Below are 56,844 nucleotides of genomic sequence, written 5' to 3'. Positions count from 1 at the left end.
AGATAACAGTCACTTTGAGTCAACAAATTCTAAATAAAAAAAGGAGTAATACAAAAATGAATACAAACAACAAAGGAGCAATAAAAATGAATACAAACAACATGACCACTGAAATGGAAGACATCAAAGTCAGTTTGAAACTGAAGCTTGCAGCAATGTGGACGAGTTTCATGTTTCTCTACACCTATGTAGATCATTTCCACTTATATATGCCGGGCAAAATAGAAGAGATTCTGGCAGGAAAAGTATTTACATTTGACATTACCTATGTCTTTCTAATGGTAGCAATGTTTTTGTAGCAATTCCAGTTCTTATGATTTTCCTTTCTGTTGCCCTGCCGGTTAAAGTAAATCGTTGGACAAACATAATCGTGGCTACAATATTTATTCCTTATATGTTGTTTAATTTGACAGGAGTGGCTTGGTTGCATATGTATTTTGCCGCGGCTTTAGAAGTGATTCTTCTTTGTCTCATTATCCGTTATGCCTGGAAGTGGCCTAAACAGGAAAGTTAGCCCTAACAACAAAATCTAATAAATCAAGAGAAATTGAAATGACAAACCATACCGCTTCTAAATAAAAAAAGAGTAAAACAAAAATGAATACACAAAATCTATCAGAAGACATAAGTGTCAAAATGAGCGAAGCAGCAACACCAGCGATGGCTGTGGGGAGCCGGGTGTCCACGACGCGAATCGTCGGCGGCGTCGCGCTCGCCTACGCCGTGTCGGGGTTCGTTCAGAACGCGGTGTTTGGGGGCACTGGAGCGCCTGCCTACAGCGATCCGCTTGGTGTGGTCCTCGCCTACCACGCCGAGAACCGGGGCGCCTTTGCCATCATTTCAGGTCTGGAGACTGTGAACATGGTACTGCTCCTGGTGTTCGTCACGGCGCTACACGGGCTCGTGCAGCGCCGGGGCGGCGCAGGGGCGGACTGGTCGCGGCTCGCGGTAGCAGCCGGAGCGGCGTGCTCGACGTTATTCGCCCTCTTCATTGCCACGCAGATCGCGGTCGTGGTCGCCGCAAGCAGTCTGGCCGAGCCGAACCCGGCCTTCGCGCTGATGTGGCAGCTCCATGCCGCGGTCTTCGCGCTCGCGCTGCCCGCGCTCGGGGCGACCTTCATCGGCGCGGCGCTGGCCACCCACGCCAGCGGGTTGATACGGCCGTGGCAGCGGCTGTTCGGCATGGTGGGCGGCAGCTTGCTCATCTTGGCCGGGCCTGCAAACCTCGCCATCGCGGGTGGGTCGCCACTGATATTCGTCGGGGTTCTGGGCTACTTTTTGTGGTTCATCTGGCTCGTTGTCATCGGCATACGGCTCATCCGTGGACAGGGCTGACATCGCCCTATAGGTGGCGCTCGTTAAAGCGAAAGGAAGGAGGTTGCAATTGGGGCTGTTGTAGAAGTCGTCCTTCTTTTACTAATTATTCGTTACGCATGGAAGTGGCATAAACAGGAAAGTTAGCCCTAACAACAAAATCTAATAAATCAAGAGAAATTGAAATGACAAACCATACCGCATGGCTTGAAATTCGTTGCTTTGGAACATAACAATAAGACCTAACAAGAATTTTGGAGAGGTTGACTCTCAACCTCTCCAAAATTGAAAAGTAAAAAAACAATGATAGAGAAAGGAATGAAAAATGAAAAGAGTAAAACAATTTGGGGAAACCGTGGAAGGTTACAACATCCCTGTTTTAAACGAGCGGGAGATAAGGGCATCGGCAGGAATACTATATTTGGTTATGTTCTGGTCCTGGATACTGGTTATATTTAATGATAATTATCTCCTGCTAAAGTATGCCAACACGATCTTCCTTGCAGATTTCATCGTACGCATATTTATTAGCCCTAAATATTCTCCTTTATTAATAATCGGGCGTTTAATTGTCAGCAATCAAACACCTGAATATGTGGGGGCTGCCCAAAAAAAGTTTGCCTGGACAATCGGTCTGGTTTTATCAGCAATCATATTCCTTCTATTGGTTGTAATGAATTCAGATAGCCTCATTAATTTTTTTGTTTGTCATACCTGCCTGATATTCTTATTCTTTGAATCTGCGTTTGGAATTTGTTTGGGGTGTAAATTTTATTCAATGTTCTATAAAGAAAAAGCTCAATACTGCCCGGGCGAAATTTGTGATGTAAATGCAAAACAAGAGATTCAGAAAACGTCGTTACTGCAAATCGCTGTTGTTATTGGTTTTTTCGCGTTTGTTATAACGACAGCCATCCTGTTCAACGATGGGTTTGGTGCAAAACCGACTTCTCTGTGGTTTATCGTGAAATCTGCTTTTTCAATATAAATATTGTTTTTCACAAAAATTAATTTAATTGCAAAAAGACGGGATGTCCATCACGCTGGAAGAGGATGGAACCACGCTTCTTTCTGGACCTGTGCCTGATCAGCCCGCCCTATATGGGTTGCTGCGAAAGGTACGTGACCTCGGACTTCCACTCGTTTCGGTGAACCAGATAACAGTCACTTTGAGTCAACAAATTCTAAATAAAAAAAGGAGTAATACAAAAATGAATGCAAGTACCATCAAAAAGCTCGAGATGAAAGCCATTGTTTTCAACCAATACGGCACGCCCGATGTACTCAAACTGGCAAATGTTCCCGCGCCAACCCCAAAAGATGACCAGGTACTGATCCGGGTCTTTGCCGCCTCTGTCAATTCCGCTGATTACCGCCTGCTGAGTGGACCGATTCCGCGACTGATGGGGTTTGGTCTCTTGAGACCGAAAGACAAGATCATGGGCGCGGATATTGCCGGGCGCATCGAGGCTGTGGGGAAAAACGTCACCCGCTTCAAGCCGGGCGACGAGGTCTTCGGTGATATTTCCACGGGCTTTGGCGGTTTTGCTGAATATGTCTGCGCACGTGAATCTATTCTGGTGAAAAAGCCCGCCAACCTGACCTTTGAGCAAGCGGCAGCGGTGCCGATGGCGGCGGTCACGGCGTTGCAGGGACTGCGCAAGGGGGGCGTCCAGCCTGGAAACCGAGTGGCAATTGTCGGCGCGTCTGGAGGCGTGGGGACGTTTATGGTGCAGATTGCCAAATCCTTCGGTGCGGAAGTCACAGCAATATCCAGCACGAAAAAAATGGAAGGCCTCCGTGCTTTGGGCGCAGACCATGTCATTGACTACACCCGCGAAGATTTCACTCGCAGTGGTCAGCGTTACGATTTGATTCTGGCGGTGAACGGCTATCGCCCGCTCGCGGACTATCGCCGCGCGCTCAAACCGCAGGGGACGTATGTTATGGTTGGCGGAGAAGGCAGGCAAATTTTCGAGTCGATGGTGAACGGTCCGCTCGTCTCGCGACGCGGCGGTCAGACAGTGACTAATCTGACGGCAGCCCCCAATGCAGATGACCTGTCTTTTGTAAAAGACTTGATCGAGGCGGGTAAAGTCACTCCGGTCATTGACCGCACCTATCCGCTTGAAAACACGGCGGAGGCGGTTCGCTATGTTGGCGGGGCCCGTGCTGCGGGCAAGGTTATTATTCAAATTCAGGAGAACCCATGACCCACACCGAACTTTTTCAAACCTACCTGCACCACTACGCCGACAAAAATCTGGAGGCGATCTCCGCCATGCTCGCCGAAGATACTCACACTTGTACGCAATGTGGTGAAACTTGGCTTAATCTTTTAATCCCAATCCCGCCTCTCTTGCGCGGACAATGGCTTGGGCACGGTCTTGATGCTCAAAGATAATTTGTTTGAGATCACTAAATTGTTATGTCTCTGTGCGATCAAATCTAAAATCTCCAATTCTCGATCGGTTAGCTCGGCGAATTCGTCGGGCTGATTTTTTTATTCGATAGGGCAGATGGCGCGGAGAAGTATTGCATCATGCGTTTGGCGATGGTGGGACTGAAGATCGCTCCGCCTCTTTCCACGGCGACGATGGCTCTGACCACCTCATCCTTATCCGCATCTTTGAGCAGGTACCCGCGCGCGCCTGCACGCATGGCAGCAAAGACAGAATCATCATCATCGAACATGGTGATGACCAGCACACCGATATTCGGCTGCACTTCGTGGATTCTGCGCGTGGCGTCGATGCCGTTCATGCCTGGCATTTTCAAGTCCATGAGAATAACGTTGGGCTGGAGGTCTCTAGTTTGGAGAAGCCCAATCACGATCTGACTGTTGTCTCCATGCTGCATCTTGCAGAAGGGACTCAGTATCGGCTGGTCGGTGCAAATGTCAACGGATATTCGAGTGCTCAACCCACGCAGCCTGGTTTGGAAGATGGTTATGTTTGGTTGATGAAGAATTCCAATCAGCAAATGGAAGTCGCGTAAATAAAAAGAGCATCCCTTGAAAGGATGCTCTTTTTGATTCCCGATGTTCTACTCTAAGAGTATTGCACCAGCCTCTGCTGGGTCAAACCCAACAGGCCAGTGGGTGTAGGAATTATATTTCACGCCGTTCACGTCCGCGCCGCTCATGTTCGCGCCCGTTAAGTTTGCATAGCTTAGATTGGCATTGTTCAACTTCGCTCCACTTAAATCGGCGTCTTGCAACTTGGTATCGCTCAAATCAGCCTCTATCAGAATGGCTCCGTGAAAGTTTGCCTCGCTCAAATCAGCGCCTTCCAAATTGGCATTGCTCAAATTGGCATAACGCAATCGAGCCTTATCCAAAAAAGCCCCGTTCAAATCTGCGCCGCTCAGGTCGGCCTTGCTTAAGTCAACCTGGTTTAAATCTGCCTTGCTCAGGTCATAGCCCGCAAGTTGCAGTGGTTTGGTTCCGTTCAAAATTTCGCGAAGCTCATCTTTTGTCATTTGCATGGGATTGCCTTTCAATGTTTCGAATATGAAACATTATAACTTCTCCAACTCTTCCCACCGTGCATACGCCTGATTCAATTCATCCTGCATGGTCTTCAACTGTTCCGCCGCACGCGCGATCTCGGCACTGTCCCGCTGATAAAAATTCGGCGTGGACATTTCCGCCGTCAGTGCGTGAAGATCCGCTTCCAGTTTTTCGATCCGCTGCGGCATTTCGGCGAGTTCGCGTTTTTGAGCTTCGAGCGCGCGCTGTTCCTTGTAGCTGAGTTTTTTGGATGAAGAACGCGCATCATTCTCCACGCTGACAACTGGTTTGCGCGGCTTCGACTCGCTCTTCGCTGATTCATTTTGCCGCGCCCAATCGTCATACCCGCCGACCGTTTCTGTCACCCGTCCGCTGCCATCCAAAGCGATCGTACTGGTGACGATATTATTCAGGAATGCACGGTCATGGCTGACCAAAAGCAGCGTGCCTTCATAATCAAGCAGCAGGTCTTCGAGGATCTCCAGTGTTTCAACATCCAGATCATTCGTGGGCTCATCCATCACCAGCAGATTTGCAGGCTGGGCAAACAGACGCGCCAACAGCAGACGATTGCGCTCGCCGCCCGAAAGCGCACTGATCGGCGCATTGACACGGTCACGCGAAAAAAGAAAATCCTCCAGATACACATTCAAATTACGCGAGCGGCCATTGATGGTGACGTTGTCACTGCCCTGCCCCACATTATCCAGCACAGACTTGGTCTCATCCAATTGCGCGCGCAGTTGATCGAAGTACGCAATTTCCAAATTCGTTCCGTATTCCACGCTGCCGCTTTGGGGTTTCAACTCGCCCAAAAGCAGACGCAACAAAGTCGTTTTGCCCGAGCCGTTCGGGCCGATGATGCCGATCTTGTCGCCGCGTTGAATGGTGGTGGTGAAATCGCTGACAATAGCCCGTCCATCGTAGGCGTAGTTGACGTTTTCCACTTCGACCACGATCTTGCCCGAACGTTTTTCACCCTGAATCTGCATCTTCACTTTACCAGGCCGTTCACGGCGTTCGAGGCGTTGTTCACGCAGACGTTTGAGTGCGCGCACCCGGCCTTCATTACGGGTACGGCGGGCCTCAATTCCTTTGCGGATCCAGACCTCTTCCTGGGCCAGCTTTTTATCGAAGAGGACATTTTGCTCGGCTTCGGCGGAGAGCATTGCATCCCTGCGTTCGAGGAAAGTGGTGTAACTGCAATTCCAATCGAAAAGACGGCCGCGATCCAACTCGACGATGCGGGAAGTGAGTCTTTGTAAAAAGACACGGTCATGGGTCACGAACAATAATGTGCCGCCCCAGCGTTTCAGAAATCCTTCAAGCCAGTCGATGGATTCGATGTCGAGATGATTGGTTGGTTCGTCGAGCAGGAGAAGCTCGGGTTTGCGGACCAGCCCACGGGCAAGCATGACACGGCGTTTCATCCCCGCCGAGAGCACTTCGAAATTCGCTTCTGCATCCAATTGCATACGCGAGATGACCTGCTCCACTTGAAGCTGTCCGCGCCAGTGATGATCATCGGAGGCAGGATCAGGTTTCAGTAAGTCCAGACCGCCTGCAACAATGTCGAGGACTTTTCCAGTAATTCCAACGGGCACTTCCTGTGGAAGGTATGCGGTGCGCAAATCCTGCTGGCGGGCAATGACGCCGCTTTGCGGAGCGATATCGTCGTTGACCAATTTCAGCAGGGTGGATTTTCCCATTCCGTTGCGGCCCAATAAACCGATCCATTCGCCCTGCTCGATCTGTAAATTAACTTTGTCGAGAAGGGGCGGACCGCCAAACCCGATGCTGACTTCCTGTAAGCTGAGTAATGCCATTTATTTTTTCCTTATAAGGGGCAGAATATACTACGAAACACGAAACCATGCCTGCTTCCCGTGGGTTTTAATATCTGGAAAATAAACGATAGTACAATTACGCACCTTATTCTGGTAAGCAAAGGAAATATCAATGGCGGCCGAAGAACGTGTAAACGAACTGGATGGAATGCGCGGGATCGCGACGATTCTCGTCATCTCATATCATATTTTCAAACGCGGGGATTATTTCACCACGAATGCGATTCTGCATTTCGTCACCAGCCTGACCCTATACGGATGGTATGCGCTGGATACATTCTTTGTCCTTTCGGGTTTTCTCATCACTGGGATTCTGTTAAGGACGAAGGAAGAGAAGCACTACTTCAAGAATTTTTATGTTCGGCGTTCTTTGAGGGTGTTCCCGCTTTATTATTTCGTCCTCGCCTTGATCCTGTTTCTCATGCCCAGGCTCGACCCCGATTACGTGGCTGAGATTCCGAAATCGCTTCCTTATTATCTTTTTTACCAGCAAAACTGGTTTCATTTTATGACGAGCGTGAAAGGCACGGAACATCTTTCGGTAACCTGGTCGCTGGCCATCGAGGAACAGTTCTACCTGCTGTTTCCCTTCCTTGTTTATTACACACGCAAAGAGACGCTTGCAAAGGTGGCGGGGGGGATCATCTTCGTTTCCATTCTGGCGCGCGTACTTTCCGCATTTCTGTGGGAAGACGTTGCCCAGATGACGAATTTCTTTTTCTATAACACGTTCACCCGTTTTGAAGAGATTTCCTTTGGAATTTTGATCGCCGTCGCGTTCACCTACCCCGATTGGAAAGCCAAACTCACCAAAATCGCCATGCCTGTCTTTTTGATCGCCTATCCTGCACTGCTCATCATTGAAGCGATCACCAGCAGAGACATCGGTATTCCCCACCCTGCCTACAGCAATGTCCCGCTGACCGTTGTCGGGTACACGCTTGCATCCATTTTTGCAGCGGCGCTTATCGTTGTGTTGACCACACACGACAGGATGAGTTTGATCCGCAGGATATTCCGCAACAAAGTGTTGACGTTTTTCGGCGATCACAGTTATTCGATCTATTTGTTCCACATGCCCATCGGCCTGACCATGCTCGATTACCTGTGGCGCAATAATTATCGCGGCTGGCAGATCTATTTCCTTTATATCGGCCTGACCTTTGGCATCACGATCTTTATTTCCATGGTAACCTGGAATTTCCTGGAAAAACCCATGCTGAATTTGAAGAAGTATTTTGACTATAAAGAGCCTGCAAAGTAAACCAAAACCTCTCCCTTTGGGAGAGGTTTTTTGATTAATGGCTTTACTGACTCCATGATTCAACAGGTTACTTTAACACTTCCAGCAGTTTCGGCGTGTCTGAGAGGATTAAATCCGCACCCAAACGTTTTAGCTCTGGTTCTTCCCCAAACCCGCAAAGCACCCCAACTGTCTGCGTACCAGCGGATTTCCCAGCGCGGATATCCACGGTGGTATCGCCGATCATCAGGCAGTTTTTGGCAGGGACATTCATTTTCTGCGCCGCCAGCAAAACGGGGTCAGGATATGGTTTGGTATGTTCCGCCGACAGGCCGGTAATCACCGCGTCGAAATATTTCACCAGGCCAAACTGTTTAAGAAAAGCCAGCGTGCCGTATTCATCGCGGGCGCTGACTACGGCCATTGGATAGCGTCCCTGCAACTGCTTGAGCATTTCATCCACACCGGGGACGAGCAGGAATTTTTTATCCGAATGTTTGCGATGACGGGAAATCCAATTAATGACCGCGACCATTTCATCATCAAGGCCCAATTTATCGGCGTAGCCAAGCATGGCATTGCCCGGGGCTTCGACCCACATCACAAAACGGCGCGCCGCATGGGTGGGGTCCTTGAATAGAAAGCGCGGAAAAAACCGCTCCACTTTTTGGGCGTAGAGATCGTCGGTATCGCTCAAGGTTCCATCTACATCGAAACATAGGGCTTTTATGCGGGTCAAGTCAAGGGACATGGCGCAATTGTACCAAAGGGACTATACTTCGCTTTAGGGTTATTCAAAAAGGTTTGCGTAGTATAATTTAATAAATTTATGACTGAAGACCGTTCCCGTTCATTACTTGAATTATTGGTTAACATCAGCCGTGAGGTCGCAACTGCTCTCGACCTTCGCACGGTTCTGCAGCGTTTGCTCTTTGCCGCCATTCAATATGTGGGTGGTGAACGCGGCAGCATTGTAGTGATGGATGATCTTGGCAAGCCCGTTGATGCCACTATTGTCTATGGGAAACAACTTCATGAACATACCACCCAACAACTGCGCGACACCGTGGAACGCGGTCTTGCAGGATGGGTGATTCAACGCCGCAAGGCTGCGCTGGTACCTGATACCAGCAAAGATGAACGCTGGTTGCGCCGTGACGATGACTCAGCGGATAAGAGCGGGGCGAAATCCGCGCTGTGCGTACCGTTGATGGCGCGTGAGCGGCTGGTTGGCGTGCTGACCCTCGTCCATTCCGTTCCCAATGCTTTTACCGAAGAACACCTTGACCTGATGCGGGCCATCGCCGATCAGGCCAGTGTGGCCGTTTTGAACGCGCGCCTCTATACCGAAAGTCAGCGGACGGCACGGGTAATGTCCTCGCTGGCTGAAGGGGCGGCTGCGATCAACACCTCGTTGGAATTGCCCGATGTATGGCGCCGCATCCTCAATCAGACCATGCAGGCTCTGCAAGTCGAAACTGTGGCACTGGCTTTGATCGACAGCACCACGGATGACATTGTCTTTCAGGCTGCGGCCGGGCACAACTCCGGCAATATCCCCGGCAGGCACATCAAAAGCGGACGCGGGCTGACAGGCATGGTGGTCAGCAATGGATTCGGGTTGATCGTACCCAACGTCGATGCTGACGAGCGTTTTAGTGAAGTGGACAAGTTCGGGGGAATCGTGATGCGGGCTGTTGCCATCGTCCCGATCCAGACCCAGGGAAAAGTCATCGGCATTCTTGAGGCCATCAATCCCATCTCCGGTGCGTTCGACATGGATGCGCTGCTGGTGTTGACTGGTTTGGGAAGCCTTGCGGGCACAACCATTCAGAATGCCCAATTCCTCGAACGGCTGAAGCGTGCCCACGAAAGATACCGCGAGTTATTTGAAGACAGCGTTGACCCGATCTTGATCACGGATTGGGAAGGCAGAGTGTTGGAAGCGAATCGACAGGCCGTGATCTTAAGCGGCTATACCAACGACCAGCTTCACACTATGAGCATCGACCAGCTGCATGAAGTCAAGTGGAACAACACCGGGCTTAATTTCGAAACGCTCAAGCGCAATGATGAATGCAACTACGAATCGGACCTGCATCAACAGAACGGCGGGGTCATCCCGATCGAAGTCCATGCGCACCGTGTGGAGATCGAAGACAGCGATTCGGTGCAGTGGATCCTGCGTGACATTACCGAACGCAAGGAACTGGATGCCCTGCGCAAAGATATGACCGACATGATTTATCACGACATCCGCTCGCCGCTTGGCAACATTGTTTCAAGCCTCGAGATGATGAAAGACATGCTGCCCGAGAACGACGAGACCCTGTTAATGATGCTCAACATCGCGCGCAGTTCAGCGGGACGCATTCAACGCCTCGTGTATTCCCTGCTCGATACCAACCGCCTCGAATCAGGCCAGCCGATCGTTGATCAGCATGCGATCGATCCAGTGGCGCTGATTCGTGAATCGGTCCGTGACACAGAGCGCGGCGTGGAAAACCGCGAACAGACTCTGGAAAACAAGGCGAATTCCGTCCTCCCGCTCATCTGGGTGGACGTGGATATGATCTATCGTGTGTTCATCAACCTGATCGAAAACGCGATCAAGTACACACCCATGGGCGGGCATATCGAAGTCGGCGCACAAACCACCGATGGAATGTTCGTCAAGTTTTGGGTGAAAGACAACGGCCCCGGCATTCCCCCACAGGACCGTGACCGTGTCTTCGACAAGTTCACCCGATTGCGCGGCAAGAACAACAACCCCAGCGGCATTGGCATTGGGTTGTCCTTCTGCAAGCTTGCGGTGCTGGGTCACGGCGGGCAGATTTGGGTCGAAAGCGAACTCGAAAAAGGCACCACCTTTTTCCTCACCCTGCCTGTTGCGCAAAAGAAGGCAACGGGCCAGCTCAAACGCCAGACAGGCCGTTTGACCATCAAGGAAGACAAGCCATAATCTTTTTCAATATTTTTTTTCAGGAGCAGCATGCAGGAAATCACCAGTAATATTTTCATCGAAGATCAGTTTCCCGGGGTCACACTCGGCGTGATCGTCACCCCCCGCGGATTGATCCAAATCGATGCACCTCCCTCCCCCGAAGACGCGCGCTCATGGCGCGCTGCTTTGATGAATCTGGGCGGAGGCATGGAACGTGTCCTCGTTAATCTCGATGCACACCCCGACCGCACCCTCGGCGCACGCGCCATGGATTGCACAGTGATCGCACACGAAAAGACAGCCAACACCTTTCGCACACGCCCCAATACCTTCAAAGCCCAGGGCGAAGAGACAGGCTCAGATTGGGAATCCATTGCCGGGCTGGGCAGTGTCCGCTGGGCGCCTCCCGAGATTTCCTTTCTCAATCAGATGACCCTGCATTGGAGTGAATCCCCCGTTTTGTTGGAACATTATCCCGGTCCTTCCAGTGGCTCCATTTGGGTGAACCTGCCCAATGAAAAGATCGTTTTTGTCGGCGATGCCGTGTTGAAAAATCAACCTCCATTTTTTGCAGGCTCGAATCTCACCAACTGGCTTTCCACGTTGAACGCCTTGTTGAGCCCGGACTTCAAAGGCTATACCATCATCAGCAGCCGCGGCGGCGTGATCACCCCCACCATCGTGAAAGCTCAACTGGATTTCATCAAACACACGCACGACAAACTGGAAAAGATCACGACTAAAAAACCGAATCCAGCGGCGATCGAGAAACTGGTCACTTCACTCCTGACATGGTACAAGGCCCCGGCAGCGCGCCAAAAGCAATTCGCCCAACGCCTGCGCTATGGTTTGCTCCACTATAACTCCCGCCCAAATCATGCGGCCGGTCAATACAACGAGGATTAATGACCGTACGCCAACCCCTCCTTGAGTTAACCCGCGGCCGCGTGGTGGAATCGACCCACATTGGTTCCATCGCCATCGTTGATTCAAACGGCACGCTTTTGCATTCTTATGGCGACCCACACGAGGTCGCCTTTTTACGCTCATCAGCCAAGCCCTTTCAAGCGCTCCCGTTCATCGAACGCGGCGGCGCGGAACACTTCAACTTCACGCAGAGTGAAATTTCAATTTCGTGCGCATCGCACGAGACCGCGCAAATCCATCTCGACACAGTCAAGGCCATGCAGGCCAAGATCGGGATTCAGGAAACAGACCTGCAGTGCGGCGGACATCTGCCCGGCGACACGGTCCTCCTGAAGAAGGTCATCAAGCAGGATATCCTCCCCACCGCCAATTTCAACAACTGCTCCGGTAAACATACCTCCATGCTTGCCCATGCAAAAATGCGCGGACTGCCCCTCGAAAATTACCTCGATAAAAGCCACCCCATTCAACAGGATATCCTCTCCACATTCGCCGAAATGTGCAAGTTTGAAAAGGAAAAAGTGGAATTGGGAATCGACGGCTGCTCCGCGCCCAACTTTGCCGTTCCGCTTTTCAATGCCGCTCTCGGGATGGCGCGCTTGTGCGACCCGCGTGAACTTTCCGAAACGCGTGCAACGGCCTGCAAAAAGATCACCTCCGCCATGATCGCCCACCCGGAAATGGTCAGCAACTTTGGCGAATTCGATTGCGAATTAATGCAGGCTGGTGAAGGCAGAATCGTCACCAAACGCGGCGCGGAAGGTTTTCAGCTCATCGGCCTGATGCCCGGCGTGTACGGCGAATACGGTGTCGGCATCGCATTCAAAGTCACAGACGGCGACGCCGCCCGCATGAACGACGAACTCGAATCCAGTGTGCGCGTACGCCCAGCGGTCACGCTTGAGATATTGCGTCAACTAAAAGCCCTCAACGACTCACAACTGAAATCTCTGGAAGCCTTCGGCCCAAAGAAACAACTCACCAATCATCGCGGACTGGTCACAGGCGAATCATATCCTGCCTTCCAACTCGCATGAATTTCCACGAAGACCCATTTATCAAATCCCTGATCACCCGGCTGACCCAGTCGGGTGTTCTTGGTCTTGCGCTGGTCGGCAGTTATGCGCGCGGACAAAACACAGCCCACAGCGATGTCGATGTGGATATTTTCGTCGAGTCACTCTCGCGTGAAGCGAATTACATCCTCCGCAATATGGACGGGCATCTCGTCAGTTTGAAATACCTCACCATCGAGCAGGAACGGACATCCCTCACCCATCCAGAAAAAGCGATCTGGGCGGTGCCGGGGCTTCGTCAAATGGTCATCCTCACAGACGACACAGGCTCAATTGCAGGGTTGAAACAAGCCGCACAGGATTTCAACTGGCAAAAAATACAACCCGCCGCAGATGAATATGCCAGCGAAGAATTAATGGGCTGCGCCGAGGAAGTACACAAGATCGTCGGCGGGTTAAAAGCCAACGATGAATCAAAAGTCTTGTATGCCGTGTGGGGATTATTCAACGGGCTTGCCAACGCAGTCACCGTTCAACGCGGAATGCTGATGGAAAGTGAAAACCGTTACTTCGATGTCATCCAGCAAACCATCGGCATCGACCACCCGTGGACAAAATCATTCCGCCTCGCGCTTGGCGCAGATATCATTGCAGATGCCCCCGCCTACATCACACGCGGAAAAGCCGCACTCGATCTATACAAACATACCGCCCAACTCTTTCAAAACATCATCCCCGAAAAACATCGCGACGTGATCGAGAATACGCTACAATTGCTCGATACATTATGAAAAATCCAAAAGAACGCGCGCTCCTCATCCATCAAACCCTGCTCACGGCATTCGGCGAGCCCATCTGGCGCAACCCGCTCCCCGCTGTGGACGAACTCGTCTCCACCATCCTCTCGCAAAATACAAATGACATCAATCGCGACCGCGCCTTCGAAGCCCTGCGCGCAAAATTCCCCACCTGGGAATCTGTCCGCGATGCGAAGACCGAGGATGTGATTGCCGCGATCAAAACTGCAGGACTCGCGAATCAAAAGGGACCGCGCATTCAACAGGTTTTACGTGCCATTACCGAAGAACGCGGCTCGCTCAATCTGGACTTTTTAGCTGGTCTGCCCATCGAAGAGGCACGCTCCTGGCTGACGAAGTTCAACGGCGTCGGTCCGAAGACAGCCGCCATCGTCCTGTGCTTTTCACTCGGCATGCCCGCCTTCCCCGTGGATACACATGTCTATCGCGTCACGGGCCGCATCGGTCTACGTCCCGAAAAAATGACCGTGGAACAGGCTCACCCGCATCTCGAATCCGTTTTTCCGCCTGAAACCTATTACGCCGCGCATTTGAACATTATCCGCCTCGGGCGCGAAGTCTGCCACGCGCGCAAACCAAATTGCCCGCAGTGCCCCGTCATCAAACTGTGCGGATATAAAGAGAAGACGAAATAAAAATGGAAACTCCTCCCGTCAGTATTGCTTTGGAACAACTTGGCGTGCCGCATACGGTCTTTCGCCACGAAAACCCTGTCCACTCGTTTGAGCAGGCGGCGAGCGACCGTGGTCAGCGGGCTTCGCAGGTAGTTCGAAGTATCCTGTTCCGCATTGCAGAGGATGAATTTATAATGGCATTGGTCGCTGGCCCTGCCCAAGTCTCGTGGAAGATTTTGCGGAAACATCTTGGAAAGTCGCGGGTTTCAATGGCCACCGAAGACGAAGTCTTGGCGGTGACGGGATACCGCATCGGGACGGTGGGGCCCTTCGGATTGCTGAATCAGGTCAAGGTGTTGATCGATTCGAGCGTGATGCTCGAAGAGGAAATTTCCATCGGGTCAGGAATGCGAAATACGGCGGTCATCCTCAAAAGCGCGGATTTACATCACGCTTTGAAAGATTCAGAGATCGTTTCATTGACTGAGTAATACACCGTCCTGAGCGGAACGACGAGCGCAGTCGAAGGGCGAATAAATTTATAAACACGGAGAACATCATGTCCAGCTTCAAACAACGTACGCTTGATTTTCTTGAGATCGAATGGAAAACTTATATTGAGAGATTTGATCGCTGGCCTGCGGACGAGGGATTGAAGCGGGTCAACGCGCAGGGTTATCAGCAGTTTCGCGACATGCTTGCACACGTGCTGGCATGGTGGGAGGAAGGCATGGAGATCATCCTCGCCACCGCGGAGGGGCGTGAATTTGCGCGCAAGAAATATGATTTTGATGCGTTCAACGCAGAAGCCGTGGCAAAGTACAAAGGGTGGAACGAAGCGCAATTTCTCGCACACTTCGAGAAAACCCGTCAGAAAATCGTGGCAGATTTACGATCCATGAACAAGGCCGCGTGGGAAAATCGCCGCGTGCAAACCTGGGTCAATGGCATTTTCATCAATCATGCCCGCGAGCATCTGGTGGCTTCGAGTCGCTTTTTAATTTTGGATACGCTTGAGCATGGATGGGGCACGTACATCGAAGACTTTGAAAAGATCGAGGATAAAGCCGCCTTCCTAAACAAGCAGGGTGTTGAGAATTTCCCCGAACTACTCGGGCATGTCATCGGCTGGTGGGAGGAAGGCGAGACCATTATCAAAGGTATTTTGAGCGATCCAAACTTTACATGGCAGGATCGTGACACGGATGCCTTCAACGCGGAATTGATCGTAAAATATAAACAGCTTTCAGATGAAGAAGCGCAAAAACAATTTGAAAGCAAACGACAGGATATGATTCAATTCGTGAAGAGATTGCCCGACTCGGCCTTCACGAACAAAGACATCGAAGGCTGGCTCGCGGCAGATTTTGCCGAGCATTACGACGAGCACAAGCCTTAATTTTTTATCTATAGATCGAAGAATCAGCGTACCCCGCGGACCCATTTATATTTTCTCAAAAGACCCAAAGTAAAACAAGGGCAATCATGGATCACACTGTTTATCTTGCGCTCGGAAGTAACATGGGCAACCGTCTCACGAATCTCAAAACGGCGATCAGCAATCTCACGCCGCAGATGAACGTGAAGCAAAAATCATCGGTTTATGAAACACCGCCTTGGGGCTTCACTGAACAGGCTGCCTTCCTCAATCAGGTGATAAAAGTGGAGACGTATCTCAAGCCCGAGGCATTGATCGCTCATATCAAGCGGCTCGAATCGGCGCTGGGACGTGTGCCCAACTTTACAAATGGTCCGCGCCTGATCGACATTGACATCCTGTTCTTTGACGACATGGTCATTTACACGCCTCCGCTGGTAGTACCGCATCCGCGCCTGCATGAACGCGCCTTTGTGCTTTTACCGCTGGCAGAGATCGCCCCGGATTTGGTCCATCCCGTTCTGCATAAATCTGTCAGTGAATTGCTGGATGATGCGGAACGGATCGAGATAAAGATCGTCAAGTAATTCATTCGCCAAAGGAATGTGGACTTGTGTCTGCGTTCCTCAAAATTTACCAAGGAGACATAAAAAAATGGATATTGAAGTCGTTCACCGCCCGTCGTACTCCCTCGCAATTGCAAAGCTCACCCCCAATGAGCGCATCCGCGCCGAGGCTGGGGCCATGGTCAGCATGTCGGAGGGCGTGCAGATCGAAACCAAAGCCGAAGGCGGATTCCTCAAATCACTGGGACGCGCCGTGCTGGGAGGCGAATCTTTCTTCCAGAATTTCTTTCAGGCTCCTGCACAGGGCGGAGAAATAACACTCGCCCCCGAATTGCCCGGTGATATTATCGTGATCGAAATGAGCGGCAGTAAACTGATGATCCAGTCTGGTTCATACATGGCTTCCGAAGCATCCGTTGAGCTGACTGCCAAAGTGAGTGTAAAAGCCTTTATGTCTGCCGAGGGCGTTTCGATGCTTGAAGCCACAGGCTCAGGCACGTTATTGGTTTCTTCCTACGGTGCGATCTACGAAAAGACCCTCGGCGCAGGTGAAAAATACACAGTAGACACTTCCCACCTCGTTGCATTCGACGGGAACATGGGTGTCACACCCAAACCCATCGGCGGATTCAAGTCCACGCTGTTCAGCGGCGAAGGGTTTGTGGTTGAGTTGAGCGGCCCCGGCAAGATCTATATCCAGACCCGCTCGCCACAGGCGCTGATCAACTGGATCATTCCGCAACTGCCGAAGCCGCCGTCATCCTCCAATCATTAAATCGCAGTTGGCTTGTATAATAGATGCAGGGCAAACCCAGTTTGTCCTGCATTTTTGTTTTTACTTCGTGGTGACATAGGAGACGCATGAAAATCGTTCGTTATCAAACCAATGGTGAAGCGCCGTACCTGCCCGAGAAGGCTGTGTATGGCTGGATGTTGGATGACAAGGTCGGTGAAATTCAGGGTGATATCTTCGGTGAATACCGCCGCCGCGAGGCAAAGATTCCTGTTGGAGAATTGAAACTGGCCGCGCCCTGCGTACCAAGCAAGATCCTGTGCGTGGGCCGCAACTATGTGGAACACGCAAAGGAATTGGGCAACGAAGTCCCCAAAGTGCCGCTCATTTTTTTGAAACCGCCTTCCTCGATCATCTCGAACGGCGAACACATCGTCCTGCCGCCGCAATCCAGCCAGGTGGAGCATGAAGCGGAATTGGTCGTCGTCATCGGCAAACGCGGACGAAACATCACCACCGAAAACGCGAAGGAATATGTCTTCGGTTACACCATCGGCAACGACATCACCGCGCGCGACCTGCAAAAATCAGACGGTCAATGGACCCGCGCCAAAGGCTTTGATACCTTCTGTTCCTTCGGTCCGTGGATCGACACCGAGTTCGATGCGTCCGACGCCGTGGTGACCTGCCGCGTGAACGGCCAGATGCGCCAGATGGCATCCACGCGTGACATGGTCTTCAACATCAATACTTTGATCGCCTTCATTTCATCCGTGATGACACTGGAGCCTGGCGATGTCATTTTCACAGGCACGCCATCGGGCGTGGGCGAATTAAAGAACGGCGACATGGTGGATGTGGAGATTGAAGGTCTCGGCAAGTTGAGCAACCCGGTGAAAATATAATTTTGTCCTGAGCGTAATCGAAGGGCGAAGACAGGAAAACACTTATGTCATCAAACGAACTCGAAACCTTTCTCAAGCAATATCCATCTTACAAAAAAACAGAAGCGCTCGATAAACTTCGCAAAACAGATTACTTCCGACTCGATGCGGGCGAGCATGTCTATCTTGATTACACGGGCGGCGGCATCTATGCCGAATCGCAAATTCAAAAACATCACAAACTTTTGAACGAGAACGTCTACGGCAACCCGCATTCGTCCAACCCCACTTCACTGGCAGCTACCGAGTTGGTCGAAGGCACGCGCGAGTACATCCTCAAATTCTTCAATGCCGATCCAAACGAATATCTCGCCATCTTCACATCCAACGCCAGCAGCGCGCTCAAACTCGTTGGCGAAAGTTACCCCTTCCCGAACGGGCGTTATTTATTGACCTTCGACAATCACAATTCGGTGAATGGGATTCGGGAATTTGCACATGCACGCGGCGCAGAGGTGACTTACATTCCAGTTATGCTGCCCGAGATGAGAGTCGACGCTTCACAACTGGACTTGGAACTGGCGCGGCCTTCGAAGAACGGATACAACCTTTTTGCATATCCCGCGCAATCCAACTTCTCCTCGGTCAAACATCCGCTGGAGTGGATCGAGAAAGCCCACACCCACGGCTGGGATGTGCTGCTCGACGCCGCCGCTTATGTGCCAACCAATAAGCTCGATTTGAGCAAAGTCAAACCTGATTTCGTGCCTATTTCGTTTTACAAAATCTTCGGCTACCCCACCGGGCTGGGTGCATTGATCGCGCGCAAATCCGCGCTTTCGAAATTGCATCGTCCCTGGTTCGCGGGCGGAACCATCACGGTCGCATCGGTGCAGGGTGATAAATATTATCTCGCCGACGGCGCCCCCGCCTTCGAAGATGGCACGCTCGATTATCTCAACATCCCCGCCATCGAGATCGGACTCAAGCACATCGAATCCATCGGCTATGATTCCATCAGCGAAAGGGTCAGAACGCTTACGGGCTGGCTGCTGCAAAACCTGACCGCCATGAAACACAGCAACGGGGAGCCGCTTGTCCGTTTGTTCGGACCAGCTACCAGCGAAGGAAGAGGCGGCGCGGTCACGGTCAATTTTTACGACAAGAACGGCAAAGCCTTCGATCATCGCTTTATCGAAAGTGAAGCCAACAAGGTCAACATCTCACTGCGGACGGGCTGTTTCTGCAACCCCGGCGCGGGTGAAGTGGCGCTCGGCATCTCCCGCGTGGAATTGGACGTGTGCTTCACTTCCCCCGACCACAAAGACAAAATGAGCATCGACGACTTCCGCCTGTGCATTGACGGAAAATCATCAGGAGCCGTGCGCATTTCTGTAGGCATGGTCACGAACTTCAACGACGTGCAGGCATTCCTGACATTCGCAAGAGGATTGTTGAGTTAGGACATCTGTCAATTTCAAAACATCTCAACTTTAAAATGTGAAAGGCAAAAACAAAATGACAAATCAACCCGCACGCCCCATTCGATTCGTCGTCATCCACAAACCTGGCCCCAAATGGCAATACAGCGTGGACTATCGCCAGCAGGATGGAGTCAACGAGCACGTGGGGCATTATTTGAAATTGCATGAGCAGGGTAAGCTCCAACTGGGCGGACCCTTCCTTCTCCCCGATGTCGGCGGGATGATGGTCACGACCAAAGAGGTTTCGCAGGAAGAGATCGAAGCCTTCGCCGCCGATGACCCTGCCGTGAAATCGGGCCTGCTCATCTTCGAGATCCGCCCGTGGATGACAGCCATGGAGCATGATTGATGAACGGTCAAACCCGAACCAACATCAAACCAGGCATCACCGTACTGATCGTCCTGAAACAGGACCAGCGCACGGGTAAACTTACCAGGGGAATCGTCAAAGACATCCTCACCAAATCGCCTAATCATCCGCACGGCATCAAAGTCCGCTTGATGGATGGGCAGGTGGGACGTGTGAAGGAAATCGTACCCGAACAACAAACATGATCAACCCCGAATTTAATTTGGGACATAGGTGAACGCTGATTTACGCTGATAAAAGCGAAAGATCAGCGTTTTCTGCGTTTGTTTGCATCCACGTATGTTTGTATAAAGAATTAACTTATCCAGTTTAGCAAGATAATAGGGTGGTCTTTTTGAAATTCGATCATCGCTTCCCGTTCTATAACCGACAACTCTGACAAGAAGAAATCAGTAAGAAACTTTTGCCCCATGAATTCAGAGTGTTTATGCAAACCAAACATCTTAACTACGACAAGATCGCACCCGAATATAACCAAAGGTATCCCTCCACGCAATTCTGGGAACGTGGACAAGCCCTGCTCGAACTTGCCAAACGAACCAAATCTCAGCGTATCCTGGAAGCGGGCAGCGGCACAGGCTTCTGGCTGAATCTGTTACATCAAGTCACGCCCCAGCTTTACGGCATGGATTATTCGGCGGGGATGATCGCACAGGCTCGTAATCAGCCCGCCCCCATCCAGTTGACTCGCGGCACAGCCACTCAACTCCCATATCAAAACGAGACCTTTGACCTGATCTACTGTGTGGATGCTATTCATCACTTCGGCGACCATGCCGCCTTTGTCAACGAAGCCTTCCGTGCTCTAAAACCTGGCGGCACATTGGCAATCATCGGACATGACCCGCACAGTGGAGACGGCAGCTGGTACATCTACGATTATTTCGATACCGTGTACGAAACCGACCTCAACCGTTATCCCTCGGCCAGAACGATTGAAATCCTGATGAACCAAGCGGGCTTTCAAGGCTTCCAAATGCAAAATGTGGAGCACATTCAAAACCTGCATGTGGGCAAGGCCGTGCTGAACGATCCCTTCATCAAGCATAATGCCACGTCACAACTGGCTCTGCTCAGCGAAGAAATTTATCAGGCTGGCATGGACAAAATCAATGCCGACTTGAATCAGGCCCAACTCGAAAATCGGCAGATCATTTTCAAATCCGACTTCTTCGTGCGCATGTTCACAGGGACAAAAGCATAAAACCGCGTTTGTGTAATTAAATTGCCCCGCCTATTTTGTCGTGCTATACTCGTCTGTATCAAACTCTGATACAGACGAGATAACATGAAAAAACAAATCTTCATTCTCCTTATCGCCGCAGTTATTCTTTCATCCTGTGGAAAGCCCCCCGCACCACCGCCCACTTCCACACCGCTCCCCCCTCCCACAATCACATCCACCCCCAGAGTCGTAGCAACGAACACACCGTTGCCAACGGTTACGCCTGTTTGCATCTCGTCTGAGCCCACCCAACAAGATATTGACCGCGCACTCTCCTACACAGGCGATACATTCGATTCAGACTGGGATCAAAGCGAAGCCGCGCTGGAAGGCGCGTATTCCGTCACCTGGCAGAACATCGTGCAGGGCGCAGTCGCCTACCTCGAAGCACGGATCAAGCCCTGCGGCTACGAAGAACCCGACCTCAACCGCGATTTCAGCGACACCAACTGGAGCGCCATCTTCGCCAATTACGAAAGCTACGAATCCATCGCCGAATGCAAACTCAATTCAGGAATCAGGTTGTACCAATTCAAAACCTACAACCTTGGCTTCGAGTACAAGATCAATTACTGGGTCCAGAGCGATACGGACAACCGCATCATCGTCACCATGATCGTATTTCCAGCGGAATCCCAGTCGCTTCTCGACGATTATTCCATCCGCCTCTTTCCCAACCTGCCAAACTGCTCCTAAAACCTAGACCCTAAAGGTTTTAGAAACCTTTAGGGACAAGGAAGTTTTTTATGACCTCACGCTACGACATTCTCTTCCAACCCATCCAGATCGGTCCTGTCACCGCACCGAATCGCTTCTATCAAGTGCCGCACTGCAACGGATTCGGCTGGCGGATGCCCGAAGGCATGGCCGCCATGCGTGGAATGAAAGCCGAAGGCGGTTGGGGCGTGGTCTGCACCGAGGAGACCGAAATTCACTACACCAGTGACCTTTCCCCTTTCTTCGAAGGCCGCATCTGGAGCGATGACGATATCCCCACCTGGCAGTTGATGACCGAAGCCGTCCACAAACACGGCGCGCTGGCTGGCATCGAACTCACCTACAACAGCCACGATGCCTCGAATCTTTATTCACGCGCCGCCGCCTTCGGGCCGCGTTCGGCAGGCATCACCGGCGGCAGCGGATATGAACCCGGTCAAAGCCGCGCCGCCTCGAAAGAGGATCTGAAACAGGTTCGCAAATGGCACCGTAACGCCGCCATCCGCGCAAAAAAGGCGGGCTTCGACATTGTCTACTGTTACGCCGCACACAACATGACCCTGGCCTTTCACCTGCTCTCCAAAGACAATGACCGCACTGATGAATACGGCGGCTCGCTCGAGAACCGCGTGCGTTTTTTGCGCGAACTCATCGAAGACACAAAGGATGCCGTCGGCGATACCTGCGCCGTCGCCGTCCGCTTTGCAGTGGATGAATTGCTCGGCGCTGACGGCATGCAATTCGATGGTGAAGCACAGGATATCGTTGGTATGCTCGCCGAACTTCCCGATCTGTGGGATGTCAACGTCAGCAACTGGGCAAACGATTCGGTCACTTCCCGTTTTGGAAAAGAAGGCCACCAGGAAAAATATATTTCCTTCGTCAAAAAACTCACCACCAAACCCGTTGTTGGCGTGGGACGCTATACCTCACCCGATTCAATGGTCTCAGCCATCGAGCGCGGCATCATGGACCTTATTGGCGCGGCCCGCCCCAGCATCGCCGACCCCTTTCTGCCAAACAAGATCAAAGCGGGCAAACATGAAGACATCCGCGAGTGCATTGGTTGTAACATCTGCGTCACCGGCGATACACGCTTCGTTCCCATTCGCTGCACACAAAACCCAACCATGGGCGAAGAATGGCGGCGCGGCTGGCATCCTGAGATCATCGCACCAAAGAAAAGCGCAGATGAAATCCTCATCGTCGGCGCAGGGCCTGCGGGGCTCGAAGCCGCAAGCGCACTCGGTCAGCGCGGTTATCATGTCATCCTCACCGATGCGCGGCGCGAAGCAGGCGGGCGCGTACTGCTCGAATCAGCCCTGCCCAACCTCAACGAATGGCGGCGCGTCATGGATTACCGCCTCACAAAGATCAATAAGGCCGAAAACATTTTCTTCTATCCCTCCAGCCCAATGACCGCGCAAGACGTTCTCGAAGCGGGCGCGCCGCATGTTATCCTCGCCACGGGTGCAACCTGGCGGCGCGACGGCATGGGCCGTTACCTCACACGCCCCGTGCAAGGCAGTGCAAAAATTTTCACACCCGACGACTTGATGAACAACAATTTTCCTTCAGGCAAAGTCCTCATCTACGACGACGACCATTACTACATGGGCGGCGTCCTCGCTGAGCTGCTCACTCAAAACGGCTGCGAAGTCACATTGATGACTCCCGCCCCCAGCATTTCATATTGGACTCAATTCACCCTCGAACAGGATCGCATCCTCAAGCGGATGCATGACCTAAACATCTCCCTGCTCCCAAACCATGTCATCGCTTCGCACGACCCGAAAACTGCCACAGTCACGAACGTCATCACCTCCGCTGAATCGACTCTGCCCTGCGATGCCATCGTCATGGTCACAGACCGAATCCCCAACGATGCGCTCTATCACGAGCTCAAACCCGCACTCGCCGAAGGCAAACTCAAATCTCTGCGGCTGATCGGCGATGCCGAAGCCCCCAACATCATCGCCCAAGCCATTTTCAGCGGACATCTCGCCGCCCGTGAATTCGACGAGATCATCGACCCTGACGTAACCCCATTCAAGGTGCCGCGATAACAAGAGGTCCAGAGAATCTATAAGAATAGATTCTCTCAATTAATCAAAAAAACGCCCGCCTGGTGCAACACACTGGCGGAATAACTCGCCATAGAGGAGAAAACCAATGAAAAAAATTTATCCCTTTATTTTTGCATTTGCTCTTGCCCTGCTCATCAGCGCCTGCGGATCGCAAAGCACCGAAAAATCTGACCTGAGTGTCAGCTGCGCCTCCCTGCAACCCACCGAAAACGACGTCAAATATGCGCTGGAATTCGGAAAGGAATTATTTACCGAAGTGAACTGGCTGCGCAGTTACACGGTCAAGGAACTGCAAGCCACCGTTTCGTGGACTCATCGCACCATGTCATCGCTTGCCGATGTCACTATATATTTGTTCTGTGATGAAGCGGGCACCGATGACATTTCATGGTTCTACAATGAAGATGCCCTGAAGGTCATGTTCGAAGGCTACGACGAAGCCACGCTTGTGGCATCCTGTAGTAAAGACAAGCTTCTGCTTTACGAAGTGGATGCCGTGGAGGAAGGCCAGCCATATAAAATCCGCTTGTGGGCCGAACCGCTGAACAAATCGCGTTTGTTATCGGTGCTGCTCACCTTCCCCATCGAAGAAAGTGACCTGCTCCTAAAATACGGACAGGAATTCTTCCCCGATCTCTCCTCCTGCCCAACCCTACCATGACAACCGCTTTTCCCATCCTCCTCCCCATTCTTGGATATTTGTGCGGATCACTCCCGTTTTCCATTTGGGTCACCCGCTACGTAAAAAAAGTGGATGTGCGTGATGCAGGCTCGGGTCATGCCACCACAACCAACACGATTCGTCAGGCGGGGTTTGGCTGGGGTGCGCTCGTCTTTGCTTTAGACCTCGCCAAGGGGTTCATTCCAACCTATCTGGCTTTACAGATCGGCCAACCCTATATCGCTGCAATCACCGCCGCTTTTGCAGTGGCTGGGCATTGCTGGCCCGTCTTCGCTCAATTCCGCGGCGGAATGGGACTGGCGACCACAGGCGGCGCTTTGCTGGCGATTAATCTGCTGGCATTCCTTGTCTGTTTTGGCTTATTGCTTCTGCTTGTGCTGACGGTCCGCCATTCGGCGCGGGCGAGTGTATTTGCAGGCGTTCTCGCTACGCCTGCGCTGTGGCTATTGAACATCCGCGATATTTCGATGTGGGCTGCACTGGGCATGGGCGCTGTGATCGCAGTCAGGTTCTTGATCGATTGGAATAGAAAATACCGCGAGCTATGGCTTGACCGTGAAAATGATGTGAAAAAGACCTGACAAGGCTGAGATTCTGTTCCTTGTTGTTGAATCAGGTTTCGGCGGAGTACGAAGCGGCCGAAGGCAAATTCCCCAAAAGAGGCATCACAAAGAATCAAAAAGGGTCACGAAGGAAATCTTCGTGACCCTTTATTTTTAATCTTCTCCCAACAACCAATCGAGGATGCCCGCTTTCTTTCTGCCTGTTTCCTCCAAATAAGGCATGGTCATCATCACAACAGTAATGTTATCGTGACCACCGCGTTCGTTCGCAATATTGATCAGCGACTCAGCTGCGGCCTTCATATCCTTTTTGGAGCGGATGGTTTTCAGGATCTCGTCATCCCACACCAAGTCGGTGAGGCCATCGCTACAGATCAGAATGGTATCGCCGGGGGCAAGATGAAAACCCTGATTGTTGATCGACTCTTCATTCGATTCTGTATCGTCGATCCGCAAGCGGAAATCCACATCGGGCAATTTCAATCCGCCCAGATGCCTGCGGATGACATGCAGGTTCGGGTGGTCGTGCATTTGTTCGGCGGTGATGATGCCTTTTTCATAGGCTTCCTGCACCCAGGTATGGTCAATGGTCAGGCGCTGAATATGTTTGCCGCGCAAAAGATAAATGCGTGAATCGCCAACATAGGCGGTGTACAGCCTGTTCTCGATCACCCACACGCAGGCGCAGGTGGAGCCCATACCGTCCTCTTCCTCTTTGCCCGCTGAGTGCGAAGCAATGGACTGGCTGGCATGGTGGATGGCATTTTCAAGAATACTGATGGGTTTCTTGGCATTACTTTCAGCAACAACAGCGGTGATGTAATTGACCGCAAGTTCGGCGGCCACTTCTCCGGCGCGATGTCCCCCGATACCGTCGGCCACCACGGCAAAGAGTGACGGGCGCGAATCATCCTTGCTTAGCTGGAACGATGAAACCGCATAACGGTCTTCATTATTCTTGCCAGACATCCCGGCATGACTAAGTGCTGCAATGTGTAAGTGAGGAAGGGAAGAACGAATCATTCTTCGATGCTATATACCGTGATTTTTGGTTTTTGGTTCACTGGTGGTACCCGAAGCGTGAACCTGTAACTTAATTGACCAAAGTTTACCATATCCCCGTGCATAAGCCGATAGCCTTCACGGGGGATAGGCTCGTAATTCACCCAGGTACCGGCGATCGAGCCGTTATCCAAAAGCAGGAATCCGCCGTCTTCAGTTTGCCTGAGCCGCGCGTGCATGGGCGCAATGGAGGAATCATCCAAAATCTGGGTGCATTGCACGGGGTCAGTGCCGAAAGTGATCTCTTTTTCAAAGAGTTGGATCGGCGCCGCGACAGCGGGCACACCATCTCCATTAATTCGGATGAAGGACGCCATCGCATCTCCATTTGACTTTGAAACTGTCACGGTTTTCTTTGGAGTGGTTCGGCGCTTTTTGTTTTTTTCCTCCACCAGAGAAGGCATCGGATTCAGGGCACGGATCGGCTGTGTAAGCGGATCGATCTCTGCGCGGCGGGCCTCCTGCGCAGCGCGGATGGACGGCATGCGGAATCTGCCACTGATGAGGATCGCAAACAGCACAAGCCCCGCCAGGATGATCGCGCCAAATGTGATGGGCGTGCGATACCTCGCCAGCAAAGCGGAAATGCCTTTCGGCGGCTGGACCACCGTCACGACAACGGGCACAGGCATGCTGGCTTTGCTCAAGCCCAAAGTGTCCACGGCTTCGACCATGATCTGATGTTCGCCCGTGCTGGTGTAAGCCGCCAGATTCCATGTGAACAGGTTGAATGGCTCCACGGTATTTTCATCCATGATCGTGCCATCCACGTACAGGGTGGTGCGCGTCAACGGGCGCGGATGTCCATCCGGGAATTCGACGATGATCTCCACTTCCTGCACGGCAGGTAAAAGGACTTCAGTATTGAAAGGGTCATCTTCAGGGGCACGCCGTGTGATCTGTAAAGAGGTCGTGACCGGGAATGGATTCGGCGGCTGGATATCCATGACGAATTTCTGCTCAGCAGAAGTCAACTGCCCCGCAGGCAGGATCACTTTCACAATTAAGGAATGTTCGCCTGCGGCTTTCAAACGCGAGGTATACGAAAGCGCGTACACGCGTCGCAGCGCCGCAAAATATGATTCAGGGTCGGGGAATCTTTCCAGCCCGGAGAACTTGAACATGCTCCCGCCCGTTTGAATGGCGAGATTATTGAATGCCGCCGCGCTGGTGGTGGTAAATGTCGTTTCAAGATCCACAAACCAGACGAAGATGCGGATGTCATTTTCAATGGCGCGTTGGACGTACGGCTCCAACGAGGAGGCGATATTGATATCGTCAGTATGCGGAGTGATGAATAGAATGGCACGCTTCACCCCGAGTCGTGTGGTCTGCGCGCTGACCGTGTCAAGCGCGATGGCCAATGATTGCAGGTTGGGTGTGGCGGCGCGAAAATCAGGCTGAAAGGTATTGAGCCCCACAACAAAATCCGCGGCGCTGGCATGGTTGATGACTGGCCCAGCCTGACTGACGAGACTGTAGTCATCGGGAAGGTCTGCGGGACGGCTCTGTGCCCATTGAACCAAAATCTGCGAAATGCGTTGAAAGCGGGAAGTATTCGTGGTCGAGTCACGTGCATCGAGAGGCGGACCTTGATTCACGGCAACGGCCAATTGCAACGGCACGGCAATCTCGATCAGAGAATCCACCGGGAGCTGCTGACTGTCTTCGATAACAGAAACAGCTTCGGGCTTGAGTCCTGAAACGAAAATTCCATTCGTGTCGAAGACATCCAAAAAGGCGGAAACAGTCGGGAAAGCTGAAGCATCCGCGGGGTATAGATCCGCAGAGGCAAGGTTTTGCTGGGCGCGCACATTCGAAGCGGCGCCAAACAAAAGCCCCAGGCTGAGAAGCAAGGCAAAAAACTTACGCATCGGCCTCAACAAAAACAGGAGCTTCCTCTTTGGGTTTGGCAGTCAGGCGCATGTAGGTCAACGTCCATGCAGACTGGATGTAGGCGGAGAGAATACCGTTGAAAAAAAGAAGCACTGGGAAATATACAAGACAGCAAGCCAATGCAATATACACCGGGGTCAGGGATTCACGCAAAGAACCTGCGCCGATCACAACGGGGACAACTGCTAAAATCAACGGCAGGGAGATGATCGTACCAACAATGCCGCCGCCAATGCCGAGAATAAGCGCCATCACGATCACTGGCCCAATATTGGATCTGGCAATCTCCCATCCGCGTTTGAGGCCGTCCATCACGCCGAGGTCTTCGATCACGATCGCAGCCTGCGCCTGCTCAATCACAATCGAAATCGCAATCGCGATGGGAATCAAAAGACAGATGAGCGGTAAAAGGCAAAGCAGGCCAACACCGGCCGTGGCCACGCCCAGGAAAATCAATGGCACAAAAATTACAAGGGCGATCACAAAGGATAGAAAGCTAAAAAGAAAATTCAGACCAAAGATGCGCCCGAAGAAACGCATGCTCTCTGACCAAAGTTCGCCGAATTGCAGGCTCTCTGCACCCATCTCGGCTTGATACGTGCCTTTGATCAGACCAGCCCTGCCCATCATGCCAATGGTAAAGAAGATTAACGAGAGCAGAAAAATGGCTACGATGAAAACGGCAATAATCCAGAGATTATCCTCAAGATATTGACCAAACCGAGTAAATGTCTGCTCGATCTCGCCGCCTGAAAACGGGAGGTCATCCCCAGAAGTTTGATATCGAGAGCCTGAGTTATTGCCGCCCCCGCCGCCATTCCCCCGTGCACAACTTGCCAGAATCCCGAAAACCCACAAGACCTTGTGTTTCCAAACATGCTGCCAGGCGCGGGTAAGAACTTCACCAAAGTTGAAATTCATATGATCTCCTTGAATTTCCTGAGTTTAGAGTTTGCCAAAAATCGTATTTATTCGCGGCAAAAAGACGAGAGCAAAATATCACACAACCAACTCTAAATTCAATCGTAATTGTCCTTTGCCCACGAGCCATAAGGGCGGCTGACAAGTAATATCATACACTACCCGATTAAATCCGTCCACGTAGGGATTTTTGGATTTACAAGCTTGATATCCAAATCTGCTGATTTTGGACGCCAAGAGGGGGTTTACATGAAAAAACCGCCGTCTCCGGCGGTTCGGGTTTGCAGTTTTTAGGGAGCTTGCTCTTCGAGGGCAATGACCTGCTCCCCTGCTGGACGGGCAAGCCGCAGGTAGGTAAGACCGAGAGTCACCTTGATAAATGCCTGGGTCACACCGGAGAGGGCAAAGATCAGGGGAAAGAAACAACACAGCATGGAAAACATGACAGCCATTCCCGTCTGCGAATCGGACAGGGACATCGATTCGGTGGACATGGCAATGAAAACAGCAGGGAGTGTCAGCGGTATGGAGATGAAACTGGTGACAATGGATGTGCCGAGATACGCGATCAGCGAAATGATCACATACTTCCACACGTGTTCGCGGACCACCTGCAAGGCACGCTTCAAGGAATCCAGCACATTGAGGTTTTCTGCGATCAGTGCGGTCTGCGCGGCTTCCATGAATGCCATTAAAAGCATGGATAAGGGAGTCAACAGCAGGATGATTGGCTGGGCACAAATAGCCCCGATCCCCATGGTCACAACAGAAATCAACCCGATGAACATAAAGATAACCGTAAAAACCATCCCAATGGTCAACTGAATGGATAAGATCAACCCCAAACTACGCCCATAAAACGGAAGAGCATCGCGCAGTAAATCCATGAAAATAATATTCTCCTCCCCCCGATCCACGCGGATAACTCCCAGAGTCGTAGCTGAGTGGGAATATGCCATGAGGAGAAAACTGGCAATGAGCAGCAGAAACAAAACCAGCACGAAAACAACCATCCATACTCCACCAACCCCGTTGCGGCTATTTTCCAAAAACCAAAGGGCGAAAAAGAAAAGAGGAATCATCAACATGGATGGCAGCATTTGCAGCGTCATCAGCACCCAAAAGGATTTGTGTCGCCACGTCATCTGTGCAGCTTGTTTCAGGGTATCGCCGTAATCAAAGTTCATATCAACATCCCATATCATTTCCCAAACAGCGATTCGTCTTCCACAATCGCCAATCAAAAGTCGTAAATCCCTACTCCCACTCAATCGTCGCGGGCGGTTTGCTGGTTACATCGTATACTACGCGGTTGATTCCATCCACTTCATTCACAACGCGGCTCGAAACCTTCGCCAGCAGGTCATACGGCAGGCGCGCCCAATCGGCGGTCATAAAGTCATCGGTCACCACGGCGCGGATGGCGGCGGCTTCCTGATACGTGCGGTAATCGCCCATCACGCCCACCGACTTCACAGGCAATAACACCATAAAGGCTTGCGAAGTCTTGGCGCCCTTGCCTAAAAATCCTTCTTTGGATAATTCCTCCAAAAGGATCGCATCCGCCGCCCGCAAACGGGATACACGCTCCGGCGTACACTCCCCGAGACAGCGCACGGTCAAGCCTGGACCTGGAAACGGTTGCCGCCAAACAAGAGATTCACTCAGCCCAAGCGCTTCCCCCACCAAACGGACTTCATCTTTGAATAAATAGCGCAGCGGTTCAACAAGCTCGAATTGCATATCCTTTGGCAGCCCACCGACGTTGTGATGCGTTTTGATCTTATCGGCCTTGTTGCGGTCAGGCGCAGACGATTCCACCACATCGGGATAGATCGTTCCCTGCACCAAAAATTTCGGCTGGCCGACGTTTTTGGCCTGCTGTTCAAAAATGCGGATGAATTTCTCACCGACGATCTTCCGCTTTTGTTCAGGATCAGTTATCCCTGCGAGCGCACCGAGAAAATCTGCACTGGCTTCCACGGTAATTAATTCCGCACCCAACCCGCCCCGAAAAGCGGATGCGACCTGCTCGCCTTCGTTGTGCCTGAGCAGACCCGTATCCACGAACACGCACACCAACTGGTCGCCAATCGCCTTGTGAACCAAAGCCGCCGCCACCGAAGAATCCACGCCGCCCGAAACCGCCGCGAGGACACGTTGATCGCCCACCTGTGCCTGAATCCGCTTGACGCTTTCATCAATAATGGAAGCGGGCGTCCATTCGGGTTTTGCGCCGCAGATATCAATGGCGAAATGCTTGAGCAATTCGATTCCGTTTGGGGTGTGATTCACCTCGGGGTGGAACTGCACGCCGAAATATTTTCTCTGCAGATCCCCGATGGCAGCATAGGGGCTATTTCCACTTTTGGCGAGCGGCACAAAACCCTGAGGCAGGCGTGTCACCTTGTCGCCATGCGACATCCATACCTTGGAAATGGCATCGAGCATTGTGTTGGGAACCAAAGGCTCGATCTCGGCAAATCCAAACTCACGCTCATTGGATGGATTGACCTCGCCGCCCAGTGCATGAGTCAACGCCTGCATGCCGTAGCAAATGCCGAAGATCGGCAAGCCCGATTCAAGGATGAACTTCTGGATATAAGGCGCGTTCTCTTCATACACGGATTTGGGTCCGCCGGAGAGGATGAAGCCTTTGGGTTTGATGGAGAGAATTTTTTCCTGCGGAGCATCCCACGGGAACAATTCGCAATAAACGTTCACTTCACGGATGCGGCGCGCAATGATCTGCGCGTATTGAGAGCCGAAATCGAGGATGGCAATAGAGTTCATAAACGTATTTATATTGTAGGGACACAGCGGCGCTGTGCCCCTACCCTTTCAATCTGAAATAAGATGAAAATGCAAATGCGGAAAATCCTGATACTCCCCGCCATTCACAATGAGACGGTAGGCGTTGAGGTGGAATTCGTTCACAAGACTCTGAGCCGTGGCATACAGGTCGGTCAGGAAAGCGGTGTCGGATGGGTCGAGGTTGGCAAGGGAATCCACCTGCCGCTTCGGGACAATGAGCACGTGAAATTTATAGCTTGGAGAAGGATGATGAAACGCAATCAGGCTCGGGGTTTCACGGAGGCGGGTGACTGGGATGAGAAAACTCATGTAGGCAAGAATCCAGCCGATAAAACGAGAAACAAGTCGAAGCCGAAGAAGTTTCCGCAATGCATCACGCGCGAAATATAATCCGTGATTAATCCACGAACTCGATTTTGCCGTTGTCAAGTGACTTAATGCAAGCCAGCGATTCGACCTGTACGCCCAGCGAAGCGAGCGCATCCCGACCGCCTTCGAAGGATTTCTCGATCAGCGCGCCGATGCCGACGATCTGTGAGCCAGCGGCTTCTGCCAGACGCACCAACCCGAGGATGGTCGCGCCCGAAGCGAGGAAGTCATCGATGATCAAAACCTTTTCGTTGTTTTCGAGATATTCAGGAGAGACAATCAACTCGACCATGCGTCCCTTCGTATGCGAAGGCGCGAGGGTGAGATACACCTGGTCTGGCATGGTGATGGGCTTGTTCTTGCGCGCGTACACCACGGGCAGTCCCATATGAACGGCTGTGGTTACGGCAGGCGCGATGCCCGAAATTTCAGCCGTGAGGATTTTTGTTGCACCGACGTTTGCAAACCGTTTTGCAAATTCCCGCCCGCAGGCATCCATCAACAACGGATCCACCTGATGATTGACGAAGCCATCCACTTTCAAAATTCCATTCCCCAGCACTTTCCCATCGCTCAAAATTCGATCTTTCAGTAACTGCATTTTGCCTCCGCATTGACTAGACAGATTTTCTCACATTGTACAACGTGAAGGAATAACCTGCCAGTGGGGAATAAAAAAGTACCTACTACGTCTCTATCGCGATATGCGCGAATGTGCGCGAAAGATTCCCCCAGCTTTCGTTTTCTTCCAAAACCACCCTTTCATCCCTGATTAAGGTCGTAAAAAAGTCTGTGTTAGAATCCTGCGCATGACAAATACAGCCACACTTGTGCTGGCATCCAACTCTCCGCGCCGCAGACAATTGCTTGCACTTGGGAACTGGAAGTTCGATGTCATCGTCTCAGATGTGGATGAGACTCAACTGACAGGCGAAACACCAAAAGATTATGTATTGCGCCTCGCGCAAGCCAAAGCGCTGGCGGTTGCAGGCAAGGCAAACCCCGAAGCCATCATCATCGGGTCAGATACCGCCGTGATCGACGGCGACGAGATCATCGGCAAGCCAAAAGATGAAGCCGATGCCGAACGCATGCTCAAGCAATTACGCGGGAAGACCCATCAGGTATACACAGGCGTGGCGATTTACCGCATGAGCGACGGCAAAACGCTGACCGAATTATGCGTCACCGATGTGCCGATGCGGCCCTACTCCGACCATGAAGTGCAAGCCTACATCCAAACAGGCGATCCGCTCGACAAGGCCGGCGCATACGCCATCCAGCATCCCGATTTTCAACCTGTCGAATCCATGCGCGGATGTTATGCCAGTGTGATGGGCCTGCCCATGTGTCATGTGGTGCGGACCCTGCAAAAGCTGGACGTGCCACCCCGTGCAGATGTGCCCACGGCCTGTCAACGATTATTGAATTATGAATGCCCGGTTTCAGGCGCGATCCTGAGCGGCGCATCGAATGGTTAATTGAAAGGAAACGAATGAAAGTTTTTCGCTGGATAAATATTATTCTGATACTGGCTTTTCTTTCCTCCTGCAGTTCAGGCGGAACAGGGGGCATCAGTGAAATTTTCCCATCTTTAGCCACCCCCACCCCCCTGCCCACCGCGCATGTGACCATCATCCCTGCGCCCGATGCACAGGCAGCAGTCACCGCTTTTTTACAGGCATTGCAAAAAGATGACTTCGAAACCATGTACGCCCTGCTGGCTCAACAAAGCCGTGATGTGCTGACATTGGAGGATTTCTCCCAACGCTGGAATACTGCACTGAACGAAATGAGCGCATCCAGCGTCGAATTCGCGGTCAATTCATCCCTGATCACACCCTATAAAGCCGAAGTAGGCTACAACGTCACCTACAAGACCGTATTGGCTGGCGACCTGCAGCGGAACATCGTCATGCGCCTTGTCATTGAAGAAGGGGCATGGAAAGTCATTTGGGACGACACGATCATCATGCCCGAACTTGCGGGCGGTAACGTGCTCAAAATGGAATACAGCGTCCCTGCGCGCGGCGATATCTATGACCGCGACGGTCTCCCTGTCGTCTCACAGGCGGATGCCTTCGCCTTCGGCATTCAAACCGACCAGATCGACCTCGAAATGCAGGGAGCCCTGACATCCGAATTGGGCAAACTGTGCGGGTTTGACCCCGAATACATCAAAGACCAGATCGAAGCAAGCGGCCCGGGCAATTACCTGCCCATGTGCGAAGGCACACGCGAGGAAGCCCAGCGTTTGCTCGCCATCAGCCCCGGCGGACTGGTCATCTCCGATGAATATAACTCGCGTTATCACTTCGGCACGGGCCTCGCACCCCAATCGGTCGGCTACACACAACTGATCTCGCCCGAACAACTTAACTCCTATCGCCGCCTCGGCTACAACGGCAGCGAGAGTGTTGGTCAGTCTGGTGTTGAAAAATGGGCCGAAGAATATCTGGCCGGGCAGCACGGCGGCATTTTGCGCGTCGTCGGCCCCAACGGACAGATCGTCTCCACCCTCGGCCAAAGCACGGCTCAACCCGCCGACTCGATCTACCTGACCCTCGATAGCAACCTGCAAAAATACGCGCAGAGATCCATCGAATTCTTCCGCGGTGCAGTGGTCGTGATGGAAGTGGATACAGGCCGCATCCTTGCGATCGCATCCGCCCCGGATTTCGACCCAAACTATTTTGAAGCCAACAACCCGAACGCAGGCGGCGCAAACCTGCTGACCGAAGGCGCGCTGCTCAATCGCGCCACACAGGGACAGTATCCGCTCGGCTCGGTGTTCAAGGTCATCACCATGTCTGCCGCGCTCGAAAGCGGACTTTGGACCAAAGACTCACCTTACGATTGTAAATACGATTTCACAAGACTGAATGAAGTCCTTCACGATTGGACCTGGTCACACTGTCAGGACCGCATCGCCGGAGGTCTCTTCTGTGATACTTCAGACAGCATACCATCAGGCCTGCTCAATTTGCAGGAAGGCTTGATGCGTTCCTGCAATCCATACTTCTGGGAGATCGGCTGGGATTTGTACACCAACTTTGATCGCGGGTCAGATATCGCCAACATGGCGCGTGCCTTCGGTCTTGGCGCCCCCACTGGCATCCAGCAGGTGGAGGAAGCCGCCGGGCAGATCACAAACCCAGCCACCACTTTGGATGCTGTGAATCAAGCCATTGGACAGGGTGACATGCAAGTGACGCCGCTGCAAGTGGCAAGATTTACTGCCGCCATCGCAAACGGCGGGACCTTGTACAGGCCTCAGATCATCGAGAAGATTCAGCCCATCGACGGAGATCCCAAACTCGTTTTCCGCCCCGAAGCAAATGGCACACTCCTCCTGCGCTCTGAAAATCTCGACATCCTGCGCGAGGCCATGCAGATGGTGACTCAAGACCCGCGCGGAACAGCCCGCTTCAACCTGCGCGGCCTGCAATTTGATGTAGCTGGCAAAACCGGCACCGCCGAATCAGGCAATGGCAAATCGCACGCGTGGTTTGCAGGCTACACCCTGAATGCGGCTGATACAGGCCTGCCCGATATCGCCATCGCCGTCATCGTTGAAAACATTGGTGAAGGCTCCGAGTATGCCGTGCCCATCTTCCGCGCCATGGTCGAGACTTATTATTATGGCAGCCCGCAGCGCATCTTCTATGATTTCGGTCCCATCGGCGAACCGCCCTACACCCCCACCCCATTCGGCGGCGGAAACGGTTTACCATAAACCCCTTTCATCCTGAGCGGAGCGAGTGCTTTTCGAGCGCAGTCGAAGGACGATAAATAAAGGAAAAACATTTGACAAACGAAATTCAAAAACAAGGTTTGATCATTAAGGCCCAATCCGGTTTCTTTACTGTGGATACCGGAGAGGGCCTTGTCATTTGCCAGTTACGCGGCAAACTCAAACGCGGACGCGCCATCGGCGATATCGCCGCACTGGGCGATCATGTCCAAATCACGATCGGGGCAGATGGTTCCGGGGCGATAGAAACTGTCGATGAGCGCAAGCAGGCCATCGTCAGGTTGGATCCGCGGCCTCAGGGTGAGTATCAGCAAATTTTGCTGGCAAATGCCGATCAGGCCGTCTTCGTTTTCGCGTGTGCGAATCCAAATCCAAAATTACGCATGTTGGATCGATTCCTTGTGATCACTGAAAAACAAAAAATTCCCGCTGTGATCATCGCCAACAAAATCGATCTTGTTGAAAATGCAAAGGAAGTTTTCGGCCTGTACGAATCGATCGGCTATCGCGTAATTTACACATCCACGAAAACCGGCGCAGGGCTGGATGAAATGAAGGCGCAATTACAAAATAAAATCAACGCGCTGGCAGGACCAAGCGGTGTGGGAAAATCCAGTTTATTGAATGCAATTCAAGACGGGCTGGGGCTGGCTGTCAACGAGATCAGCACAGCCATGAACAAAGGCCGCCACACCACTGTCACACGCCAACTGTTCGCGCTCAACGGCGGCGGATACGTAGCCGATACGCCGGGCTGGAAAAGCCTCGCGCTGTGGGATACCTCCGCCGAAGAAATGGATGCATATTTTCCCGAACTACGCGACCTCGTTCCGAATTGTCAGTTCAGCGATTGCACGCACAAACATGAACCAGGCTGCGCCGTTCTCGCCGCGTTGAAGGCGGGTACAATTCACCCCGAACGATATGATTCGTATTTGCGCCTGCGCGCAGGACAAGAATAAAATCCACAACTTGTAACTTTCAAACCTGTGACCACAATGATCGATAACTGGAACATGCTCGGACATGAATGGGCGGTGGATATGCTTCGCCAGCACGCGGCACGCGGCGAGGCACGCCACGCGTATCTTTTCTGTGGACCTCCCGGACTGGGGCGCCGCACACTGGCTTTGCATCTCGCCCAGGCATTGAACTGCCCGAACCCCATCGCGCCCGGCGTGCCCTGCGGAACCTGCCGCGATTGCAAACAGATCGAAGCCATGCAGCACCCTGACATGAACGTGATCCAGGCTGAAACCGAAGGCGGGACACTCAAAGTGGATCAGGTGCGCGAGGTGCAGCGTGCAATGTCGCTCAAACCGTATCAATCGAAATATCGCATGGCCCTGTTCCTGCGTTTTCAGGAAGCCAATGACAATGCCGCCAATGCGCTGCTGAAAACACTCGAAGAAGCGCCCGCACACGCCATCCTGCTGTTGACCGCCGACACTCCCGAACAATTATTGCCCACCATCGTTTCACGCTGTGAGATCCTGCGGATGCGGCCGCTGCCCGTCAAAGCCATCGAGTCCTATTTGCTCGATCAAGGTGTAGACGAGGAACGCGCGCGCCTGCTCGCCCACATCAGCGGAGGCCGCCCCGGCTACGCCCGCAGCCTCGTGGATGATGTGACCGTGCTTGAAAAACGCGAAGAATACCTGAACGACCTGCAAACCCTCATTCCCGCCCCGCGTGTGGAAAAATTCTCCTACGCCGAGAAACTCTCCAAAGACAAGGACGCCATGCGCCAGACTTTCCTGATCTGGCTTTCCTACTGGCGCGATGTGATGCTGCGCGTGGCTGGCGCGGAAACCCCGCTCATCAACGTAGACCGCAACATGGAGATCGAATTCCTCGCAGGCCGTCTCGACCTCCCCACCGCCCGCCGCGTGGTCAGCGATCTCGAATCCGCGCTGGAGAAGATGGAACGCAATGTAAATTCACGTTTATTAACAGAAGTCTTGCTGTTGGATTGGCCGAAGGCGTAATGACCAAGCACTCCGAGCCCCCCAGGCCACCAAACCTTTGCGACTTCGGGCCCCCAAAATTTACACTGAGGATCATCATGTGCAGAAGCATCAAACCCCTGCGAAACATGGATCATCCTGTCACCGAGCAGGAGATCCAGGAAGCCGCATTGCAATATGTACGGAAGGTTAGCGGGTATCGAAAGCCTTCGAAGGCCAACGAAGAAGCATTTCAACGCGCGATCGACGAAATCGCTGAATCGACAAGAAAGATGCTGGAAAATTTACGGTTAAAGGCCAGCCAATGACGCAAAATGGATTTGCAGAGATAAACGGCACAAAGTTTTATTACGAAGTCAGCGGACAGGGGTTTCCGCTTGTGCTTGTCCATGCAGGGATCGCAGATTGCAGGATGTGGGATGGTCAGTTTGACACCTTTGCACGGCAATATCAAGCCGTACGCTATGACAGGCGCGGATTTGGAAAGACGGCCATGGTGGCTGGGGATTATTCACAATACCATGACCTTTATGCGTTCTTGAAATTTCTTGGCATTGAACAGGCGATCCTCGTTGGATGTTCACAAGGGGCAAAGACGGTCACGGACTTCACTCTTGAACATCCAAAAATGACAAAGGCTCTTGTTCTGGTCGCCCCGGCGCTTGGTGGGTTTATCTTCAATGGTGAACCGCCAAAGCAGGAAGAACAACTGGAACTGGCGGAGCAGGCAGGCGATCTTGACCTCGTCAATGAACTGGAACTGCAAATTTGGGTGGATGGTCCACAGCGTACAGCAGAACAGGTCAACCCAAACGTGCGCGAGCTTGCCAGGGAAATGAACCGCATTGCGCTGCACACGCCCGAAGACCTCGGAAATGAAATTCCCCTTGCACCTGCGGCAGTTAATCGGCTTTCAGAGATCAATGTCCCTGCGCTGGTCATTACAGGCGATTTGGATACACCACGGACTCTGGCAGGAGCAGATTTCCTCGCGCAGAACATCCCCGGCGCGAAAAAAGCGACCATGAACGGTGTCGCCCACCTCCCAAATATGGAACTGCCCGAAGAATTCAATCAGCTTGTGCTTTCGTTTTTGGAGCAGACTTAATAGCAGGTACTGGAGTACAAAATTATGAATCCAGAACAAGCGCTCACACTTGTTGAATACAACACCTTGCTATAATCAATCATCCGGAGATCTCGATTTCATCAAGTTTGTCTCGAAAGCAGGGCATTAGGATTGATGTGCCAACTTAGATTATTTTATAAATAATCCGCCCCACCTCGAAAGGGAAATAAGCAGTGTCAATCTACAACTCAGACAACGAATATCCATTCAGCGGATTTTCGGTCGCAAAGATCGTCGGCGCATTCCTTGCGCTGGCGGGCACAGGCGTAATCATCTGGACCGTGGTCGAGATATCCCAGCTATTCACCGATAGCAGCGCCTTCATTTTCCTTGATGGCATGATCTCAAAAGAGATTTCATTCGTGCTGGAAAACGGATCGCTTCAAATACCGCGTGAAATACTGGTATATGGCATTCCGCTCTGGGCGCTTTCAACAACCGCCAGAATCGGGATCACATTAATGAGAAGCGGTCTGCAATTTATTGATATGCCGCGAAAAAATAAAGATGAGAAACCATCCCAGTAAAGGAGTCTTTTATGCCCCTCGACCCTTCCTACAATGACCTCAACCGCGCCTCCACAGAGCGCATCAAGAAACTGGCCGCCAGCCTCACAGACGAAGAAATGCAAACCCGCGTCGGCGAACATTGGACGGTGGCCATTGCCCTCGCCCACCTCGCCTGGTGGGATCGCCGCGTAATGTACGTGCTGGATAGGACCGCGCAGGATGGCAAATTATTCATCCCTGAAATCGACATCTTCGTCAACGACCTGTCCCTGCCGCTGTGGGCAGCCATCCCCCCGCGTGAAGCGGCGCGGATCGCCATCGAAACCTCCGCCGACCTCGATGCGCGGCTCGAAATCTATTCCCCCAATCTGCTCGAAGAGATTTACAATTACAACAAGCGTTGGGTTGTCCGCGCCCTGCACCGCAACGAGCATCTCGACGAAGTGGATGCAGCGCTAAAGAACAAATAACTGGATGAGCAGGCAAACCCTCATCTACTGGATTTCCACGGCATTCGCAACGCTCTTTGGAATCATCATCACCGGCTTTGGCATCTACCAGGGGGTCCGAGGACAAAACTGTCAAAGCTACGCCGACCTGGGCTGCGCGATGGGCGCAGTCTTCGCCATGGTCATCATCCCATACGGAGCATCCGTTCTCTTCATCATCGGGTTGGCAAGCCTGCCCTTCAAGCCAGTCAGCTTGATCGGGTCAATTCTTTCCATTCTCGCAGGCGTTGCCCATTTTGGGCTTTGCTGTATCACCACAACCTGGGCATTCAGCAGTGATGGATTCGAAATGGTATCCAACACCGAGGCTTTCTACTTCCTTTTTCCGCTGTTCTTTTTCTTGACCGGTATCGCCCTGCTGGGTATGGGCATCAGCGGATACCAAAGTTTGAAACAACAATAAGGAGCCGCCATGTTCGACAACAAGGAAAAACAACTCGCGGACCTGGAAACCGCCTACGCATCTTTCATCGACACGCTAACGGGTCTGGCCTCCGAAGACATTCTCAAATCCCTCGGCGACTGGACCCCGCGTGACATCGCCGCGCATTTTATCGGCTGGAACCGCATCACCCTTGCTGGTTGCAGTGCCCTGCGCGAAGGTGCAGAACCTTTTTATTTTTACGATGGCACAAATGACTACCGAAAAGTCAATGCAAAATTTATCACCCAATTCCCGTCCACCGATCAGGACGAACTGCTGAAAGACATCGCCTCCACAAAAGAAGCGCTGACCGCCTACCTGAAAACCATCCCCGAAAGTGAATGGGAGTTGGATGCAGGCGTTGTCCACTATCGTGAGAATCCCGCCACCATTGCGCGCTGTGTCGATTCGCTCATCCGCGATTATCGCAAACACCGCCAGGAAATCGTGGATGGGTTGGTATCATGATTCCAATATCTTGAGAAACAGGCTTTCCCTCAGGCCAAAGCCTCCCATATATTTCCCGAGGCCTGAACATAGAAAGAGATGATAGGAATATTCGTTCACCACCCTGTCATCTCCAACAGGGATACTTTAGTTATGAGATCAAATCCGCACACCCTTGAGGATGTCAAGCCGCATAAGGGGATACTTCACATCCTTGATATCCTCAAACCCATCTTCTCTCGAGAACATGCAGATAAACAATGGCTGACTGGCATTATCATAATCGGAATTTTATTCCTAATTCCCACATATGTTTCCTATTTCAACGGTCAACTTATCTTCCCGAGTGATGGTGGCGCATGGGCAATCGCCTCCAACCTGATCAATGGGAAAGGCTATAGCGCATGCGCTACAGATTACTTTCCTTTCTGCAATTCCACGAATCAGGCTACCGCCATGCGCGAACCGATTCCTGTGTTGCTCATGGCGCTGGCAATGCTGATCTACCCTTCCAAAGTGTCGGGCATGATCCTGCAAAGCCTGTTCTATCTGGCAACCATACCGGTGATCTATGCCATCTTGAAGAAGAACAACTCCAGCATCCCAACCGCCCTGCTGGCAGCGTTCTTGTGGGCAGTATCCATTCCTGTCACCAGTCAGGTGGATAATGGCTCAGGCGATCTTGCGGCGGCATTCTTTTTTTCCCTTGGTTTGTTTTTCTTTCTCAAGGGTTTTCGAGAGTCAAAAACCAAAGACTGGATAATCTCTGGCGTCTTAATGGGTCTGGCTGCGCTCTCACGAACTGTATTTCTTGGGGTCTCCATTGGGCTGGGGTTGGCATTTCTGATAAAAAAACTGGTTGAGCGTCCGCGCAATTCAGGAAAACAGCTTATCCCTGCCTTGTTTTTTCTAATCACGGTAGCCATTGTCTTTTCCCCGTGGGTCATTCGCAATACGCTCGTCTTTGGAAAGCCGATCATCGGCAGTTCACTGACGGGCTACAACATCTTTCGCATGAATTTCATCATTACCGACGACACTTTTTCTCCACATTACGTTGGCGCCAAAGAAGCGTATCCCGCGCTCATGAATCTGATCAAAAACAGTAATTTGACGGGTCTGGAAAATGAAGCTCAAATGCAAAGCGTATATATGAAAGCTGGCTTGCAGATTATCGAGCAGTACCCCGTGCGATATCTGGTTCTTTCCTTATATCGCTTCATGCCTTTATGGTTCGATCTGAGCGTGAATGAAGCATATGACAGCAGATACTACCTGGCGGATTATATTGCCATCGTCCAGCAGATATTTCTTCTTTTGGGTGTATTGTTCGGAGTTTCCAGAGGTTTTGGAAAAAACTGGCCCTTCATCCTAAGTCTCGTTTTGGGATGCGGCGCTTACATGGCCATCGACTCCCAAATGCGCTATCTCGTCGATCTCATGCCAGCGGTTGTGATCCTTTCGGCATTGGGCGTCTCGAATGTGGTATCTTTTTTCAACAATCCAAAACCACAAGTCAAATAACTACTCGATGGTCTCGCGCAGTTTCCGCGCCAGTTTCCCAAAATGCGGCGTGTAGCGGATATCGTCCTTGCGTGGACGTGGCAGGTCAACCTCCACGTCCAGTTTTATTTTACCGGGGCGCTGGGTCAACACCAGAACCCGGTCCGCGAGGAATAACGACTCGTTGATGGAATGTGTCACCATGATGACCGTTTTTTGGCGCGCCTGCCAGATGCGCGAAAGCTCCGTCCACATGCGTTCGCGGGTCAGGGCATCCAGCGAAGCAAAAGGCTCATCGAGCAGAAGCAGGTCGGGGTCATGGATGAGCGCGCGCGCAATCGCCACCCGCTGCGCCATTCCACCGGATAATTCACGCGGCCACGAATTCTCGAATCCATTTAACCCAACCAGGTCGATCATTTCACGAGTTTTGATTCGCGCCTTGGCGTCGCCCATTCCTTCCAATTCAAGCGGCAATTTAATATTATCCATCACCGAGCGCCACGGCATGAGATTCGATTGCTGAAAAACCATACCGATCTCAGGATGCTGATTGCGGATGAAATTCACCTGCCCCGTCGTGGGCGGTAAAAGCCCCGCAAGGATGCGCAGAAGCGTGGTCTTGCCTGAGCCAGATGGCCCGAGAAAACAAATGAATTCCTGCGGGCGCACCTCGAATGAAATATCATCCAGCGCAAGCAAGCCGCCATTGTCATCGGGAAAGACAGCCGAAATATTTTTAACAGTAAGAATGGGCTTGATGGTCATGGTTTCCAATTACCGATTCCAATTCCTGTTTTACAGGAATTGGAATCGGTCTTATATTACGGCACGAAATCGTTCGTGAAGGCTTTGGTCAGATCCACCAGTTCGGGGATCAATCCCATTTTCATTAACAGGCTGTTCATATTTTCCCAGGCTTGTGGATCTGAATAGCCGATCTTATCCGCCTTCCAAAATTCGATGGAAGTTATGAGGATCTGCATTTGCAAAGCCTTATCCTGCTCTGCGAGGTTCTCAACGAACTTCGCGCTGATCGTATACGCTTCATCAGGATTCGCGATGGTATCGGCAATGCCGTGCGCCAGCGCCCGCGCCATGCCGCGCACCAGATCAGGTTCATTCTTGATCGTCATTTCGCTTGTAATAACCCCATTTGCGATCAATTGCACATAATCAGCAACACGCATTTCATCCAGGGCAAAACTTTGCGAAGCCAGAACGATCGGCTCATTTGCAGTGTAAACCACCACAACATCTTTTTGGCCGCTCGCGTAAGCCTCCACCTGATTGAATCCAATCGCATCCATCTTCACGTCATCTGGCGTGAGACCTGCTTCAAACAGCACAGCCTGCAAGCCGATGTAATTCGCGCCGAACAAACCAGGCAGGCCGATGGTCTGTCCCTTCAAGTCAGCGGGCTGCTTGATATTCAACTCAGGCGCGGAAACGATGGAAATCGGGAATTTCTGATACCACGCAAACGCATAAACAACAGGCAATTCCTGCGAACGTGCCAGCAACACCTGCTCGCCCGAAGCCACCGCAAACGGCAACTCCCCCGCCCCCACCAACGCCACGCCATCGGTCTCGAAAGAATAATCGAATTCGATCTCGATGCCCTCTTCCGCAAAATATCCTTTTTCAACTGCGACATAAAAAGGCGCATACTGAATATTGGGGATGTACCCCATTGGCAGTTTGATTTTGCGAAGCGCGCCCGCTTCACTTCCGCCCTGTGAGCTGGTACAGGCCGAAAGACCGAGCACCAGCCCAAGCATGAGATAAACTAATTTCTTCAACATTGTGTCTCCTATATTTTTTTGTCCTTCATCCTCAGCGAAGTGAGCACAGGCAATCCCGATGCTCTATCGGGAGGACGAAACCGTTTGCCATTTCAAAAATCTTTTTTCCAACAAGGTCACGATCCCATACAGACCCAGCGCGAGGAAGATCAACACGAACACCGCCACATACACCATGGACGTATCGTATTGAAAATCGCCCAGTTGCAGCAGATATCCCAACCCCTCCTGCGCATCCACCAACTCACCGACGATTGCCCCGATCACAGACAATGTCGCACCAACGCGCAGTCCGCCTAGCAGAATCGGCAGAGATGCAGGCAATTCCAACTTAAAAAGGATCTGCCACCGCGTAGCACGGACGGAATTCATCAGGTCATACAATGCAGTGGGAACGGCCCGTATCCCCACGATGGTGTTTACCAACACAGGGAAGAATACGATCAACGCGCAGATGATCACCTTTGAGAGAATCCCATCTCCCAACCAGATGACCAGCAACGGCGCAATCGCCACGATCGGAATCGCCTGGCTCGCCACTAGATATGGTGCCAGCACCTTTTCCAATGTGCGCGATTTTGCCAGTGAATAGCCAACCACGGTGGCAAAGGTCACACCTGCCAGCATACCGAGCACGATCTCCGTCAGCGTGATTGCGGTGTGATAGAGCAATGTCCCTGTGGTCAGCGCTTTGATGAAACTCCGCCACACATCTCCCGGCGCAGGCAAAATAAAACGCGGCAGGCCGCTTAAGCGCGCGGTCAATTCCCATGCCAGCAAGCCAGCCATGAGGGAAAATAATCCAAGCCAGGGAATACGGTTAAAGAGTTTTGTCATTGCAAGTTTTCCACAGGAGGCGGGGTAAAAAAATGCCCTCGCCAGAATCAACTGCGGGGCACGTGAAACAGGCCAGGGCGGCGCGAAGCGTGATGCGGATTCACATCCAGAAAAAAAAGCCCGAAAACAACGTTCGTTTTCGGGGCGTGAATCTACACAGTACCTGCACAGGCCTGCTTTACCTTCTTCTATCCAGACTATACTGTCGGCCCCGGAATTACACCGGGTCATGCTTTCTTATGCGGCGCCTGCTTCTCAACGGAGAAACTGTCACTGCCCAAAAAGGCTCGTGGGCTTTACCACCGATCGGGAATTCACCTGCACATCGCACAGATGTCACCCTGCCCCGAAGGTTATTATTTTGTTGTAAAAATTATACCACTTGCAGGTTACTCAGCCTTGACGATGCAATCAACCGGGCAAACGGAAACGCACTTGGGTGAATCAAAGTGGCCTTCGCATTCAACGCAAGTGGCTTGGTCGATCACATACAGGGTGCCATCGCCTTCGGTGATGGATTCGGTGGGACAATCGGGTACGCATGCGCCGCAGGCGATGCAGTCATCTTGGATTTTCATGGTCATGATCTGGGATTCCTTTTCTGGGTTTGAATTTATTGCCCCATCAAGATACACCCCATGATTCTGCACGTCAATTGACAATCGTCTTATGTTTAAAGGTATTTGTAATATCGAGTGATGTGATATTTGATGCAGGGACACGGCGGCGCCGTGCCCCTGCATCATTTTTATTTCAACTGTGCCTTGATCTTCTCAGCCGTATCTTTATAAGCATTCAACTTCTCGCGCTCTTTTGCCACTAGTGCGGCTGGCGCTTTGTTGGCGAAATCACCACCGAGCAGATTCTCCAAACGCTGAATATGCGACTCGGCTTCCTTGAGTTCCTTTTCAAGGCGCGCCTTCTCATCGGCAAGGTCAATCATGCCAGCGAGCGGAATATAAACTTCCACGGAACCGATCACGAGGGCAACAGCATCTTTCGGCTTCTCCGTCAGTGAGGTTTGAATATTGAGCAGCGAGAGATCCAGGCCAGCGAGTGAAGCAATGGCCTTTGATTGATCTTTCAACAAGTCGGCTTTCGCGCCTGCGGAAATGCTCACGGCGATCTTCTTGCTGGGAGCCACATTCTTCTCCGCGCGCAAGTTGCGAATCGAGCGGACAATATCCTGGATCAACGCAAATTCTGCCAACTTGGATTCCTCCCAGCCTTCGGGGTCGCGTGGTTCAGGGAATTTGGCAACAATCAGGGCATTGGGCCAATCTTTGCAAATCTCATTCAAAGGCGATTCGCGCAAGGCGCTGTGCAGGTGGCCCCAAATCTCTTCGGTCACGAAGGGAGTGAAGGGATGCAGCAGACGCAGAGACATATCAAACACGCGCGCCAAGGTATCGGCGGCACGGGCCGCGCGGGCGCCGCCTTCTGCCAATTCCTGCTTGGCAATTTCCACGTACCAATCTGCAAAATCAGACCAGATAAAATCGTAAATCTGCTGACCAGCCTGCCCATATTGGAAGTTCTGGAACTGACGTTCCACATCGCGGACGAGTCCCTGCAGGCGGGCCCAAATCCATGAATCGGCGAGGGTGTACTCACCCAATTCACTTCCGGGCTGCAATCCATCAATCGCGCTGATCACGAACCTGCCCGCATTCCAGATCTTGTTCGCGAAATTGCGATTGGCTTCCACTTTCTTCACCCCGACGTTGGTGTCATTGCCGGGCGTGGAACCCACCAACATCGTGAAGCGCAGCGCGTCTGTTCCAAACTCGTCAATCACGATCAGCGGGTCAAGCACATTGCCTTTGGTCTTCGACATTTTATGTCCATGCTCATCGCGGACAAGCCCATGCAAGTACACGGTATGGAATGGCGGGACTTCTGTAAACTCAAGTCCGGTCATGATCATGCGCGCCACCCAAAAGAACAGAATGTCATAACCCGTTTCCATGTAAGAGGTCGGGTAGAAATATTTCAGGTCGGGGGTTTGCTCAGGCCAGCCCAGCGTGGAGAAGGGCCACAGGCCAGACGAGAACCATGTATCCAACACATCTTCATCCTGATGAATTTCCTTTGAACCGCAGGTGGCGCATTGGGTCGGGTCTTCACGCGTCACGGTCATGTGATTCTCGGGGCAATACCACACGGGGATGCGATGTCCCCACCACAACTGACGGCTGATGCACCAATCCTTGATGTTCTCAAGCCAGTTGAAATAGGTCTTCTCAAAACGCTCAGGCACGATCTTGATGCGCCCATCGCGCACAACATCCAACCCGGCATTGGCAAGCGTTTCGATCTTCACGAACCATTGTTCGGAGATCATCGGCTCGACGATCTCACCGCCGCGCTGTGAACGCGGAATGGTGGTGCGATACGGCTCAGTCTTGATGACAAGGCCTGCGGCTTTCATATCGGCCCATAGATTCTTCCGTGCCTCGAATCTGTCCTGACCTTTGTATTGGCCGCCGTTTTCGTTGATCTTCGCCTCTTTATCAAGCATCGAGATGATCGGCAGGTTGTGGCGCTGGGCGATGGCGTAATCGTTCGGGTCATGGCCTGGGGTGATCTTGAGCGCGCCCGTACCAAAATCCATGCTGACGTATTCATCGGCAATCACAGGGATTTCACGTCCAAGGATCGGCACGATGGCTTTTTTGCCGATGAATTTCTTGAAACGTTCATCCTCAGGGTGAACTGCCACGGCGGTATCCCCAAGAATCGTTTCGGGACGGATGGTGGCGACAGGAATGAACTCATCCGAACCAGCGATCATGTATTTGAAGTAATACAGGTTGGCGTTCTCTTCGGTGTATTCCACTTCGAGGTCTGAGACGGCGGTCTTCAGTCCGGGCGACCAGTTGATGAGGCGCGGGCCGCGATAGATCAGTCCTTTTTCATACAGGCGCACAAATGCCTCTCGGACTGCCCGACTCAGGCCTTCGTCAAGTGTGAAGCGTTCGCGATCCCAATCACAGGAAGCGCCGAGGCGTCGAATCTGGTTGTAGATCATGCCGCCGTATTTCTTCTTCCATTCCCATGTGCGGGCAATGAATTTTTCGCGGCCAAATTCCTCGCGGGTGATTTCCTCGGTCTTGAGCAGGTCACGCTCCACCATTAATTGCGTGGCAATGCCCGCGTGATCGGAGCCAGGCACCCACAAGGTGGAATAACCTTTCATGCGGTGATAGCGGATCATGAGGTCTTCGACGCTGACGAACATGGCATGACCGATGTGCAGTTCGCCCGTCACGTTTGGCGGAGGGATCGAAATAACGAACGGTTTAATGCTCGGGTCGAAATCTGGCTTGTTGGGATCATTGTGCGGTTTGAAGAATCCGCCCGCTTCCCACATCGCATAAATGCGCGGCTCAGTGGATTTGAAATCGTAGGCTTTCGGTAGTTCCTGTCTGGTCATTCTTTCTCCTTGTGTGAGGTAAACAGGTATGCGCACATATTCTTTATATACTTGTTTACGTATCTACTCTTTAAAACAAAAATACCTCGTCCAAAATGAGGACGAAGTATTACTCCGCGGTACCACCTCAGTTCACTAATGACTTAGTGCGCTTTGTGACTGACAATCATCAGTCCATGCTGTAACGGGCATTCCCGTGCCGTTCTACTCTCGCAATGGATTTCTTCGGCACATTCATCAGACGACTTCAGCGATGATTTCCTGCGGATGCTTCCACCATTTTGGTCTCGATATCCCTTCGGCACTCGACCAACACATCCTTCTCTGTCAGGCTTTTTTCACCTACTACTTCTGAATGACGGGATTATATGCTTTGGAGAATGATTAGTCAAGCCGTTCGGTTTTCCGACGTAACAGAGGCACAAGGTTCCGACATCCGATAATACCCCTCCCCCGCACAAGAGCGACAAAGGATCATGTCATCTTTTAAGACCTCCCGCTCGTTCATGATTTCCTCCCCACAGACCTCACAAGTCACCTTTTTACCCGGCATACTCAAAATACGCGCAAGCGGAATATCCAATTGTACATTTTGAAAGACAAGCAAATCCACCGCAGGTATCACCTGATAAGCCGACAGCATCGCCTCCCAGCGAGTATTCGGATTCGAGGAGTATTCAAGCGCAAGAGAACGCGCCTTCTGCGAAGGCGCAATTCGGATGGATGTTTCAGTGTGGATATCGATAAAGGTGGCCGCAACCTTTCCAAAGTCCACGACACGAAGCGTGCGATTGCCTACACGACAGCCTGTCGCGGCAGTGATTCCATCCACGGCACAGCCATCTGATTCTGCGATCACAAGCAATTGCTTATCCTTGCGCGGCAAATCGAACTCCAGAAGTTCACCAGCATACAATCCCATGCGCGCGCCCAACACCTGGCGCGGACAAAGATGATCATGATAGCGTGAGCTTTCACGCAAAATTTCTTCGAGCATTATTTTTCTTCCAGAGGAGCAAAACCACCGCCAAACACTTCCTGCGCAGGTGAAACGATGACCACAGCCTGCGGATCTTCCTTTGCAACGGCCGATTTCAAATTGTGCACCTCGGTAATAGTCAGCGCACACATCAGAATTGAGCGGTCCCTGCCTGTGTACATGCCCTTGCCTTGCATCGAAGTTACGCCGCGCTTAAGGTCGGTGAGAATTCTATTTGAAACTGTCTCCGCTTTATCGGTAATGATGAACGCAAGCAATTGTCTGCGTCTCCTGCGCGGCACGAGCAATGCACGCAAGCCAGTGTGCTTTCCTTCCTGCGATGGGGCGGCAGGCGCAGTCTCATCTCCAAAACGAGGAAGCACCTCTCCCGTGGCGCGCGTCATGTTAACTGTGGCAACTGCAAAGACGGTGAGGAACAAGTAAAACAAAAAACCAAGCCCGATCATGATCTCACCTGAAACAGGTCCAACCGAAGCCCGACCAATGAACTGCTGCACATTTACAGGCGCGGTAGGGAACAACCAAATTTTCGCAACCCATGAGGCATACAAAATAAGAAATATCCAAAAATAATTTCTCCGCAATCTTCTACCGAATGCCTCCCAAACCGAGATCGGAAAACTTGGTGTCAACAAACTTTCGGCAAGATTCTCCGCCCACTCTGGCGATGGATGAAATGGCGGCACAAGCATCGCCGCATAGAAATCCGTTTCCATCAAACGCACACGGTAGCTCCATAATTCATAATAACGATAACGCCGCGCCTCAATAAAAAGAAACCACAAGACCAGCAGCGTATTCAATAAAATAACAGAATGATGAACGCTTGATTGACCAAACGCGATCGAAAGCGTCGCACCTGTGGCAACTACTGCCCAATTTGTCGTCGTGTCGAGTCGCTGCCGCCAGACGTTCGCGCGCTGTATCTCTGCGCGGAAGAAATGCACCATTGCCGTGACGAACTCGCTTGTCTTGAGATGATATCCGCGATATGTCCAAACGGGCTCTTCGGGTACTTCTTCCTTTTTCGGTTTTGATCTTGCCTTGGTGGATGATTTGACTGCCATTTGATTTTTCTTTCTGGATGACGAACCGCTTCTTTCTTAGCCGAAAGCTGATTCTGTTTCGTGAAATTTTGTTACACCGTGAGTGAGTCTACCCCCGCAACGGACTCTGCTTCGTGTGGCTTTCGTTGCGGTTGCGTGGAGTGCGTCGCACCAGACAGGAGGAGAAATCCACTCTTATGAGTTAACCTGCTGACGGAGATTCGTCAACCCGTCTGGTGCGACGCACCTTTTCATTTCGGTAACTTATATGCTTCCTTCGTCGGCTTCAACGGACGCGCCAGCCAATACGGACGACGATTGCCATCGGGGCTGACCTTGTCGGCGGAGCGAGTCATTGCCAGCCACTTGCGGTAGATTTCCATGGATTTATTCGTATCCACGAACAGGTCGCCTGCTTTTTCGCCAGGTTCTGCCTTGCGGATGCTGAACACCTTTTGCAGCCAGCAGTGGACTCCGCTGATGGGGTCGGGGTGGACGGCGTGGGCGAGGTTTTGGTTCACGCCAACGTTGCTCCACCAGATACGGCTGGTATCGGGGTCAGACGATTCCCATGCCTTCGCGCCGTGAACCACCCGCATGAGGAATCCGCCTTTGCCGTCCTCGTGCAGTTCTACAAGATTCGACGAGCCTTTGCTCACACCTTTATCTTCCTGCAAACGCCAACGCCCCAAATGATGGCTAATGGCGATGATGCCAGGTTTGATGCCTTCGGTGACCCAGACCGAATCTACAAAGTGACCGATCTCCGTCTCCACTTTGGCAAGGTCGCCTGTTTCGAGTCCAAAGCGTTGTGCGTCTTCAGGATTCATCCAGATAGGATTCTTGTGCGAGATCTCATACAGCCATTTCGCATTTGCCGAGCGGGTGTGAATCAATGTCGGCAAGCGGAAGTTGGGCAGCAGAATCATCTCACCTTTGGAGCGGTCAATCGTATCGGGGTGGACGTGACTCTTCACCGTCCACGGGATGACGTTTTCTTTTTCAGCCCAACCCCAATTGGAAAGCGTGTCGCTGAAGAATTCAAGTTTCTTGGAAGGCGTATCGAAGCCCGCTTTAGGTTGTCCATCCACCATCAAGCCGAGGATTGCGCCAGAAGAGTCTCGGGCACGATCATGCTCATCGGTGGTCAGACCAGTTTCAGGCGTAGTGTGAAGCGTTTTGTCGAAGGGAGAATAATTTTCCTTCTTCACTTCAAACACGCCATACTTGCGCATGTATGCCAGCGGAGTCAATCCTTCTTTTGCGGCGGCTTCGGGCAGACCTGGCACGGAGTTCTCAAAGATCCATTGATAGTATTCATCCACGGTGATGATCTCGCCAGGGCGATACGGGGACTCGAACCATTGACGAACGCCAAGCGAACCATCGGGATCCATCTTCGCGGAAAGTTGAATCCAAAACTCGTTCTCTTCCCACACTTCGCCAGGGTTGGCTTGATAGGTGAAGTCCACTTTCATGCCCGCGCGTTCCATCGCAACGCGGCGCACAGGTTGACGGAACGCGATCCACTGCCCCGCGTGCGTTTCCTGACTCATCAGGTCGTGACGCTCAGGTCCGTGACCCGTGGGCAAAACATAATCGGCGAACCATGCGGTCTCGTTCCATGTGGGTGTGAGCGCCACATAACACTTGATCTTTGAGTCTTCATCCTTGAGCGCCTTGAGCCACATGAAGCCATCGGGGTTGACCCACATCGGGTTGTAGACGCGCGTGAAATACACGTCGATGTCGCCGCGCCCTTCTTCGAGCATGTGCGGCAAAAGGATGGACATCTCATAATGCGCAAGCGGATACTCAATGGGGTAGTGCAGTTCGTTCCACGTTTCAGGAGCGGGCGCGCCCTTGAACGGCTTGGGCACGAACTTATTCCAGCCTGTCATCGAAGTGCCGCCCTTGTTGCCGATACTGCCAGTCAACACATTGAGGAAGAGCAGGCAGCGCGCCACCTGCCATCCGCCAAGATTGCCAACGCTCGCAGAACGCCAAACATGCGTGGCAAGTTTGCCTTCGCAATTCGCAACGAGCCGCGCCGTTTCTTGAATGCGCTCGATCGGCACTTCCGATTCCTTTGCGGCGCGTTCAAAGGTGTATTCGGCGTAGAGGTCTTTGAGCGGAACGGTCGAAACAGGTCGAAGGTCTGAAGGTTGAATGCTAGATGAAGAACACGCGCTTCGAATCTCCGCCGCGAGTTGGTCACTGTTTACTGATAACTGACCACTGGCTACTGCCTTTAGTGTTTCCTTCCAGTTGACCCATTTCTGCATGAAGTCTTTGTTGTACAAATTATTTTGGATCAGATGATTCGCGATTGCAAGCAGAATCGTGTTTTCACTACCAGGGTAGGTCGGCAGCCAGACATCGCTCATGGAAGCGGTGTTGCTCAAACGCGGGTCGAAGGTGATGAGTTTCGCGCCATCCGTTTTGGCTTCGATGATGCGCTGGGCATGCGGGTTGAAGTAATGTCCCGTTTCGAGATGACTTGAAATCAACAGGATCACTCGCGCATTCGCAAAGTCTGGGCTGGGACGATCCTGCCCGAGCCAGAAGTTATAGCCCGCACGCGCCGACGATGAGCAGATGTTGGTGTGGCTGTTGTGACCGTCCATGCCCCAGGTCTGCACGACGCGGTTGGTGTATCCGTCTTCGCCAGGGCGACCGACGTGATAGACGATCCCATTCGGGCGGCGCTTCTTGCTCTCGCGCATTTTCTCCGCGATCTCAGAGAGCGCCTGCTCCCAAGAGATTTGCTCCCATTTGCCTTCGCCGCGCTTGCCGACGCGTTTTAACGGATACAAGATTCTTTCAGGGTCATATACTTGGTTGTGAGTCGCAGGTCCCTTGGCGCAGTTACGTCCGCGGCTGCCAGGGTGGACGGGGTTGCCTTCGAACTTGCGAATCTCGTAGGTGTCTTTGTCTACGTAGGCAAGAAGTCCGCAGGCAGATTCGCAGTTGAAGCAGACGGTTGGCACGAGCGTGTAACGCCGCGCAACTTTCTTGGGCCATTCCTTGCCGTCCCATTCCACCCATTCATCCCACATATCAGATGGTGGATACTGGCTGATACGTCCATCCTCGTGGACGACTTCGGTCAATTTGATGGGCTTGCGGTCGGAGTCCGTGAACTGCGGTACTGCGGTACCTGCGGAGGTTTGAGGAACTTTTGTTTTTGTCATGAGTTCTCGTTGTATTTATGAATTCGGAATATGCTGCGGCGCCATCACGAAGGCGTATTCATAGAAGAACAAGCCGACCAAGGTGGCGAGACGGCAACAGGCAGCGCGGGTGCAAAGGCGATCATCAAGGCGAGCGGGATGATATGCCCCAGCGCGATGCCGCCCCACCAGTAGTGGTTGCGGAATTTGCCGTGGGTCATTTCGCGTGAGGCGAGCATGGCGGTGTCGGTCGGGAAGGAGTTGAGTTTGCCCGCGAAGGTCATCAGCAAGTTGATGGCGATGCTGGCAGGGAAGAGAACGGTCAGCAAAGCAGTCAGGTCAGCGGGGAAGGTGACGAAAAGATTCAGGATGAAGAACACACCGCTTGCAACCATCATGGATTGTGACAGTAGTTGGAACGGCAGTAAATTGTTCTGCCACATGTCGCGCCCTTCCGCTTGACCGAGCAGGAAGGCGGTGTAGATAACCACACCCAAAGCGAATGGGAAGACGATCCACGAAGCGATGGGGCGAATACCTACGACAAACTCTACAGGCAGGATATTCCAGAACGCGCCTGCTTCAAGCAGCCACCACAATCCAGCCACAGCCGTGAATGTGACCATGATATACGCGCCGCGCGCCACCCATGATTTCCACTGCGGGCGGAGCAGGATGTTCAAGAAGCGTTTGGGTTGAGACAAATCTTTGATGAGTAAGATGGTCGTGATGAGCATGAAGACCATCGCGGTGAAGCCTGCGGCGAGGAAGGTCGCCGAGTCAAAGTTGAAAAGACCAAACATCGAGCCGAGACTCAACAACATGAAGATTCCGCCTGCGATGCTTTTGGTGACGAGATAGGATGGCAGTTCCCAATGCCATTGAATCTTGTGTTGAGCGTTATAGGCAGTCTGCACCATTTGCTCGGCAACACGTCCGCCAATTTGAATGGGTCCGTTGAGCGGGCGTCCCTGTTCCTGTGAGGCGCGCAGCGGCGTACCAGATTTGGATTTTTTGGTTGATGATTGAAACACGGGAAGTTCATAGGGCGATGTATTCTGCTCAGTGATTTTGTCGGCCCAGACATAACTATCGCTCGCAGGCGCAGCAGAAGGATGCAGCGACCAATCGTTGCCGTTGATGTAGAACAGCTTGGGACCCGTCCCCTGCTCGGGCTTGCGAACGGTCGCTTTCGAAGTGGACAGTTTCCGGCTTATTTCCGAAGCGGGGTCGTTCAAGTCGCCAGCCAGGATAGCATGTTCGGGGCAGACCACGACGCAGGCGGGTTCGAGTCCCACATCCAAACGATGCGCGCAGAAAGTGCATTTCGCGGCAGTGTTGGTTTCGGGGTCGAGATAAACCGCTTCGTAGGGACAGGCTTGCATGCAGGATTTGCAGCCGATGCAAATGGACGGGTCAAACTCGACGATGCCATCATCACGCTGATACATGGCGGTGACGGGACAAATGCGCACGCAAGGCGGGTTGATGCAATGATTGCAGCGTGTCACTTGAAAGTGGCGGCGCACATCTGGGTACGCGCCCGTTTCAACATATTTGACCCATGTGCGGTTCACGCCGAGCGGCACTTGATTCTCGGACTTGCACGCCGTGGAGCAGGCGTGACAGCCGATGCATTTGCTTTGGTCAATAAGAAATCCGTAATTTGTCATTAGGCTGAAGACCTTTTCAATGGCTCAGGATTTTTAGATTTTTTGAAAACGAGTATAGACATACGGACGCGTATCGCCTGATGGATTGTGGAAGGTATAGTTCAAGCTTTCAATAAGTTTGAAACTATCGCCGAAAAATTCCTGCAGACTTTCGACACTATGTCTTTGCACGGGCAATCCGCTGCACATCGTTGCTCCGTTCAGGGCAAAAGCAGCCATGATCACAAAGCCGCCAGACACGACTATCTTTTTCAACATCTCTTTATATGTTTGTCTATCCTGCTCTTCGATGAGGAAATGAAATACGGCTCTGTCATGCCAGACTTTTACATTCTGAACTTGCAGCACAGCAGATGGATTGGTAATGTCATCTACGATCCAATGCACTCGGGCTGCCTGTTCTTGATCCAACAAAGCTTTGCTCTCAATGCGACTCTTCCCGCAGGTTCGAAACCACAGCCGATGCGCCTGAACCGACATCCACGACAATCGCATCCTTCAAAACCGCGCAATTCTCGATCAACTGGAGGGAAGGCTGGGATTTCGATTCATACCAACCTAGTTGTGCAATCGGAGTGTTAGTATATTTTTTGTTCCAGTGGCCTTTCAGTGATGCCATAATTTTTGTTTGCCTACGCGGCTCCTGCGGAGGAGTTACGGCATTCATGATCGCCGTTGTGAAGTCGGCGGGGTGACGCCAGGAGTGATTGGATGTTGAGGCGATAGTACGCTTCTTCGATTTTGGATTTGAGATTCTCAGGCGTGGCAGAAACTCCGCGCAGGGATTGTTCGAGCGCGCCGAGTGCGAAGACGGGCAGCAAGGTGAAATCGCCAGAGATGGTGACGTCGTCAATGCGACCTTCACGCAAGCGGGCGATGATGCGGATCAAACCGCCCTGAGCCTTGAATGCCGCTTCGACGATATGTACGTCCTGATGAATTTTCACGCCCTGCTGTTTGAGTTGACCCTTCTGGTATAGCCATTCATCAGAAGTGAAACGTGCGTCGATCTCCTGTGCCATGGCTTCTTCTTCGGCTGTCCATTCGCCTTCGTAAACTTCCATGCCCAACGCTTCGGAGACTTTCTTCATATATAAGTCTTTGACCATAGCGCGGTCGGGCGTGGAGCCGAGCTGCTCAGACATTGTGGTCATGTAGGCTTCAAGCGACTCAAAGATCTTGTCGCGCATTTTTTCAGAGGGAACTTTCAAGACCTGTGACATGGTCTTCTTGTCGAAGGTGTACATCAAACTGCCGACGAGGATTTCGGCAATGCCCATCTGCGCCGCGCCCGTGCCGCCGATCTTCTTGCCATTGACATGCATGTCATTGATGGGACGGTGGTTGGCGGGGATACCCAATTCCTGATAAGTCGCCACAAGCGGGTCAATGTAAAGTTTGAAGCGTTCTTCGAGAGTTGCAGGCAAATCTTCCTTGTGAAAGATCCACTGCGTAAAGAGTTGACCGTTATCCAAAAACACCGCGCCGCCGCCCACTTCACGGCGATAGACAGGCAGGTTGTGCTTTTCGCAGTAATCCAAATCCACTTCCTTTTGGATGTCTTGGTGATAGCCAATGGATACATACGGTCCATTTGGAGAGACCATGATGATGGTGTTGGGCGTGCTTTCTTTCATTGCGTATCCG

The 56,844-nt window shown here is 52.1% G+C and carries 60 protein-coding genes and 1 riboswitch (1 of these 61 only partly in view); of the genes, 37 read left to right on the top strand and 23 right to left on the bottom strand.

The features are described from left to right. The 6 genes from IPI86_RS14725 to IPI86_RS14700 form a co-directional block, all read left to right on the top strand. Positions 1-299: the 3' portion of a hypothetical protein gene (locus tag IPI86_RS14725; RefSeq protein WP_345298763.1), read on the top strand. The gene continues 124 nt to the left of window position 1, outside the view; only the last 299 of its 423 coding nucleotides appear in the window; the start codon falls outside the window, past its left edge; it ends in the stop codon at positions 297-299. A 14-nt stretch (positions 300-313) separates the two neighbouring features. Continuing rightward, entirely contained in the window at positions 314-514 is a 201-nt protein-coding gene (locus IPI86_RS14720) for a hypothetical protein (protein WP_345298762.1), read from the top strand. A gap of 83 nt (positions 515-597) precedes the next feature. Next, positions 598-1,335 (top strand): hypothetical protein, encoded by a 738-nt coding sequence (locus IPI86_RS14715; protein ID WP_345298761.1) that lies wholly within the window; start codon positions 598-600, stop codon positions 1,333-1,335. Positions 1,336-1,639: 304 nt separating this feature from the next. Continuing rightward, positions 1,640-2,302, top strand: a complete 663-nt coding sequence (locus IPI86_RS14710) for a DUF4395 domain-containing protein (RefSeq protein ID WP_345298760.1) — start codon at positions 1,640-1,642, stop codon at positions 2,300-2,302. 223 nt (positions 2,303-2,525) lie between these two features. After that, positions 2,526-3,527, top strand: coding sequence for an NAD(P)-dependent alcohol dehydrogenase (locus tag IPI86_RS14705; RefSeq protein WP_345298759.1), 1,002 nt, complete (start codon positions 2,526-2,528; stop codon positions 3,525-3,527). Continuing rightward, entirely contained in the window at positions 3,524-3,718 is a 195-nt protein-coding gene (locus tag IPI86_RS14700; RefSeq protein ID WP_345298768.1) for a hypothetical protein, read from the top strand. The genes IPI86_RS14705 and IPI86_RS14700 overlap by 4 nt, the downstream gene beginning before the upstream one ends. A gap of 68 nt (positions 3,719-3,786) precedes the next feature. Here IPI86_RS14700 and IPI86_RS14695 read toward each other — a convergent pair whose 3' ends face one another. Beyond that, positions 3,787-4,173, bottom strand: coding sequence for a response regulator transcription factor (locus IPI86_RS14695; RefSeq protein WP_345298758.1), 387 nt, complete (start codon positions 4,171-4,173; stop codon positions 3,787-3,789). Here IPI86_RS14695 and IPI86_RS14690 point away from each other — a divergent pair. Continuing rightward, the gene (locus tag IPI86_RS14690) at positions 4,129-4,311 is read left to right on the top strand and encodes a hypothetical protein (RefSeq protein ID WP_345298767.1); all 183 of its coding nucleotides are present in this window, start codon (positions 4,129-4,131) and stop codon (positions 4,309-4,311) included. The genes IPI86_RS14695 and IPI86_RS14690 overlap by 45 nt on opposite strands. Before the next feature lie 48 nt (positions 4,312-4,359). Here the strand turns inward: IPI86_RS14690 and IPI86_RS14685 are convergent, their stop codons facing one another. After that, positions 4,360-4,800 (bottom strand): pentapeptide repeat-containing protein, encoded by a 441-nt coding sequence (locus tag IPI86_RS14685; protein ID WP_345298757.1) that lies wholly within the window; start codon positions 4,798-4,800, stop codon positions 4,360-4,362. A gap of 33 nt (positions 4,801-4,833) precedes the next feature. Beyond that, positions 4,834-6,651, bottom strand: a complete 1,818-nt coding sequence (locus IPI86_RS14680) for an ATP-binding cassette domain-containing protein (RefSeq protein WP_345298756.1) — start codon at positions 6,649-6,651, stop codon at positions 4,834-4,836. A gap of 133 nt (positions 6,652-6,784) precedes the next feature. On the opposite strand from IPI86_RS14680, the gene IPI86_RS14675 reads away from it, so the two are divergent. Beyond that, positions 6,785-7,936, top strand: a complete 1,152-nt coding sequence (locus tag IPI86_RS14675) for an acyltransferase (RefSeq protein WP_345298755.1) — start codon at positions 6,785-6,787, stop codon at positions 7,934-7,936. A gap of 67 nt (positions 7,937-8,003) precedes the next feature. On the opposite strand, the gene IPI86_RS14670 is transcribed toward IPI86_RS14675, so the two are convergent. Further along, positions 8,004-8,666 (bottom strand): HAD family hydrolase, encoded by a 663-nt coding sequence (locus IPI86_RS14670; RefSeq protein WP_345298754.1) that lies wholly within the window; start codon positions 8,664-8,666, stop codon positions 8,004-8,006. 78 nt (positions 8,667-8,744) lie between these two features. On the opposite strand from IPI86_RS14670, the gene IPI86_RS14665 reads away from it, so the two are divergent. The 18 genes from IPI86_RS14665 to IPI86_RS14580 all read left to right on the top strand — a co-directional run bounded on the left by IPI86_RS14665 (position 8,745) and on the right by IPI86_RS14580 (position 24,941). Next, positions 8,745-10,877 carry a GAF domain-containing sensor histidine kinase gene (locus IPI86_RS14665; RefSeq protein WP_345298753.1) on the top strand — a complete coding sequence of 711 codons (2,133 nt, stop codon included), beginning with the start codon at positions 8,745-8,747 and terminating at the stop codon, positions 10,875-10,877. Positions 10,878-10,907: 30 nt separating this feature from the next. Beyond that, on the top strand, positions 10,908-11,765 hold the full coding sequence (locus IPI86_RS14660) for an MBL fold metallo-hydrolase (RefSeq protein WP_345298752.1): 858 nt from the start codon (positions 10,908-10,910) through the stop codon (positions 11,763-11,765). Further along, positions 11,765-12,823, top strand: a complete 1,059-nt coding sequence (locus tag IPI86_RS14655; RefSeq protein ID WP_345298751.1) for an asparaginase — start codon at positions 11,765-11,767, stop codon at positions 12,821-12,823. Before IPI86_RS14660 ends, IPI86_RS14655 begins: the two co-directional genes overlap by 1 nt. Further along, positions 12,820-13,593, top strand: a complete 774-nt coding sequence (locus IPI86_RS14650) for a nucleotidyltransferase domain-containing protein (RefSeq protein ID WP_345298750.1) — start codon at positions 12,820-12,822, stop codon at positions 13,591-13,593. Before IPI86_RS14655 ends, IPI86_RS14650 begins: the two co-directional genes overlap by 4 nt. Next, positions 13,590-14,255 (top strand): endonuclease III, encoded by a 666-nt coding sequence (gene nth / locus IPI86_RS14645; protein WP_345298749.1) that lies wholly within the window; start codon positions 13,590-13,592, stop codon positions 14,253-14,255. The genes IPI86_RS14650 and nth overlap by 4 nt, the downstream gene beginning before the upstream one ends. Positions 14,256-14,257: 2 nt before the next feature. After that, positions 14,258-14,725: a YbaK/EbsC family protein gene (locus IPI86_RS14640; RefSeq protein WP_345298748.1), complete on the top strand. Its 468-nt coding sequence runs from the start codon at positions 14,258-14,260 to the stop codon at positions 14,723-14,725. A 68-nt stretch (positions 14,726-14,793) separates the two neighbouring features. After that, positions 14,794-15,633 (top strand): ClbS/DfsB family four-helix bundle protein, encoded by an 840-nt coding sequence (locus IPI86_RS14635; protein WP_345298747.1) that lies wholly within the window; start codon positions 14,794-14,796, stop codon positions 15,631-15,633. A gap of 86 nt (positions 15,634-15,719) precedes the next feature. Further along, positions 15,720-16,199 (top strand): 2-amino-4-hydroxy-6-hydroxymethyldihydropteridine diphosphokinase, encoded by a 480-nt coding sequence (gene folK / locus IPI86_RS14630; protein ID WP_345298746.1) that lies wholly within the window; start codon positions 15,720-15,722, stop codon positions 16,197-16,199. A 67-nt stretch (positions 16,200-16,266) separates the two neighbouring features. Beyond that, on the top strand, positions 16,267-16,953 hold the full coding sequence (locus IPI86_RS14625; protein ID WP_345298745.1) for a TIGR00266 family protein: 687 nt from the start codon (positions 16,267-16,269) through the stop codon (positions 16,951-16,953). 86 nt (positions 16,954-17,039) lie between these two features. Further along, complete coding sequence (locus tag IPI86_RS14620; RefSeq protein WP_345298744.1) at positions 17,040-17,816, top strand: fumarylacetoacetate hydrolase family protein; 777 nt, start codon at positions 17,040-17,042, stop codon at positions 17,814-17,816. Between the two features lie 44 nt (positions 17,817-17,860). After that, positions 17,861-19,258, top strand: a complete 1,398-nt coding sequence (locus IPI86_RS14615; RefSeq protein ID WP_345298743.1) for an aminotransferase class V-fold PLP-dependent enzyme — start codon at positions 17,861-17,863, stop codon at positions 19,256-19,258. 55 nt (positions 19,259-19,313) lie between these two features. Then, entirely contained in the window at positions 19,314-19,628 is a 315-nt protein-coding gene (locus tag IPI86_RS14610) for a YciI family protein (RefSeq protein WP_345298742.1), read from the top strand. After that, positions 19,628-19,834 carry a YwbE family protein gene (locus tag IPI86_RS14605; RefSeq protein WP_345298741.1) on the top strand — a complete coding sequence of 69 codons (207 nt, stop codon included), beginning with the start codon at positions 19,628-19,630 and terminating at the stop codon, positions 19,832-19,834. The genes IPI86_RS14610 and IPI86_RS14605 overlap by 1 nt, the downstream gene beginning before the upstream one ends. Before the next feature lie 242 nt (positions 19,835-20,076). Then, complete coding sequence (locus tag IPI86_RS14600; RefSeq protein WP_345298740.1) at positions 20,077-20,853, top strand: class I SAM-dependent methyltransferase; 777 nt, start codon at positions 20,077-20,079, stop codon at positions 20,851-20,853. A gap of 84 nt (positions 20,854-20,937) precedes the next feature. Further along, on the top strand, positions 20,938-21,570 hold the full coding sequence (locus IPI86_RS14595) for a hypothetical protein (RefSeq protein ID WP_345298739.1): 633 nt from the start codon (positions 20,938-20,940) through the stop codon (positions 21,568-21,570). A gap of 50 nt (positions 21,571-21,620) precedes the next feature. Next, a complete protein-coding gene (locus tag IPI86_RS14590; RefSeq protein WP_345298738.1) occupies positions 21,621-23,657 on the top strand; it encodes an FAD-dependent oxidoreductase in 2,037 nt (678 codons plus the stop codon). 106 nt (positions 23,658-23,763) lie between these two features. After that, on the top strand, positions 23,764-24,339 hold the full coding sequence (locus IPI86_RS14585; RefSeq protein ID WP_345298737.1) for a hypothetical protein: 576 nt from the start codon (positions 23,764-23,766) through the stop codon (positions 24,337-24,339). Beyond that, positions 24,336-24,941 (top strand): glycerol-3-phosphate acyltransferase, encoded by a 606-nt coding sequence (locus IPI86_RS14580; protein WP_345298736.1) that lies wholly within the window; start codon positions 24,336-24,338, stop codon positions 24,939-24,941. Before IPI86_RS14585 ends, IPI86_RS14580 begins: the two co-directional genes overlap by 4 nt. A gap of 135 nt (positions 24,942-25,076) precedes the next feature. Here IPI86_RS14580 and IPI86_RS14575 read toward each other — a convergent pair whose 3' ends face one another. From IPI86_RS14575 to xpt, 7 genes are all read right to left on the bottom strand, one after another. After that, a complete protein-coding gene (locus IPI86_RS14575) occupies positions 25,077-25,946 on the bottom strand; it encodes a protein phosphatase 2C domain-containing protein (RefSeq protein ID WP_345298735.1) in 870 nt (289 codons plus the stop codon). Further along, positions 25,943-27,859 (bottom strand): FHA domain-containing protein, encoded by a 1,917-nt coding sequence (locus IPI86_RS14570; RefSeq protein WP_345298734.1) that lies wholly within the window; start codon positions 27,857-27,859, stop codon positions 25,943-25,945. The genes IPI86_RS14575 and IPI86_RS14570 overlap by 4 nt, the downstream gene beginning before the upstream one ends. After that, positions 27,852-28,802 carry a hypothetical protein gene (locus tag IPI86_RS14565; RefSeq protein ID WP_345298733.1) on the bottom strand — a complete coding sequence of 317 codons (951 nt, stop codon included), beginning with the start codon at positions 28,800-28,802 and terminating at the stop codon, positions 27,852-27,854. Before IPI86_RS14565 ends, IPI86_RS14570 begins: the two co-directional genes overlap by 8 nt. A 290-nt stretch (positions 28,803-29,092) precedes the next feature. Continuing rightward, positions 29,093-29,989, bottom strand: a complete 897-nt coding sequence (locus IPI86_RS14560) for a hypothetical protein (RefSeq protein ID WP_345298732.1) — start codon at positions 29,987-29,989, stop codon at positions 29,093-29,095. Positions 29,990-30,059: 70 nt separating this feature from the next. Further along, positions 30,060-31,595: a glutamine-hydrolyzing GMP synthase gene (gene guaA / locus IPI86_RS14555; protein WP_345298731.1), complete on the bottom strand. Its 1,536-nt coding sequence runs from the start codon at positions 31,593-31,595 to the stop codon at positions 30,060-30,062. Between the two features lie 48 nt (positions 31,596-31,643). Beyond that, positions 31,644-31,925: an HIT domain-containing protein gene (locus IPI86_RS14550; protein ID WP_345298730.1), complete on the bottom strand. Its 282-nt coding sequence runs from the start codon at positions 31,923-31,925 to the stop codon at positions 31,644-31,646. 88 nt (positions 31,926-32,013) lie between these two features. Then, positions 32,014-32,586, bottom strand: coding sequence for a xanthine phosphoribosyltransferase (gene xpt / locus IPI86_RS14545; protein WP_345298729.1), 573 nt, complete (start codon positions 32,584-32,586; stop codon positions 32,014-32,016). Positions 32,587-32,794: 208 nt separating this feature from the next. On the opposite strand from xpt, the gene IPI86_RS14540 reads away from it, so the two are divergent. From IPI86_RS14540 to IPI86_RS14490, 11 genes are all read left to right on the top strand, one after another. Beyond that, entirely contained in the window at positions 32,795-33,466 is a 672-nt protein-coding gene (locus IPI86_RS14540; protein ID WP_345298728.1) for a Maf family protein, read from the top strand. A gap of 14 nt (positions 33,467-33,480) precedes the next feature. Then, the gene (locus tag IPI86_RS14535; protein ID WP_345298727.1) at positions 33,481-35,721 is read left to right on the top strand and encodes a penicillin-binding transpeptidase domain-containing protein; all 2,241 of its coding nucleotides are present in this window, start codon (positions 33,481-33,483) and stop codon (positions 35,719-35,721) included. A 71-nt stretch (positions 35,722-35,792) separates the two neighbouring features. Beyond that, complete coding sequence (rsgA, locus tag IPI86_RS14530; protein ID WP_345298726.1) at positions 35,793-36,701, top strand: ribosome small subunit-dependent GTPase A; 909 nt, start codon at positions 35,793-35,795, stop codon at positions 36,699-36,701. Positions 36,702-36,737: 36 nt separating this feature from the next. Continuing rightward, positions 36,738-37,727, top strand: a complete 990-nt coding sequence (gene holB, locus IPI86_RS14525) for a DNA polymerase III subunit delta' (RefSeq protein WP_345298725.1) — start codon at positions 36,738-36,740, stop codon at positions 37,725-37,727. Positions 37,728-37,804: 77 nt separating this feature from the next. Further along, complete coding sequence (locus IPI86_RS14520; protein ID WP_345298724.1) at positions 37,805-38,014, top strand: DUF2277 domain-containing protein; 210 nt, start codon at positions 37,805-37,807, stop codon at positions 38,012-38,014. Then, complete coding sequence (locus tag IPI86_RS14515; RefSeq protein WP_345298723.1) at positions 38,011-38,814, top strand: alpha/beta hydrolase; 804 nt, start codon at positions 38,011-38,013, stop codon at positions 38,812-38,814. Before IPI86_RS14520 ends, IPI86_RS14515 begins: the two co-directional genes overlap by 4 nt. Before the next feature lie 194 nt (positions 38,815-39,008). Then, entirely contained in the window at positions 39,009-39,362 is a 354-nt protein-coding gene (locus tag IPI86_RS14510; protein WP_345298722.1) for a hypothetical protein, read from the top strand. A gap of 11 nt (positions 39,363-39,373) precedes the next feature. Beyond that, positions 39,374-39,814, top strand: coding sequence for a DinB family protein (locus IPI86_RS14505; protein WP_345298721.1), 441 nt, complete (start codon positions 39,374-39,376; stop codon positions 39,812-39,814). A gap of 4 nt (positions 39,815-39,818) precedes the next feature. Beyond that, on the top strand, positions 39,819-40,256 hold the full coding sequence (locus IPI86_RS14500) for a hypothetical protein (RefSeq protein ID WP_345298720.1): 438 nt from the start codon (positions 39,819-39,821) through the stop codon (positions 40,254-40,256). 9 nt (positions 40,257-40,265) lie between these two features. Beyond that, the gene (locus IPI86_RS14495) at positions 40,266-40,745 is read left to right on the top strand and encodes a ClbS/DfsB family four-helix bundle protein (RefSeq protein ID WP_345298719.1); all 480 of its coding nucleotides are present in this window, start codon (positions 40,266-40,268) and stop codon (positions 40,743-40,745) included. 132 nt (positions 40,746-40,877) lie between these two features. Next, positions 40,878-42,248 carry a glycosyltransferase family 39 protein gene (locus IPI86_RS14490; protein WP_345298718.1) on the top strand — a complete coding sequence of 457 codons (1,371 nt, stop codon included), beginning with the start codon at positions 40,878-40,880 and terminating at the stop codon, positions 42,246-42,248. Here the strand turns inward: IPI86_RS14490 and IPI86_RS14485 are convergent, their stop codons facing one another. The 12 genes from IPI86_RS14485 to IPI86_RS14430 form a co-directional block, all read right to left on the bottom strand. Further along, the gene (locus IPI86_RS14485) at positions 42,249-42,995 is read right to left on the bottom strand and encodes an ABC transporter ATP-binding protein (protein ID WP_345298717.1); all 747 of its coding nucleotides are present in this window, start codon (positions 42,993-42,995) and stop codon (positions 42,249-42,251) included. It lies immediately after the preceding gene. Positions 42,996-43,051: 56 nt separating this feature from the next. Further along, on the bottom strand, positions 43,052-44,032 hold the full coding sequence (locus IPI86_RS14480) for an ABC transporter substrate-binding protein (protein ID WP_345298716.1): 981 nt from the start codon (positions 44,030-44,032) through the stop codon (positions 43,052-43,054). A gap of 63 nt (positions 44,033-44,095) precedes the next feature. Further along, entirely contained in the window at positions 44,096-44,869 is a 774-nt protein-coding gene (locus tag IPI86_RS14475; protein ID WP_345298715.1) for an ABC transporter permease, read from the bottom strand. 176 nt (positions 44,870-45,045) lie between these two features. Beyond that, positions 45,046-45,227, bottom strand: a riboswitch (FMN riboswitch). A gap of 31 nt (positions 45,228-45,258) precedes the next feature. Further along, positions 45,259-45,453, bottom strand: coding sequence for a 4Fe-4S binding protein (locus IPI86_RS14470; protein WP_345298714.1), 195 nt, complete (start codon positions 45,451-45,453; stop codon positions 45,259-45,261). 164 nt (positions 45,454-45,617) lie between these two features. Next, a complete protein-coding gene (locus tag IPI86_RS14465) occupies positions 45,618-48,305 on the bottom strand; it encodes a valine--tRNA ligase (RefSeq protein ID WP_345298713.1) in 2,688 nt (895 codons plus the stop codon). 388 nt (positions 48,306-48,693) lie between these two features. Then, positions 48,694-49,302, bottom strand: coding sequence for an FmdE family protein (locus IPI86_RS14460; RefSeq protein ID WP_345298712.1), 609 nt, complete (start codon positions 49,300-49,302; stop codon positions 48,694-48,696). After that, entirely contained in the window at positions 49,302-50,372 is a 1,071-nt protein-coding gene (locus IPI86_RS14455) for a DUF2270 domain-containing protein (protein ID WP_345298711.1), read from the bottom strand. Before IPI86_RS14455 ends, IPI86_RS14460 begins: the two co-directional genes overlap by 1 nt. A gap of 230 nt (positions 50,373-50,602) precedes the next feature. After that, entirely contained in the window at positions 50,603-53,545 is a 2,943-nt protein-coding gene (locus IPI86_RS14450; protein ID WP_345298710.1) for a molybdopterin-dependent oxidoreductase, read from the bottom strand. A 44-nt stretch (positions 53,546-53,589) separates the two neighbouring features. Further along, positions 53,590-55,197 carry a 4Fe-4S dicluster domain-containing protein gene (locus tag IPI86_RS14445; protein WP_345298709.1) on the bottom strand — a complete coding sequence of 536 codons (1,608 nt, stop codon included), beginning with the start codon at positions 55,195-55,197 and terminating at the stop codon, positions 53,590-53,592. 33 nt (positions 55,198-55,230) lie between these two features. Beyond that, positions 55,231-55,608 carry a hypothetical protein gene (locus tag IPI86_RS14440; protein ID WP_345298708.1) on the bottom strand — a complete coding sequence of 126 codons (378 nt, stop codon included), beginning with the start codon at positions 55,606-55,608 and terminating at the stop codon, positions 55,231-55,233. 13 nt (positions 55,609-55,621) lie between these two features. Further along, positions 55,622-55,816 (bottom strand): hypothetical protein, encoded by a 195-nt coding sequence (locus tag IPI86_RS14435; RefSeq protein ID WP_345298707.1) that lies wholly within the window; start codon positions 55,814-55,816, stop codon positions 55,622-55,624. 13 nt (positions 55,817-55,829) lie between these two features. Then, a partial coding sequence (locus IPI86_RS14430; protein ID WP_345298706.1) for a biotin/lipoate A/B protein ligase family protein occupies positions 55,830-56,844 on the bottom strand: 1,015 nt, incomplete at its 5' end.

The organism is Candidatus Villigracilis affinis, assembly GCF_016705895.1.
GTDB lineage: Bacteria > Chloroflexota > Anaerolineae > Anaerolineales > Villigracilaceae > Villigracilis > Villigracilis affinis.
This window is presented reverse-complemented; position numbering and strand designations above follow the sequence as displayed.

Excerpts from the sequence above, each read along its gene's own strand:
- IPI86_RS14535 (WP_345298727.1), top strand. The coding sequence starts at position 33,481 with ATGAAAGTTTTTCGCTGGATAAATATTATTCTGATACTGGCTTTTCTT.
- IPI86_RS14565 (WP_345298733.1), bottom strand. The coding sequence starts at position 28,802 with ATGAATTTCAACTTTGGTGAAGTTCTTACCCGCGCCTGGCAGCATGTT.
- IPI86_RS14605 (WP_345298741.1), top strand. The coding sequence starts at position 19,628 with ATGAACGGTCAAACCCGAACCAACATCAAACCAGGCATCACCGTACTG.
- IPI86_RS14490 (WP_345298718.1), top strand. The coding sequence starts at position 40,878 with ATGAGATCAAATCCGCACACCCTTGAGGATGTCAAGCCGCATAAGGGG.
- IPI86_RS14540 (WP_345298728.1), top strand. The coding sequence starts at position 32,795 with ATGACAAATACAGCCACACTTGTGCTGGCATCCAACTCTCCGCGCCGC.
- IPI86_RS14610 (WP_345298742.1), top strand. The coding sequence starts at position 19,314 with ATGACAAATCAACCCGCACGCCCCATTCGATTCGTCGTCATCCACAAA.
- IPI86_RS14705 (WP_345298759.1), top strand. The coding sequence starts at position 2,526 with ATGAATGCAAGTACCATCAAAAAGCTCGAGATGAAAGCCATTGTTTTC.
- IPI86_RS14465 (WP_345298713.1), bottom strand. The coding sequence starts at position 48,305 with ATGACCAGACAGGAACTACCGAAAGCCTACGATTTCAAATCCACTGAG.
- folK (WP_345298746.1), top strand. The coding sequence starts at position 15,720 with ATGGATCACACTGTTTATCTTGCGCTCGGAAGTAACATGGGCAACCGT.
- IPI86_RS14455 (WP_345298711.1), bottom strand. The coding sequence starts at position 50,372 with ATGGCAGTCAAATCATCCACCAAGGCAAGATCAAAACCGAAAAAGGAA.
- IPI86_RS14715 (WP_345298761.1), top strand. The coding sequence starts at position 598 with ATGAATACACAAAATCTATCAGAAGACATAAGTGTCAAAATGAGCGAA.
- IPI86_RS14585 (WP_345298737.1), top strand. The coding sequence starts at position 23,764 with ATGAAAAAAATTTATCCCTTTATTTTTGCATTTGCTCTTGCCCTGCTC.
- IPI86_RS14620 (WP_345298744.1), top strand. The coding sequence starts at position 17,040 with ATGAAAATCGTTCGTTATCAAACCAATGGTGAAGCGCCGTACCTGCCC.
- IPI86_RS14475 (WP_345298715.1), bottom strand. The coding sequence starts at position 44,869 with ATGACAAAACTCTTTAACCGTATTCCCTGGCTTGGATTATTTTCCCTC.
- IPI86_RS14635 (WP_345298747.1), top strand. The coding sequence starts at position 14,794 with ATGTCCAGCTTCAAACAACGTACGCTTGATTTTCTTGAGATCGAATGG.
- guaA (WP_345298731.1), bottom strand. The coding sequence starts at position 31,595 with ATGAACTCTATTGCCATCCTCGATTTCGGCTCTCAATACGCGCAGATC.
- IPI86_RS14480 (WP_345298716.1), bottom strand. The coding sequence starts at position 44,032 with ATGTTGAAGAAATTAGTTTATCTCATGCTTGGGCTGGTGCTCGGTCTT.
- holB (WP_345298725.1), top strand. The coding sequence starts at position 36,738 with ATGATCGATAACTGGAACATGCTCGGACATGAATGGGCGGTGGATATG.
- IPI86_RS14675 (WP_345298755.1), top strand. The coding sequence starts at position 6,785 with ATGGCGGCCGAAGAACGTGTAAACGAACTGGATGGAATGCGCGGGATC.
- xpt (WP_345298729.1), bottom strand. The coding sequence starts at position 32,586 with ATGCAGTTACTGAAAGATCGAATTTTGAGCGATGGGAAAGTGCTGGGG.
- IPI86_RS14575 (WP_345298735.1), bottom strand. The coding sequence starts at position 25,946 with ATGATTCGTTCTTCCCTTCCTCACTTACACATTGCAGCACTTAGTCAT.
- IPI86_RS14595 (WP_345298739.1), top strand. The coding sequence starts at position 20,938 with ATGAAAAAACAAATCTTCATTCTCCTTATCGCCGCAGTTATTCTTTCA.
- IPI86_RS14600 (WP_345298740.1), top strand. The coding sequence starts at position 20,077 with ATGCAAACCAAACATCTTAACTACGACAAGATCGCACCCGAATATAAC.
- IPI86_RS14435 (WP_345298707.1), bottom strand. The coding sequence starts at position 55,816 with ATGGCATCACTGAAAGGCCACTGGAACAAAAAATATACTAACACTCCG.
- IPI86_RS14685 (WP_345298757.1), bottom strand. The coding sequence starts at position 4,800 with ATGCAAATGACAAAAGATGAGCTTCGCGAAATTTTGAACGGAACCAAA.
- IPI86_RS14470 (WP_345298714.1), bottom strand. The coding sequence starts at position 45,453 with ATGACCATGAAAATCCAAGATGACTGCATCGCCTGCGGCGCATGCGTA.
- IPI86_RS14570 (WP_345298734.1), bottom strand. The coding sequence starts at position 27,859 with ATGCGTAAGTTTTTTGCCTTGCTTCTCAGCCTGGGGCTTTTGTTTGGC.
- IPI86_RS14515 (WP_345298723.1), top strand. The coding sequence starts at position 38,011 with ATGACGCAAAATGGATTTGCAGAGATAAACGGCACAAAGTTTTATTAC.
- IPI86_RS14445 (WP_345298709.1), bottom strand. The coding sequence starts at position 55,197 with ATGACAAATTACGGATTTCTTATTGACCAAAGCAAATGCATCGGCTGT.
- IPI86_RS14650 (WP_345298750.1), top strand. The coding sequence starts at position 12,820 with ATGAATTTCCACGAAGACCCATTTATCAAATCCCTGATCACCCGGCTG.
- IPI86_RS14695 (WP_345298758.1), bottom strand. The coding sequence starts at position 4,173 with ATGCAGCATGGAGACAACAGTCAGATCGTGATTGGGCTTCTCCAAACT.
- IPI86_RS14590 (WP_345298738.1), top strand. The coding sequence starts at position 21,621 with ATGACCTCACGCTACGACATTCTCTTCCAACCCATCCAGATCGGTCCT.
- IPI86_RS14580 (WP_345298736.1), top strand. The coding sequence starts at position 24,336 with ATGACAACCGCTTTTCCCATCCTCCTCCCCATTCTTGGATATTTGTGC.
- IPI86_RS14460 (WP_345298712.1), bottom strand. The coding sequence starts at position 49,302 with ATGCTCGAAGAAATTTTGCGTGAAAGCTCACGCTATCATGATCATCTT.
- IPI86_RS14505 (WP_345298721.1), top strand. The coding sequence starts at position 39,374 with ATGCCCCTCGACCCTTCCTACAATGACCTCAACCGCGCCTCCACAGAG.
- IPI86_RS14625 (WP_345298745.1), top strand. The coding sequence starts at position 16,267 with ATGGATATTGAAGTCGTTCACCGCCCGTCGTACTCCCTCGCAATTGCA.
- IPI86_RS14655 (WP_345298751.1), top strand. The coding sequence starts at position 11,765 with ATGACCGTACGCCAACCCCTCCTTGAGTTAACCCGCGGCCGCGTGGTG.
- IPI86_RS14450 (WP_345298710.1), bottom strand. The coding sequence starts at position 53,545 with ATGACAAAAACAAAAGTTCCTCAAACCTCCGCAGGTACCGCAGTACCG.
- nth (WP_345298749.1), top strand. The coding sequence starts at position 13,590 with ATGAAAAATCCAAAAGAACGCGCGCTCCTCATCCATCAAACCCTGCTC.
- IPI86_RS14520 (WP_345298724.1), top strand. The coding sequence starts at position 37,805 with ATGTGCAGAAGCATCAAACCCCTGCGAAACATGGATCATCCTGTCACC.
- IPI86_RS14660 (WP_345298752.1), top strand. The coding sequence starts at position 10,908 with ATGCAGGAAATCACCAGTAATATTTTCATCGAAGATCAGTTTCCCGGG.
- IPI86_RS14720 (WP_345298762.1), top strand. The coding sequence starts at position 314 with ATGATTTTCCTTTCTGTTGCCCTGCCGGTTAAAGTAAATCGTTGGACA.
- IPI86_RS14640 (WP_345298748.1), top strand. The coding sequence starts at position 14,258 with ATGGAAACTCCTCCCGTCAGTATTGCTTTGGAACAACTTGGCGTGCCG.
- IPI86_RS14485 (WP_345298717.1), bottom strand. The coding sequence starts at position 42,995 with ATGACCATCAAGCCCATTCTTACTGTTAAAAATATTTCGGCTGTCTTT.
- IPI86_RS14670 (WP_345298754.1), bottom strand. The coding sequence starts at position 8,666 with ATGTCCCTTGACTTGACCCGCATAAAAGCCCTATGTTTCGATGTAGAT.
- IPI86_RS14665 (WP_345298753.1), top strand. The coding sequence starts at position 8,745 with ATGACTGAAGACCGTTCCCGTTCATTACTTGAATTATTGGTTAACATC.
- IPI86_RS14550 (WP_345298730.1), bottom strand. The coding sequence starts at position 31,925 with ATGAGTTTTCTCATCCCAGTCACCCGCCTCCGTGAAACCCCGAGCCTG.
- IPI86_RS14495 (WP_345298719.1), top strand. The coding sequence starts at position 40,266 with ATGTTCGACAACAAGGAAAAACAACTCGCGGACCTGGAAACCGCCTAC.
- IPI86_RS14700 (WP_345298768.1), top strand. The coding sequence starts at position 3,524 with ATGACCCACACCGAACTTTTTCAAACCTACCTGCACCACTACGCCGAC.
- IPI86_RS14615 (WP_345298743.1), top strand. The coding sequence starts at position 17,861 with ATGTCATCAAACGAACTCGAAACCTTTCTCAAGCAATATCCATCTTAC.
- IPI86_RS14710 (WP_345298760.1), top strand. The coding sequence starts at position 1,640 with ATGAAAAGAGTAAAACAATTTGGGGAAACCGTGGAAGGTTACAACATC.
- IPI86_RS14680 (WP_345298756.1), bottom strand. The coding sequence starts at position 6,651 with ATGGCATTACTCAGCTTACAGGAAGTCAGCATCGGGTTTGGCGGTCCG.
- IPI86_RS14560 (WP_345298732.1), bottom strand. The coding sequence starts at position 29,989 with ATGAACTTTGATTACGGCGATACCCTGAAACAAGCTGCACAGATGACG.
- IPI86_RS14500 (WP_345298720.1), top strand. The coding sequence starts at position 39,819 with ATGAGCAGGCAAACCCTCATCTACTGGATTTCCACGGCATTCGCAACG.